At 36.0% G+C, this 57,671-nt stretch carries 63 protein-coding genes and 1 pseudogene (2 of these 64 cut by a window edge); 48 read left to right on the top strand and 16 right to left on the bottom strand.

The genetic code is table 11. The annotated features are described in order from the left end of the window. The 4 genes in view from HZY91_RS04635 to HZY91_RS04620 are tightly spaced (at most 32 nt apart) and all read right to left on the bottom strand, a layout consistent with a single transcriptional unit that may run on beyond the window. On the bottom strand, positions 1-114 hold the 5' end (the start) of the coding sequence (locus HZY91_RS04635; RefSeq protein WP_197115097.1) for a carbohydrate ABC transporter permease. 753 nt of this gene lie to the left of the window's left edge; the window shows 114 of its 867 coding nt (coding positions 1-114); its start codon is at positions 112-114; its stop codon lies off the left edge, out of view. Next, positions 114-1,253: an ABC transporter ATP-binding protein gene (locus HZY91_RS04630; RefSeq protein ID WP_197115096.1), complete on the bottom strand. Its 1,140-nt coding sequence runs from the start codon at positions 1,251-1,253 to the stop codon at positions 114-116. Before HZY91_RS04630 ends, HZY91_RS04635 begins: the two co-directional genes overlap by 1 nt. Before the next feature lie 18 nt (positions 1,254-1,271). After that, a complete protein-coding gene (locus tag HZY91_RS04625; RefSeq protein ID WP_197115095.1) occupies positions 1,272-2,546 on the bottom strand; it encodes an ABC transporter substrate-binding protein in 1,275 nt (424 codons plus the stop codon). 32 nt (positions 2,547-2,578) lie between these two features. Continuing rightward, on the bottom strand, positions 2,579-3,337 hold the full coding sequence (locus HZY91_RS04620) for a glycerophosphodiester phosphodiesterase family protein (protein ID WP_197115094.1): 759 nt from the start codon (positions 3,335-3,337) through the stop codon (positions 2,579-2,581). A gap of 265 nt (positions 3,338-3,602) precedes the next feature. On the opposite strand from HZY91_RS04620, the gene HZY91_RS04615 reads away from it, so the two are divergent. From HZY91_RS04615 to HZY91_RS04565, 11 genes are all read left to right on the top strand, one after another. Continuing rightward, positions 3,603-4,361 carry a DeoR/GlpR family DNA-binding transcription regulator gene (locus tag HZY91_RS04615; protein WP_197115093.1) on the top strand — a complete coding sequence of 253 codons (759 nt, stop codon included), beginning with the start codon at positions 3,603-3,605 and terminating at the stop codon, positions 4,359-4,361. A 275-nt stretch (positions 4,362-4,636) separates the two neighbouring features. Further along, a complete protein-coding gene (locus HZY91_RS04610) occupies positions 4,637-4,855 on the top strand; it encodes an AbrB/MazE/SpoVT family DNA-binding domain-containing protein (RefSeq protein WP_197115092.1) in 219 nt (72 codons plus the stop codon). Beyond that, entirely contained in the window at positions 4,848-5,990 is a 1,143-nt protein-coding gene (locus HZY91_RS04605) for an alpha/beta fold hydrolase (protein ID WP_328751939.1), read from the top strand. The genes HZY91_RS04610 and HZY91_RS04605 overlap by 8 nt, the downstream gene beginning before the upstream one ends. Before the next feature lie 48 nt (positions 5,991-6,038). Then, positions 6,039-6,500: an HIT family protein gene (locus HZY91_RS04600; protein WP_197115090.1), complete on the top strand. Its 462-nt coding sequence runs from the start codon at positions 6,039-6,041 to the stop codon at positions 6,498-6,500. A 429-nt stretch (positions 6,501-6,929) separates the two neighbouring features. Continuing rightward, the gene (locus tag HZY91_RS04595) at positions 6,930-7,451 is read left to right on the top strand and encodes a phosphoribosylanthranilate isomerase (protein WP_197115089.1); all 522 of its coding nucleotides are present in this window, start codon (positions 6,930-6,932) and stop codon (positions 7,449-7,451) included. 45 nt (positions 7,452-7,496) lie between these two features. Then, positions 7,497-7,937 (top strand): 8-oxo-dGTP diphosphatase, encoded by a 441-nt coding sequence (locus HZY91_RS04590; RefSeq protein WP_197115088.1) that lies wholly within the window; start codon positions 7,497-7,499, stop codon positions 7,935-7,937. 106 nt (positions 7,938-8,043) lie between these two features. Continuing rightward, on the top strand, positions 8,044-8,841 hold the full coding sequence (locus HZY91_RS04585) for an alpha/beta fold hydrolase (protein ID WP_328751934.1): 798 nt from the start codon (positions 8,044-8,046) through the stop codon (positions 8,839-8,841). A gap of 40 nt (positions 8,842-8,881) precedes the next feature. After that, a complete protein-coding gene (locus HZY91_RS04580) occupies positions 8,882-9,757 on the top strand; it encodes an NAD-dependent epimerase/dehydratase family protein (RefSeq protein ID WP_197115087.1) in 876 nt (291 codons plus the stop codon). A 257-nt stretch (positions 9,758-10,014) separates the two neighbouring features. Next, the gene (locus HZY91_RS04575; protein ID WP_197115086.1) at positions 10,015-10,773 is read left to right on the top strand and encodes a tRNA threonylcarbamoyladenosine dehydratase; all 759 of its coding nucleotides are present in this window, start codon (positions 10,015-10,017) and stop codon (positions 10,771-10,773) included. Between the two features lie 7 nt (positions 10,774-10,780). Then, complete coding sequence (locus HZY91_RS04570; RefSeq protein WP_197115085.1) at positions 10,781-11,620, top strand: TatD family hydrolase; 840 nt, start codon at positions 10,781-10,783, stop codon at positions 11,618-11,620. 90 nt (positions 11,621-11,710) lie between these two features. Then, positions 11,711-12,235 (top strand): DNA-deoxyinosine glycosylase, encoded by a 525-nt coding sequence (locus tag HZY91_RS04565; RefSeq protein WP_235991594.1) that lies wholly within the window; start codon positions 11,711-11,713, stop codon positions 12,233-12,235. 66 nt (positions 12,236-12,301) lie between these two features. Here HZY91_RS04565 and HZY91_RS04560 read toward each other — a convergent pair whose 3' ends face one another. After that, a complete protein-coding gene (locus tag HZY91_RS04560; protein ID WP_197115255.1) occupies positions 12,302-13,606 on the bottom strand; it encodes a dicarboxylate/amino acid:cation symporter in 1,305 nt (434 codons plus the stop codon). 224 nt (positions 13,607-13,830) lie between these two features. Beyond that, entirely contained in the window at positions 13,831-15,153 is a 1,323-nt protein-coding gene (gene brnQ / locus HZY91_RS04555) for a branched-chain amino acid transport system II carrier protein (RefSeq protein WP_197115084.1), read from the bottom strand. Between the two features lie 283 nt (positions 15,154-15,436). On the opposite strand from brnQ, the gene HZY91_RS04550 reads away from it, so the two are divergent. Further along, positions 15,437-16,375: a linear amide C-N hydrolase gene (locus HZY91_RS04550; protein ID WP_197115083.1), complete on the top strand. Its 939-nt coding sequence runs from the start codon at positions 15,437-15,439 to the stop codon at positions 16,373-16,375. A 13-nt stretch (positions 16,376-16,388) separates the two neighbouring features. Beyond that, positions 16,389-17,393, top strand: a complete 1,005-nt coding sequence (locus HZY91_RS04545) for a hypothetical protein (protein WP_197115082.1) — start codon at positions 16,389-16,391, stop codon at positions 17,391-17,393. A 147-nt stretch (positions 17,394-17,540) separates the two neighbouring features. Here the strand turns inward: HZY91_RS04545 and HZY91_RS04540 are convergent, their stop codons facing one another. Then, positions 17,541-18,242 carry a B3/B4 domain-containing protein gene (locus HZY91_RS04540; protein WP_197115081.1) on the bottom strand — a complete coding sequence of 234 codons (702 nt, stop codon included), beginning with the start codon at positions 18,240-18,242 and terminating at the stop codon, positions 17,541-17,543. 186 nt (positions 18,243-18,428) lie between these two features. On the opposite strand from HZY91_RS04540, the gene HZY91_RS04535 reads away from it, so the two are divergent. From HZY91_RS04535 to HZY91_RS10955, 3 genes are read left to right on the top strand one after another with little or no spacing between them, the layout of a single operon-like run. Further along, positions 18,429-18,716: a DUF1905 domain-containing protein gene (locus HZY91_RS04535; RefSeq protein WP_197115080.1), complete on the top strand. Its 288-nt coding sequence runs from the start codon at positions 18,429-18,431 to the stop codon at positions 18,714-18,716. Between the two features lie 45 nt (positions 18,717-18,761). Beyond that, a complete protein-coding gene (locus HZY91_RS04530) occupies positions 18,762-19,154 on the top strand; it encodes a GNAT family N-acetyltransferase (protein ID WP_235991610.1) in 393 nt (130 codons plus the stop codon). Then, positions 19,078-19,272, top strand: coding sequence for a GNAT family N-acetyltransferase (locus HZY91_RS10955; protein ID WP_328751922.1), 195 nt, complete (start codon positions 19,078-19,080; stop codon positions 19,270-19,272). Before HZY91_RS04530 ends, HZY91_RS10955 begins: the two co-directional genes overlap by 77 nt. A 39-nt stretch (positions 19,273-19,311) precedes the next feature. On the opposite strand, the gene HZY91_RS04525 is transcribed toward HZY91_RS10955, so the two are convergent. Then, on the bottom strand, positions 19,312-20,205 hold the full coding sequence (locus tag HZY91_RS04525; RefSeq protein WP_197115079.1) for a ZinT/AdcA family metal-binding protein: 894 nt from the start codon (positions 20,203-20,205) through the stop codon (positions 19,312-19,314). A gap of 312 nt (positions 20,206-20,517) precedes the next feature. Here HZY91_RS04525 and HZY91_RS04520 point away from each other — a divergent pair, with 312 nt between their 5' ends. From HZY91_RS04520 to HZY91_RS04500, 5 genes are all read left to right on the top strand, one after another. Beyond that, positions 20,518-20,991 carry a ribonuclease domain-containing protein gene (locus HZY91_RS04520; RefSeq protein WP_197115078.1) on the top strand — a complete coding sequence of 158 codons (474 nt, stop codon included), beginning with the start codon at positions 20,518-20,520 and terminating at the stop codon, positions 20,989-20,991. Between the two features lie 9 nt (positions 20,992-21,000). Continuing rightward, positions 21,001-21,261, top strand: a complete 261-nt coding sequence (locus tag HZY91_RS04515; protein ID WP_197115077.1) for a barstar family protein — start codon at positions 21,001-21,003, stop codon at positions 21,259-21,261. Between the two features lie 388 nt (positions 21,262-21,649). Then, positions 21,650-22,780 (top strand): radical SAM family heme chaperone HemW, encoded by a 1,131-nt coding sequence (gene hemW, locus HZY91_RS04510; protein ID WP_197115076.1) that lies wholly within the window; start codon positions 21,650-21,652, stop codon positions 22,778-22,780. A 65-nt stretch (positions 22,781-22,845) separates the two neighbouring features. Next, positions 22,846-23,601: a class I SAM-dependent methyltransferase gene (locus tag HZY91_RS04505; RefSeq protein ID WP_197115075.1), complete on the top strand. Its 756-nt coding sequence runs from the start codon at positions 22,846-22,848 to the stop codon at positions 23,599-23,601. Between the two features lie 129 nt (positions 23,602-23,730). Continuing rightward, positions 23,731-24,054 carry a hypothetical protein gene (locus HZY91_RS04500; RefSeq protein WP_197115074.1) on the top strand — a complete coding sequence of 108 codons (324 nt, stop codon included), beginning with the start codon at positions 23,731-23,733 and terminating at the stop codon, positions 24,052-24,054. 32 nt (positions 24,055-24,086) lie between these two features. On the opposite strand, the gene HZY91_RS04495 is transcribed toward HZY91_RS04500, so the two are convergent. Continuing rightward, positions 24,087-25,367: a ClC family H(+)/Cl(-) exchange transporter gene (locus HZY91_RS04495; RefSeq protein ID WP_197115073.1), complete on the bottom strand. Its 1,281-nt coding sequence runs from the start codon at positions 25,365-25,367 to the stop codon at positions 24,087-24,089. Positions 25,368-25,825: 458 nt separating this feature from the next. Here HZY91_RS04495 and argH point away from each other — a divergent pair, with 458 nt between their 5' ends. Next, complete coding sequence (gene argH / locus HZY91_RS04490) at positions 25,826-27,205, top strand: argininosuccinate lyase (protein ID WP_197115072.1); 1,380 nt, start codon at positions 25,826-25,828, stop codon at positions 27,203-27,205. A 15-nt stretch (positions 27,206-27,220) separates the two neighbouring features. Then, positions 27,221-28,444, top strand: a complete 1,224-nt coding sequence (locus HZY91_RS04485; protein WP_197115071.1) for an argininosuccinate synthase — start codon at positions 27,221-27,223, stop codon at positions 28,442-28,444. A 24-nt stretch (positions 28,445-28,468) separates the two neighbouring features. Here HZY91_RS04485 and HZY91_RS04480 read toward each other — a convergent pair whose 3' ends face one another. Next, a complete protein-coding gene (locus HZY91_RS04480; protein ID WP_197115070.1) occupies positions 28,469-28,960 on the bottom strand; it encodes a hypothetical protein in 492 nt (163 codons plus the stop codon). A 270-nt stretch (positions 28,961-29,230) separates the two neighbouring features. Between HZY91_RS04480 and HZY91_RS04475 the strand changes: the two genes are divergently transcribed. The 6 genes from HZY91_RS04475 to HZY91_RS04450 all read left to right on the top strand — a co-directional run bounded on the left by HZY91_RS04475 (position 29,231) and on the right by HZY91_RS04450 (position 34,436). After that, positions 29,231-29,800 carry an HD domain-containing protein gene (locus tag HZY91_RS04475; protein ID WP_197115069.1) on the top strand — a complete coding sequence of 190 codons (570 nt, stop codon included), beginning with the start codon at positions 29,231-29,233 and terminating at the stop codon, positions 29,798-29,800. 11 nt (positions 29,801-29,811) lie between these two features. Next, complete coding sequence (locus tag HZY91_RS04470) at positions 29,812-30,201, top strand: hypothetical protein (RefSeq protein WP_197115068.1); 390 nt, start codon at positions 29,812-29,814, stop codon at positions 30,199-30,201. 247 nt (positions 30,202-30,448) lie between these two features. Next, positions 30,449-31,366, top strand: a complete 918-nt coding sequence (locus tag HZY91_RS04465) for a magnesium transporter CorA family protein (protein ID WP_197115067.1) — start codon at positions 30,449-30,451, stop codon at positions 31,364-31,366. Between the two features lie 76 nt (positions 31,367-31,442). Further along, a complete protein-coding gene (locus HZY91_RS04460; protein WP_197115066.1) occupies positions 31,443-32,744 on the top strand; it encodes a hemolysin family protein in 1,302 nt (433 codons plus the stop codon). 130 nt (positions 32,745-32,874) lie between these two features. Further along, positions 32,875-33,558 (top strand): response regulator transcription factor, encoded by a 684-nt coding sequence (locus tag HZY91_RS04455; protein WP_197115065.1) that lies wholly within the window; start codon positions 32,875-32,877, stop codon positions 33,556-33,558. After that, positions 33,555-34,436, top strand: coding sequence for a sensor histidine kinase (locus HZY91_RS04450; RefSeq protein ID WP_197115064.1), 882 nt, complete (start codon positions 33,555-33,557; stop codon positions 34,434-34,436). The genes HZY91_RS04455 and HZY91_RS04450 overlap by 4 nt, the downstream gene beginning before the upstream one ends. A 48-nt stretch (positions 34,437-34,484) precedes the next feature. Here the strand turns inward: HZY91_RS04450 and HZY91_RS04445 are convergent, their stop codons facing one another. Together HZY91_RS04445 and HZY91_RS04440 are read right to left on the bottom strand one after the other, a co-directional pair. Further along, positions 34,485-35,261 carry a DUF2705 family protein gene (locus HZY91_RS04445; RefSeq protein WP_197115063.1) on the bottom strand — a complete coding sequence of 259 codons (777 nt, stop codon included), beginning with the start codon at positions 35,259-35,261 and terminating at the stop codon, positions 34,485-34,487. After that, positions 35,254-36,183: an ABC transporter ATP-binding protein gene (locus tag HZY91_RS04440; RefSeq protein WP_197115062.1), complete on the bottom strand. Its 930-nt coding sequence runs from the start codon at positions 36,181-36,183 to the stop codon at positions 35,254-35,256. The genes HZY91_RS04445 and HZY91_RS04440 overlap by 8 nt, the downstream gene beginning before the upstream one ends. 165 nt (positions 36,184-36,348) lie before the next feature. On the opposite strand from HZY91_RS04440, the gene HZY91_RS04435 reads away from it, so the two are divergent. Then, entirely contained in the window at positions 36,349-36,891 is a 543-nt protein-coding gene (locus tag HZY91_RS04435; RefSeq protein WP_197115061.1) for a GNAT family N-acetyltransferase, read from the top strand. Positions 36,892-37,121: 230 nt separating this feature from the next. Here HZY91_RS04435 and HZY91_RS04430 read toward each other — a convergent pair whose 3' ends face one another. Together HZY91_RS04430 and HZY91_RS04425 are read right to left on the bottom strand one after the other, a co-directional pair. Next, positions 37,122-37,433 (bottom strand): PadR family transcriptional regulator, encoded by a 312-nt coding sequence (locus HZY91_RS04430; protein WP_197115060.1) that lies wholly within the window; start codon positions 37,431-37,433, stop codon positions 37,122-37,124. Then, positions 37,417-37,974, bottom strand: a pseudogene (locus tag HZY91_RS04425) (DUF2812 domain-containing protein). Before HZY91_RS04425 ends, HZY91_RS04430 begins: the two are co-directional and overlap by 17 nt. Positions 37,975-38,171: 197 nt before the next feature. Between HZY91_RS04425 and HZY91_RS04415 the strand changes: the two are divergent. Together HZY91_RS04415 and HZY91_RS04410 are read left to right on the top strand one after the other, a co-directional pair. Beyond that, positions 38,172-38,714, top strand: coding sequence for a DUF1697 domain-containing protein (locus HZY91_RS04415; RefSeq protein ID WP_197115057.1), 543 nt, complete (start codon positions 38,172-38,174; stop codon positions 38,712-38,714). Positions 38,715-38,806: 92 nt separating this feature from the next. Further along, positions 38,807-40,285: an LPXTG cell wall anchor domain-containing protein gene (locus HZY91_RS04410; RefSeq protein WP_197115056.1), complete on the top strand. Its 1,479-nt coding sequence runs from the start codon at positions 38,807-38,809 to the stop codon at positions 40,283-40,285. A 77-nt stretch (positions 40,286-40,362) separates the two neighbouring features. Here HZY91_RS04410 and HZY91_RS04405 read toward each other — a convergent pair whose 3' ends face one another. Beyond that, positions 40,363-41,136 carry an IclR family transcriptional regulator gene (locus HZY91_RS04405; RefSeq protein ID WP_197115055.1) on the bottom strand — a complete coding sequence of 258 codons (774 nt, stop codon included), beginning with the start codon at positions 41,134-41,136 and terminating at the stop codon, positions 40,363-40,365. A 248-nt stretch (positions 41,137-41,384) separates the two neighbouring features. On the opposite strand from HZY91_RS04405, the gene HZY91_RS04400 reads away from it, so the two are divergent. From HZY91_RS04400 to gloB, 9 genes are all read left to right on the top strand, one after another. After that, positions 41,385-42,173, top strand: coding sequence for a 2-keto-4-pentenoate hydratase (locus tag HZY91_RS04400; RefSeq protein ID WP_197115054.1), 789 nt, complete (start codon positions 41,385-41,387; stop codon positions 42,171-42,173). Between the two features lie 14 nt (positions 42,174-42,187). Continuing rightward, positions 42,188-43,084 (top strand): acetaldehyde dehydrogenase (acetylating), encoded by an 897-nt coding sequence (locus tag HZY91_RS04395; RefSeq protein WP_197115053.1) that lies wholly within the window; start codon positions 42,188-42,190, stop codon positions 43,082-43,084. Beyond that, positions 43,085-44,098 (top strand): 4-hydroxy-2-oxovalerate aldolase, encoded by a 1,014-nt coding sequence (gene dmpG, locus HZY91_RS04390; RefSeq protein ID WP_197115052.1) that lies wholly within the window; start codon positions 43,085-43,087, stop codon positions 44,096-44,098. Between the two features lie 161 nt (positions 44,099-44,259). Next, the gene (locus HZY91_RS04385; protein WP_197115051.1) at positions 44,260-45,354 is read left to right on the top strand and encodes a VOC family protein; all 1,095 of its coding nucleotides are present in this window, start codon (positions 44,260-44,262) and stop codon (positions 45,352-45,354) included. Positions 45,355-45,431: 77 nt separating this feature from the next. Then, positions 45,432-46,274, top strand: coding sequence for an alpha/beta fold hydrolase (locus HZY91_RS04380; RefSeq protein ID WP_197115050.1), 843 nt, complete (start codon positions 45,432-45,434; stop codon positions 46,272-46,274). 89 nt (positions 46,275-46,363) lie between these two features. Next, positions 46,364-47,161, top strand: coding sequence for an HpcH/HpaI aldolase family protein (locus HZY91_RS04375; protein ID WP_197115049.1), 798 nt, complete (start codon positions 46,364-46,366; stop codon positions 47,159-47,161). Positions 47,162-47,300: 139 nt separating this feature from the next. Continuing rightward, positions 47,301-48,770, top strand: coding sequence for an aldehyde dehydrogenase (locus HZY91_RS04370; protein WP_197115048.1), 1,470 nt, complete (start codon positions 47,301-47,303; stop codon positions 48,768-48,770). Positions 48,771-48,979: 209 nt separating this feature from the next. Further along, entirely contained in the window at positions 48,980-49,495 is a 516-nt protein-coding gene (locus HZY91_RS04365) for a methylated-DNA--[protein]-cysteine S-methyltransferase (RefSeq protein WP_197115047.1), read from the top strand. 105 nt (positions 49,496-49,600) lie between these two features. Continuing rightward, a complete protein-coding gene (gloB, locus tag HZY91_RS04360; protein ID WP_197115046.1) occupies positions 49,601-50,308 on the top strand; it encodes a hydroxyacylglutathione hydrolase in 708 nt (235 codons plus the stop codon). Positions 50,309-50,438: 130 nt separating this feature from the next. Here the strand turns inward: gloB and HZY91_RS04355 are convergent, their stop codons facing one another. Next, a complete protein-coding gene (locus tag HZY91_RS04355) occupies positions 50,439-51,905 on the bottom strand; it encodes an NCS2 family permease (RefSeq protein ID WP_197115045.1) in 1,467 nt (488 codons plus the stop codon). A 195-nt stretch (positions 51,906-52,100) separates the two neighbouring features. Between HZY91_RS04355 and HZY91_RS04350 the strand changes: the two genes are divergently transcribed. The 7 genes from HZY91_RS04350 to HZY91_RS04320 form a co-directional block, all read left to right on the top strand. Then, positions 52,101-53,450: an MATE family efflux transporter gene (locus HZY91_RS04350; protein ID WP_235991605.1), complete on the top strand. Its 1,350-nt coding sequence runs from the start codon at positions 52,101-52,103 to the stop codon at positions 53,448-53,450. Between the two features lie 56 nt (positions 53,451-53,506). Then, a complete protein-coding gene (locus tag HZY91_RS04345) occupies positions 53,507-54,334 on the top strand; it encodes an exodeoxyribonuclease III (RefSeq protein ID WP_197115043.1) in 828 nt (275 codons plus the stop codon). Between the two features lie 16 nt (positions 54,335-54,350). Further along, positions 54,351-55,082, top strand: coding sequence for a YebC/PmpR family DNA-binding transcriptional regulator (locus HZY91_RS04340; RefSeq protein WP_197115042.1), 732 nt, complete (start codon positions 54,351-54,353; stop codon positions 55,080-55,082). Between the two features lie 97 nt (positions 55,083-55,179). Beyond that, positions 55,180-55,713 carry a DUF1836 domain-containing protein gene (locus HZY91_RS04335; RefSeq protein ID WP_197115041.1) on the top strand — a complete coding sequence of 178 codons (534 nt, stop codon included), beginning with the start codon at positions 55,180-55,182 and terminating at the stop codon, positions 55,711-55,713. Next, on the top strand, positions 55,706-56,557 hold the full coding sequence (locus HZY91_RS04330; protein ID WP_197115040.1) for a DegV family protein: 852 nt from the start codon (positions 55,706-55,708) through the stop codon (positions 56,555-56,557). The genes HZY91_RS04335 and HZY91_RS04330 overlap by 8 nt, the downstream gene beginning before the upstream one ends. A gap of 118 nt (positions 56,558-56,675) precedes the next feature. Further along, a complete protein-coding gene (locus HZY91_RS04325) occupies positions 56,676-57,488 on the top strand; it encodes an NAD(P)H-hydrate dehydratase (protein ID WP_197115039.1) in 813 nt (270 codons plus the stop codon). Between the two features lie 17 nt (positions 57,489-57,505). After that, positions 57,506-57,671 carry the 5' portion of a hypothetical protein gene (locus HZY91_RS04320; protein WP_197115038.1) on the top strand. 359 nt of this gene lie beyond the right edge of the window, so only the first 166 of its 525 coding nucleotides appear in the window; it begins with the start codon at positions 57,506-57,508; its stop codon lies off the right edge, out of view.

Here is a 57,671-nt window from a genome sequence, read left to right as displayed (position 1 = left end):
ACTTCCTTTATGAATACTTAAATAAAACATGTATATTAGTGGGAGTATACTAAATAAGAGGAAAATAATAATAGAAGGTAGTATTAATAAATATGGTTTTATTTTATTTTTCATTATTCTACCTCCGTATTTCTAATCCTATCCCCATTTTGATCAAAATAATATAGATCTTTTCGATTTAAATGGAGGAAAATATTTTGGTTTTTATCAAATATGTTTTCTGATTTAACTTTTTGTATACCAAAAATATTATTAATGGTATACAGAAACTCTGAGCCCAAATATTCTCGGGTTAAGATCTTACTTTCTATTAAAAAATTAGATATTAAAGATTTAGGATTTAAAATAGCCTGTGTGGAATTAATTTCTGTATCAAGAAAGTAGGTTTCTTTTGAATCGTTTGAGAAAAAATCTTCTGTTATTAAAGTGCCACGTTCAGGACGAAATCCCCAAGTTATTCGTTCATTAAGCTGTGCTATTAAATTCATTCCAGGGTTTCCAATAAAGTTTGCAACAAAAAGATTAAAAGGATCATTATACACTTCATAGGGCGAACCAATTTGCATTACTTTACCATCATTGAGAATAATAATTTGATCGGCCATTGACATTGCCTCAATTTGATCATGAGTAACATAAATAAATGTTGCCTGTAGTTGTTCATGCATAGATATTAGTCTTGATCGCATATCAGTTCGTAACTTTGCATCTAAGTTAGAAAGAGGCTCGTCAAAGATATAAAGATCTGGATTTTTAGCGATGGCTCTAGCAAGAGCAACCCTTTGTTGCTGTCCTCCAGAAAGCTGAGAAGGTTTACGATCTAAGAATTCCGTTAATTCAACTATTTCCGCTACTTTTTTTGTTCTCTCTTCCATTTCATTGTGAGTTAAATTACTTTCTTCTAAACCAAAAGTAATGTTTTCTTTAACAGTCATCATAGGATAGAGAGCATAGTTTTGGAATACCATTGAAATATTTCTATCTCCTGGGGGAAGACTATTTATTAAACGATCACCAATCCATACTTCACCAGAATCAACAGACTCTAAGCCAGCTATCATCCTCAAGGTTGTGGATTTACCACAACCTGAAGGACCTATGATTGCAGTGAAGCTACCATCAGGGATCTCCACTGACAAATTTCTAACTGCAAAATCTGATACACTAGAACGCTTTTTCTTAAAAAGATTAAAAGTATTGGCCTTACTTTTGTTGTATGTTTTTGAAATGGATTTTAAAGTTATCTTTGCCACTTTATGCCTCCCCAATTGTTAATTTAGAAGTAAATTAGCTCTTTCTACTGTTCGATCTAAAGCGTCTTGCGTGGAGATGTTTTCTAGATCATTGAACATACGTTCCATTTCTTCCAACCATATTGTGTGTGCTTCTTGAATAGTTGGGTGTTGAGGAGCAGGTCCAGCAAATTCTAATTGTTCATACGCAACTTTGTATAACGGTTGATCTTCTATTAACTGTTTATACTCGTTCAATTCAACTGTTGAATGGCGTATTGGAAGATAACCAGTTATTTCTAAATTAACAAAGTTTTGTTCTGCGGATGTTGCAAATTTAATGAATTTCCAAGCTGCTTCTTTATGTTCTTCGTCTAATCCTGACGCAAGTACAATTTGACAACCGCCTCCATCTACACTATGTTTTTCTTTTTCTGGTAACATAACTGCTGATAATTCAAATCCACCTTCTTGAGCAGCTTCTAAATAGTTAGTTAAATCAGCTGTAGATGAGAATGCGAATCCTGAAACACCTGCAGAAAAATCGCTGAATGTAGAACTTCCGGTTTCTCCTCCAGCTGGAATTTTCCAGACTTCTTCTTCAACTAATTCTCTCATAAAATCCATGGCTTCGACTCCGGCTTGACTGTTGACAGTATATTCTGTTCTATCTTCATTCATAACAGTTCCGTTACCTTGTTCTAAAAATGATTGAAAGATCCAATCATAAAGGTGCATAGTAATGCCGTTAATATCATCACCATTGTCAATGGCACGAATAGCTCCTGATAAACCTTCCCAAGACCCGAGATCTTCAAGAGTGAAATCAGTTTTGTCTAATAATGTTTTATTTACATATAAAATAGGTGTGGATTTGAAATATGGTAATCCCATGAGTTCGTCTTCTATATAAGAATTTCCAAGAACACCTTCAATAAAATCTTCAAAATTTACTTCTTCGCTATCTCGTTCGATTAAGGGTTGTATAGGTTCTAACATCCCATTTTCGTTAGCGACTTCCAAGTATGGAGTATCGATGACAAAAATTTCTGGTTGATCATTTGCTGCAAAAGCTTGTTGTGTTTTTGTGAATTGTTCATCATAATTTCCTTGAAATGTTGCAGTCACATGGATTTCATCTTGTGAGTTATTGAAATTTTCAACAATAGCTTGATTAGCTTCTTCAACTTTTCCGCCGTTGGCGAACCAAAATTCAATCTCAATTTTATCCTCTTGTGCAAAAACTTGGACAGGAGCTAATGATACTAGTGATAAGGAAGTAATACTTAATAATAATTTACTAAAAAATTTCATAAAATTTCTCCTTCACATATTTGTATTTATTTTTAATCTATGGTTCGATTAAATTCTCTTATAGAATAGGCTAATTCCGGTTGATTGGTTGTGATGATATAGAGATTTAAAGCTAATAAATCTTTTATTCTTTCAGGCGAATCAACTACTCCAGATACAATTTGAATATTGTTATCAAAGCAATTTTGTATGTTGTTTTCATCTATTGATTCATAGTTAGGATGATAGTAATCAATGCCATTTTTATGGCAATAATCTCCAGGGTTAATTATGTTTGAAAATTCTATTGCACCAACTTTAATATTTTTATCAAGTTGTTTAACTTTTTGAAGAGAATAGTGATTAAAGGAGCTAATAAGCACTCTTTTATGTAGTTGATATTGATTTATTAGTTTTACAACGGTTTCCTCTAAACCTTTGTATGCCAATACATTGTTTTTTAATTCAATGTTTAATATAAAATTATGATTTAAAGACCAAATGAGAAGCTCTTCTAAAGTCATTATTCTTATGTACTGATCATCTTTTTCTGCCCATTCGAGGTAATCAGAAAAAGATATACAAAAATTAAATTGTTTTAGTTCTTCGACTGTAAAGTCTTTAATATAACCTTCACCATCAGAAGTTCGATTTATTCTTTCGTCATGGCAAATAACAGGAATATTATCTTTAGTTAAGTGAACATCAATTTCAATACTGTCCGCGCCTACTTCAATTGCTTTTTGAAAAGCAATTAGGGTATTTTCAGGAAATTTTGCACTAAATCCTCTGTGGGCTGATATTATTGTCATATTATTACCTCTTTATTAATTGTCAATGTCGCAGGGAAACAGATTAAGGGGCTGAATTAACACTTCCTTTCAAAAGTTGACTTTTAAACTTATAATTTAAGTATAAGAGTTCATTGTAAATTTATATTCAATTTAAGGTAAAGCTTGGGTAAATTTTTAATTGAAAATTTGTATATAAATGTTCTTTTTTTGTAGAGAAAGAACATTTATCGAACATGTTTTTAACATTTAAGAGGAGGATATCTATGTGTAGGGTGTGTACATTATGAATAAACAAATTCGACAAACGGATATTTTGAACTATATATATGAGCATCAGATGGTATCAGTCAATGAGCTTGTTAATAAATTTAAAGTGACACCTATGACAATTAGAAGGGATTTAAATGAACTAAGCGCGAAAAGATTAGTTAGAAGAGTTCATGGCGGGGCAACAATTAGTAATGTTCTATATGCAGAAGAAAGTTATGAAGAGAGAAGCATATCATATATAGATGAGAAGAGAAGAATTGCTGAAGCGGCTTACCAAATAATTGAAGAGAATGACTGTCTTATACTTGATGGTGGAACTACAACAAGAGAGTTAGCCAAATTGATGAGGTGTTTAAAAAATGTGACCGTCATAATTAATGATTTTATTATTTATAACATTTTAAAGGATAATAAAAATATCAATCTTATTTTTGCAGGGGGTAATATTATCAATGATTTTAATACGATAACTTCAGGTATGATTAATTTTAAGTTTTATGAAAATTTCAACGTTGATCTGGCTTTTATTGGAGTAATGTCAGTAGATTTAACCTCTGGAATATTCCAATCCGATTTAGATGTAGCCACATCTAAATTAGGAATGATCCGTGCGGCAAATGAATCATATATTTTGGTTGATCATACGAAGTTTAATAAAAATGCAATGTTTAAAGTAGTTTCTATGGATGAAATAAATAATATTATTACCGATACAAATTTTAATATTAGCCAATATGAAATACCTGAACATATTAATGTATTAAGGGTTTAACTTATACTTAGCAAAGTGATGTGGTTAGTAATCTATGGCTTTAATTTTTTATTTAGAAGGTAGGAAATTTTAAATCATAGTGAGGGTCTTTTACTTATTTAAAAGTAAGAGGCTCTTTTATTTCGTTGTATGATGACATAGCTAAGAAGATGTAGTAAATACAAAACGATCAATGTAGCTAAACAGAAAAGTAGCTAAAAATAAAGTGATAGTATATAATGTATGCAAATTCATACTTTTCATACTTTGGTCAGTCGTAAAAGGAGGGAAAATAATTGAGAAGTAAGCAAAACAAAACATTACATGCTTGGAATGCAAAGGTGGGAACAAAAGGGCAGATAGTGATTCCAAAGGAAGCAAGGGAAATATTCTCTATTCAGCCTGGGGACAATGTATTGATACTTGGAGATGAGAAAAAAGGCCTGGCAATTCTTAATGGGGAAACGGCCTCCACCATTTTCACAAATATTATGGAGGACCTCGAGAGTGAATAAGTATAAAATTTTAAAAATTTTGGGCGTAGGTGGACTCGTTGTATGCTTTGCCGTTTGCTTATATGCTTGGAGAAATCTTAATTATGATTATACTGGTCAAAAGTTTATGGAAAAAGAAGGGGTTCGTTTAGGTTTTAAAGAAAAGACTTATTGGTTAGAAGGGGAGCGAGAAATTTACTATTTGGAGGGGCCAGATAACGGACCAGAGCTAGTATTATTACATGGACAAATGGTTGATTCAAAAGACTATCATAAAGTGTTACCTGAATTGTCTAAACATTTTCATGTTTTTGCTCCTGATTATTATGGTCACGGTAAATCAAGTAAAAAGGCTGGTTTGTATAATATCAAAACGATTGGAGATGATCTTGCCTCCTTTATCAAGGAAAGAGTCAAGGCAACAGCGATTCTTTCTGGGCATTCATCAGGAGCGCTTATTACGGCTTATGTTGCAGCCTTTCACCCAGACCAGGTCAAGGGTATAGTATTAGAAGACGGCCCTTTTTTCTCAACGGAGAAGGGAAGAGCAGAAGACACCTTTTCTTATATCGATTTTAAGAATATTAATGATTATTTAACCAATAAACCTAATATGACTTATTTCGAATATTCAGTCAAAAATAATCCGATGAAGATGTTTTTCAATAAAGAGGGGAAGGATCATTGGAGTCAGATTGTGGCGGAACCCGCTTTAAAGAAGTTTAAGAAGGATCCAAGTCAACTACCTGTTATCTGGTATTATCCACCGGAACTCGGCATCAACAGGTTATTACAAATCACAGCCAATCAGCAAGACGGTACAGGTGATTATGATTTACAGTTTGGAAAGTCATTCTATGATTTTAGTTTTTTCAGTGGGTTAGATCAGGAGGCTATACTACGTCAGATCAAATGTCCGACTTTTGTTCTTCATGTGGCACCGCCAAAGGAGACGGCTCCGTCTTACTATACGTCAGAAGGATGGCTGATTTCTGCTATGGATGAGCAAGATGCGCACAGAGTAAAGGAATTAATTGAGGGGAGCACCTTGATAGAAGGTTTCCAGTCCATGCATGATATTCATGATGATTTGCCAAAAGAATACGTCAAAACATTACTAGATTTTAAGCAGTCACTCAACATAAAATCAGAATAGAGTAGCTGGATCGTTTAGGTAGGTATCATTAACTGGAAGGAGAACAATATGTGTCTTATTTGTGAAAGAATAGAAATGATTAAGAAGGGAGTTAATCCCAATTTCGTTAAAGAATTAGAAACAGGTTATGTGGTGATAGGGGACCACCAACATTTTGAAGGTTATACTCTATTTTTAGGTAAGCAACATGTAACAGAATTATATGAATTAAAGAAAGAAGTCAAATTAAAATTTTTAGAAGAAATGTCACTGGTAGGCGAAGCGGTAGCAGTCGCTTTTAATGCGGAGAAAATGAATTATGAACTACTAGGGAATGGAGATAGTCATGTTCATTGGCATCTTTTCCCTAGGGTAGCAGGAGATATTGAAAATTACGGTAATAACGGGAAAGGGCCTGTGTGGTGGTATCCGATGGAGAAAATGTACGATGAATCATCTCGGCCTTCACCCGAAGAACGTGAAGAATTAAAGACAAGACTTCTAATAGAATTAGATCATTTATTAAAGTAATGCAGAGAGTAAAAAGGTATCTTTTAAGAAACTATTCATGTCAGAAGTAGCCGATTTTACTCATAGGACAGGCACTTCGCTTGAAAAAGTGGGGTGCCTTTTATGAAGGAACAGTTGTATAATACAAATAATAACAGTAATTGTTTAACAGATAGAATACGAGGATAGATTTGTCAAAAACAAGAAAGTTTACTAAATTTTAAAGTCTGATGGGGGATTTGGGTAGCGCCGATTTTTATTACAATTTCGATTTTATACATTGTTTTTGCTTTAATCATGGTTTACCGTAAAGCACCTCAAACATTTAAAATTAGAATACGAAAATAATGATAAAAAATGCGAAAATATTTTTTAACTCAAAAGGACTGTAGATTATCTAAGGAATTTGTTTTTTTATAGTCTGATTGACAAAATAACAGGAGAAAGAAAATGGATAAGTATTATAGAGAATTTTTAATTATTTGTGCAGAATTGAATAAAATTGGAATCATTCCAACTTTAATGGGTTCTGTCGGATTAGAATACATTACACGTCGATCTTGGCAACCGACGGATTTAGATATTCATGTTAAAGGAGATCCTCGAGGATGGGAGGCTCCTGATGATCAGCGGATTTATGATTGGGAGAAGATTTATTCTATGATGCAAAAGTTAGGATACGAATTAATTGATCGACACGAGCATGAATTTAAGAAGGAGGATCTGCATGTAGAGTTTGGTAGTATTTCCTCATTGTATGATTTTGCTGGTGTAGAGGAAGATGAGTTAACTCATATCAAAGAAGAGGTTGAATTTCTCGTGCCGAGCAAGGAACAATATTTAAATATCTATAAGGCTTCTGCGCAAGATTCCTATCGCAATGATCAGAATAATGGTAAGGATTTTCTTAAAATAAAGTATTTAGAAGAATTGGACTCTGAAGGAAGAGAAATTAATTACGATAAAGACTAGAAAAGTTTATTAATAGAATGAAGCATGGGCGGAGGTAGAGCATTAATGGAAAAAGTAGAGTTTACGAATATGTGCATGATACATAATGAGGATAAAGTGTTAGTGATCGATAGAAAAAAGGAAGATTGGCCAGGAATTACTTTTCCAGGAGGGCATGTTGAATTGGCTGAGTCCTTTACGGAAGCAGTCATCCGAGAAGTGGAAGAAGAAACGGGACTAACCATCTATTCGCCTCAATTATGTGGGGTTAAAGATTGGTATGAAAATCAGACAAGATTTGTGGTTTTGCTTTATCAAACGAATCATTTTGAAGGTGAATTAGTATCATCGGAAGAGGGAGAGGTATGGTGGGAGCCAATTGATAACCTTGTCAATCTGAAACTTTCTCTTGACATGGAGGATATGGTGCGTGTGTTTATGGAAGATAATTTAAGTGAATTTTATTATCGCCAAGATGGTGATAGTTGGGTGTATGATTTGAAATAGTATTCTGGAAACTTTGCTTTAAATTGAGTAATTAGATGCAGAATGAAGGTGAAGATGGTTTCGTTGTATATTTCGTAAGGCTATTTAAAATGGAGGGGTTAATTAGGTGATTTATAATCCGAGAGAAGGAAGTTTAGATCTTCAAGATACGACTTTGAACTATATTACTTTTGGAAGGGGAACAAAACCTTTAGTATTAATACAGGGTTTGAACACCCGAGGAATTCACGGATTCGCTTTCTTCATTGCACATGCCTATAGGCTCTTTGCTAAAGATTATAAAGTCTATCTATTTGATCGTCGAGCAAAGGTTGACAAAGGACTGACAGTTAGTGATTTAGCTTTAGATATTGAAGTTGCTATGGATATGTTAGAAATATCGAAAGCTGATGTGATTGGGGTCTCCCAGGGAGGCATGATAGCCCAATATATGGCGATCCATCGACCTGATTTAGTAAATAAATTAGTACTAGCTGTGACGCTTTCAAGAAATAATCCTGTTCTGGAAGAGGCCATACAAACATGGATTCAATATACTCAACAAGGCGATATAAAGAATTTGGTTCGAGATATGATGATGAGAGTTTATTCTGAACAATATGTTAATCGTTATAAAAGCTTGATACCTCTGTTGGCAAAGCTTCAACAGCCTAAAGATAAAGAACGTTTTATTATTTTGTCAGAGTCTTGTCTTACCTGTGACACATACGAGCAATTAGAGAAGATCAAATGCCCAGTCTTTGTGATCGGAGGCCAATTAGATAAAGTTGTGACGGGACAAGCTTCCTATGAGATTGCTGAAAAGCTTGATTGTAGAATATATATGTATCAAGACTTAGGACATGCTGCTTATCATGAAGCTAAAGATTTTAATCTACGAATTTTAAACTTTATGAGGGCGTAAAATATAGGGAACTCTCAAATAAAAATGTTGGAGGTTGAAGATGAAAATACTTGTGTTGGGGGGAACCAATTTTTTTGGTAAAAAAGCGGTTCAGCTACTTCTTGACCACGGACATCAAGTGACTATTGCAACTCGAGGAAATAAAAAGAATCCATTTGTAGGAAGAACTTCACATATTCTCTTGGATGTTGAGCAAGAAGATCATTCTGGTTGGAAGGAAGTTCAAGCTCAACGATGGGATGCAGTCTTTAATAATATTTGTTATACGAGAGAAGAGGCGGAACGTATGCTAGAAGTTTTGAGAGGATTGACTGATCGTGTTTATTTCACTTCCTCGATGGCCGTCTATGGAGATCAAATTGGCGGTTTTCATGAAGAGGATTTTGATCCTATGACTTATATAATTGATCCAACGATAGAAATAACCTATGGAGAAGGTAAAAGACAAGTTGAGTCTGTTCTTTTCAAGCAAAACGATTTCAAAGTGACGGCTTTTCGTTTTCCCATCGTTCTAGATGATGATGACTACACTCAACGTCTACATCACTATATTGACAAAGCATTAAAAAATGAAGTGATTGAAGTATATAATCTTGATGCCCATGTAAATTATATTAAAGGAACGATGGCAGCTGATTTTATTGTGTGGGCGATAGAGAATGCTATTGAAGGAATACTGAATATTAGCTCCAATCAGTCAGTTCCATTTAGTCAGATAATAAGCTGGTTAGAGGAAGCGGTTGGTCATCAATTGCAGGTGGTTGTTAAGGATGAAATTGACTATGCCCCTTTATCGACGCGACATGATCAATATGTGGTTCCAGATAAAGCGGAGAACTTAGGATTTCAGATTAATCCCTTGGCTGAATGGATGCCTGATTTAATGAAACGATTGACCAAAGAGCGAAGTAGATAACTAAGAACCCTTTATTATGAGTGAAGTCGCACTTATGATAAGGGTTTTTGCTTTGGGTCAGTTGGATATTAAAGATCTCAAGCAATATATGACTTGCAATGAAATTTATATATCACTTATTTTGTACGACAACTAGTTATTCAATTCTAGGTATCATAAAAAACAAAGTAGTGACAGAGAGATAAATAGCACCTATTTAGCTAAACAAATCTCATGTATAATGAATAGTTGAAAAAGATATAAAGATGGTGATGGGTATGCAAAATAATAATTCTGATCGATTTGCACGTCTTCGTTTACTAGTAAAGGACGAAGGTCTAGAGCGTTTATCCGAGTCGACGGTCATGGTGATAGGGCTTGGAGGAGTAGGCTCAAGTTGTGCTGAAGCCTTAGCAAGAGGTGGGGTTGGGAAACTAATTCTCATTGATCAAGATACGGTTGAAGCGAGTAACATTAATCGACAGGCTTTGGCATTTACTTCAACCATTGGTCAAGTCAAAGCTGAAGTGATGGCCAAGATGGTGCATGAGATAAATCCAGAGTGTCAAGTATATTCGGAACAGATCGCTTTGGATTCGGATAATATGGCTTCCACTCTCTCTGCTTATCCTCGACCCGATTATGTGATTGATTGTATTGATACGGTTCTAGCGAAACTAAGCTTGATGGAGTGGTGTGCGACTGAGGAATTACCGCTTTTATCAGCGATGGGAGCGGGAAACAAGCTGGATCCTTCACAATTGCAATTTGCCTATATTGAAAAGACGTTTAATTGCCTTTTAGCTAAAGCAGTTCGTAAAGAATGTCGTAAAAAAGGGATTCGAGGAGTGGAAGTCCTTTTCTCAAAAGAATTACCAATTAAGGTTGAACTGGAAGATGATTCGGTGAAAGGGAGAGCGTTGGGAACGATGAGTTATATGCCTCCGATTATGGGGCAGATGTTAGCAGGAAAGGTTTTACGGCGGTTATTAGGTTTTGAAACGAAGGCACGAAATGTAAAATTTATAGGACGGTGATTAAAAATTGTCTGTATTATTAGATAGTCATTATCACTTAGACTTTATCCTGAATCACGATTTGCGACGAGAATTCTTAACCGCCATTTCAGAAGAAAAGGTTCAAATTGTTGCTCAGACTGTATTACCTTCAGCTTTTTCTCATTTGCTTAAAAGTGTAGAGAACGATGGAGATTCAGACTTTTCCAGTTGTTTTCCTTCTTTAGGTTTTCATCCCTGGTATATTCAGTCGCAATTGCAAGCGGAAGAAGAGTTGGGTTTTTTTGAAGAAGGACTTGATAAGACACGTTTTGTTGGTGAAATTGGCCTAGATTTCTCACCCCGGCGACTAGAACAAGCAGATCGAGAACTACAGTTGTTCGTTTTTACTAGGATAATGGATTTAATCTGTAAGAAAGCAATGACCATTGCAGACAATCAGAGAATGATCCTTTCTATTCATGCGGTTCGATCCGTGAGAGAAGTGTTGGATATTTTAAATGCTATAAACATAGCAGATTGGCCGATTAATTCGATATTGCATCGCTTTTCTGGTACGAGTGATGACTTAACCCGACATATTCGGATGGGAGGCTACCTTTCTGTTCATCCGAGTATGTTGGAGACTAAGCGTGGGCGAGCCTATGTAAAGCAAATACCTGGTGATCGGATTTTATTAGAAAGCGATTATCCAATAGAACAGGTGAAAAAAGAGGATAATCCATCAAACAAACAGCTTAATAATGACTTAGTAGGTGAACTCATAGTTGCTCTACAGACGACTGTGGATAAACTTTCAGAAATTCGTCAAGAAGATATGCTAAAAGTAATACAGCAAAATCAAAGAGAAGTTTATAGCTTGGCATAGTCCCGATTGAGATGTTAATCTAGAAATAAATAGATGAGTTCATTTGGTATTGAAAATTTAGCATTCAGGTTTAAAGAAAGGAGGATTTAATTGAAGCAAAAGGTATTGACCCAGCATCAAAGGATTGTTCATCCGTTAAAGCCGCTTTTTCAAACAGATTCAAAAATTTTGATTTTAGGATCTTTCCCTTCTGTTAAAACCCGTGAATATGGTTTCTTTTATGGACATCCTCAAAATCGATTTTGGCCTGTGATGGAAGTATTATTTCAAGAATCATTATCAACAGATATTCAAGAAAGAAAAGAATTTCTTCTAAGGCATCAATTGGCAGTTTATGATTCTATTTATCAATGTGACATTATAGGATCAAGTGATGCTAGTATTCAAAATGTGAAGCCTTCTGACTTAAAGCCAATTTTTCAAACAGCGAATATTCAGCAGGTTTTCTGTAACGGTGGGACTTCTTATAAGTATTACCAGAAGTATCATGCTGATGAATTTGGACTGCCAGGAATTCAGTTACCGTCAACTAGTCCAGCTAACGCTCGATATCGCTTAGAGCACTTAGTAGAGAAATGGAAAGTGATATTAGAATATTTGGTGGATGAAGAGTGATAAGAACGCTAGAAATAAAAAAAGTCCTGAATTAAGCAATGACTCAATTCAGGACTTTTTTGGTGATTATGAGATAGCTTCAGTTGACTGGATGTTTTTGGCATTAAATTTGTTTAAGTCTAGTTCTTTCTGAAGAGCCGCCACTATTACTCCTGTTGAACCGGCAGAATGAACATTAGTTGAGGTACGCGCCATATCAGCGACACCAGCAATTGGGCTGAGTACAAGAATCATTTCAACTGGAAGTCCCATGGCGGCAAAAAGGGCAGTTGCTTGAATTGTACCTGTTCCCGGAACCCCTACAGTTCCTAATGAAGCAAGTAAAGCTGAGCCAATCATAACTAAATATTGAGTGATTGAAAAATCGATATTTAAAACATTGATAGTGAAAATAGCGAGAAGAACTGGCCAAATTGAAGCACAGCCTGGCATACCGAAAGTTGTTCCAATTGAAGCTGAGAAAGAAGCGATCTCAGCAGGTGTCCCCATATCTTCTTGAGCTTTAATATTTGCAGGCATCGTTCCGATTGAACTCTGAGTCGTAAAGGCAATGAGCCAAGCAGGGAAAAATTTACGCTGGAAAGTTAATGGATTGATTCTACCTAATAGTTGAACCATTAAAGAGCTAGTGATAAAGGTGTGGAATAAACAAGCAATATAGATTGCCAAGAGTAAATAAAGTAGAGACGTAACAAACGATAGATCTAATGTAGAAACTTGATTGGCTAAAAGAGCAAGGACTGCATAAGGGGTAAAAGTGACGACCATGCCAATCAGCTTATTCATGACTTTATTTCCTGCTTCAATAAAGTTTGAAAATGCTTGGATTTCTTCCTTATTATTGTATTTTAACATCGCAATTCCCACAAAGATTGAGAAAATAACGATCGGGATAATTTGGTTTTCTACGATGTGATTTGCAATATTACTTGGGAAAAAGCTGACAAGTACATCATAAAAAGGTGGAACTTCTGCAATTTCTGCTGCAGTATCGATTGTAAGGTCAGAATTAAGTCCTAACTTCATAACGTTACCTAAAACAATGGCAATAACAGATCCTAAGATATTATGTAAAGCAAGGACAGCTATGGTCCGTCCACCTAATTTTCCTAGTTTTTCGATTGATTGTAAGGAAGAGACGGTTGAAATAATAGAAAAGAATAAAAGCGGAACCACAAAGGCTTTTAATAAGTTGGCATAGACTCTACCGAATACAACCACATAATCGGTGTGTCCCATAAACAGATAACCAACGATGACACCTAGTAGGGTAGCCGTAAGGACACGATACATTAAAGAAACTTTATTTTTTTGCATTTTATAAAGTATCAAGTATAGACAAACAGTAACAATAACAGCGATAAAACTCATCAAATGACTCACTTCTCCTTTAAACAATAATAGATATTTTGTAACCCTCAAGGATTATATCACAGAAGAAGTTTTAAATTTTTAAATCAAGCATATATATAATTTTTAAAATTGAAAGCGGTATCAATTAGAATATCGAATAAATTTCAGAAATAAAATGTTAATTATAGTAAAAATATTGGTTGATCATTTTACTTATGCTTCGATTCAAATATCTTGAATCACTATGATGTTGATCTTTTCTTCATTCTAGAATGGAGGTGAGCTTGAATCAGAGTGAAAATAACAGACGTAATGATTGCTGGCAACAGCCATTCAAAACCAAATTGATGGAGGGGTAAATGATAGGTCCAATCGGCAATTGGTTGGAGGAAATGGTGTCCTAACATTTGCCCGAATAGATTAATAGATTGCAGAATTCCAATGGTTCCTGCTCCTGCCACAGCACCGATATAGGTAGCATCGTAGTAGATTTTTTGATCAAAAATCGAAAAGAGAATTAAGACCATCATGATAGGATAAATCGCTGATAGGACAGGGACAGCAATATGGATAATTGCATTTACACCGATTAAAGAGATGGTAAATTCAATAGTAACAGTTATTAAGATTAAGATCTTATACGAGATCCGTTGATTGAACAGTGAATAGAAAAAGTTACCACAAATAGAAGTTAAACCAATAGAGGTGGTTAAGCAGGCTAAAGCGACTGTTAGTCCTAAAGCAAATTTACCAATTGGACCTAATATTTTATGAACCATTTCGATTAAGATGAGCGTGTGATTATCTTCAGGTGTAAAGAAAGATGAGACCGTTGCACCAGCGTAGGTTAAGGCGATATAGACGATAGCTAGCAATCCGAAAGCAAGGAGACCAACTTGAATACCAGCTTTTATTTGAGTATTCTTATCGGTATACCCTCTTCTAGCTAAGTCAGATATCACAATACCTGCCATAAGAGCGGCTCCAAGTGCATCCATGGTTTGATAACCTTCTTTGAAACTGAAGGAGAAAAGATTTGGAACTTGAGGATCAATCATAGGACCAGGAGGATTTAAGAGGGCTGCGCCACAAACAAAAGCTAAGATCATTAATAAGACAGGTGTTAAGTATTTTCCAATCGCATCGATCACTTGATTGGGATTAATAGCAATATAAGCCGTCAGTCCAAAGAAAAAGAGAGAAGTAATCCATTGAGGACTTGCCGGAAAGAAGGATTGGACAAATATTTCGTGAGTGGTAGCTCCAGTTCTAGGGACCGAGAAGAAAGGACCAATTAACAGGATTGCGACCGCACTTAACAAGCTTGCAAAATAAGGATGAACTCTTTTTCCCAAATCATTTGCCTTACCTCCTAATGATAAGGTAACAATAACCCCTAGGATAGGGAAAAAAGGATCGGAAAGAGTGAAGGCAAGGGAAGCTAGCCACCATTGATTACCACTAATAACTCCGAGATAAGGAGGAAAAATGAGATTACCTGCTCCAAAAAAAATGGCAAAAAGGGCAAAACCACAGACTATAATATCTTGTTTTTTAATATCCATAAGAACCTCGCTTTCATTTAATAACATAGAGAATGACTATTATATTAGCATATGGTTAACTTTTTATTAATGAAAATTAAAAACTTTAACATAATTTTAATATTTAACCTTGTTAGAGGGTTTGCTTTTTATCATCAAATCGTTATCATGAATCATTCAAAGCAAGGTTTTGTTGCTTTGGGAAATAGTAATAATGAGTGAAGGTCTTATAAGGGGAGTCCTTTGCTCTTTTTCGGTATAATAGATGTAATTGAATTATGAAAGAGAGGGAGGAAGGGTTACGATGTGCACAGGAATTAAAATGGATTACCCAGAATCGTGCGTTTTGGGGCGCACTATGGATATTGAGGCTCCTGTTGACTACAACGTCATCTATCAACCTCGAAACTATCCTTGTGCAGATAACTTATTAGGTGGGAAGCATTTGTCCCGCTATCAAATAATGGGAGTAGGATTTCGTAATCAAGATCCTTTAAAAGATGGCATTAATGAGCATGGATTAATTGGAGTGACGAATGATTTTGGAGGTTTTAATTTATTTGCTTCTCAAGCGGATCCGGATAAAACCAATCTTTCGAGTTATCATTTTATGAATTATGTTTTGGCTAATTTTCGATCGGTGGAAGAATTACTTGAAGCACTTCCACAGTTGCATTTATCTAGTCATGATTCCCAAGGAAATAAAGTCATTGCCCCTGACTTTCATTTTATGTTTGCGGATAGTAGTCAACGGTGTGTGGTCATAGAACCCTATCAGCAAACTTTAAAAGTGTATGCAAATCCATACAATGTTATGACGAATTCTCCAAAATTTCCATCTCATGAAAAGTATCTTCTGGATCTGTTTGATCTTCAAAATTTAGATGATTTTAATGGAGCAAAGGCTTTACCTGGTGGTTATGATCCTAAATCGCGTTTTGTTAAGGCTTTCTATCAGAGTCAGAATTCCTTAGTTCCGGAAGATAGTCAAACTGCTTTAGGATATTTGTTTCGTGTTTTATCTGCTGTGGCACTGCCGCAAGGTTTTATTAAAAATCAAAAGTTCCATTCGATTACTTTTACGCAATATATTAGTGCCTATGACGGTCAGGATAAAAGTTTATATATACAAGCTGTGGATAATCCAATTGTCTATCGCTTGGCTTTCGAGGATATTGATGATTTAACGAAACGGCAATCATTCTACCTGGAAGAGAACTTTATGAGTCAAAATTTGAATTAACTTGGAGGCATGTATGAATTATTGGACGTTAGGATTGGGAATCATTTTATTATTAGCGGTTATCATTGATTTGTGCTGGACGACACTTTGGGTAGACCGTGGGGCAGGTCCCATCACCAATAAAATAACGGATATCATTTGGGGGCTCTTTCGTCAGCTAGATCGCAAAGGGAATGGAGTCTTGGGATTGGTAGGCCCCGTCATCCTCTTAATAACGCTAGTCATTTGGGTGGCGATTTTATGGTTCGGTTGGACCTTAATTTTTGCTTCATTTGAAGGAGGAGTAGAGAACACTGCTAGAGCAGATGCCATTACGATGGTTGATTATCTATATTATGCAGGTTATGTTATTTTCTCTCTTGGGAATGGAGAGATTACCCCTACAAATGGAACGGTGCAACTATTAACATCATTGGGGTCTGCTTCAGGTATGTTAAATCTATCCCTTGCCGTGTCATATGTTTTATCGATTGTAGATGGGGTGGTTAAGAGAAGAACTTTTGCGAGTAGTATTTCAGGTATGGGATCGTCCGCTGAAGAGATCGTCATTGCGGCATGGGATGGAAAAGAATTTCATGATTCAGATATTATTTTTCATTCATTAGCGGAATCATTAGGAGAAATTGCATTCGCTCAGAAAGCTTATCCTTTACTTAATTATTATCATTCTGTGGATAAGAAGAAGTCTATTGCATATACGCTTCCTATTCTGGATGATGCGGTTAGTTTATTAGATATCGGTGTGGCCAATAAGGAAACGATCAATCCCTTGTTAATGAGGAGTATTCGGTCTGCTATTGATGATTACATGGAGTCTATTTCAAAAAAAGCTGAAAAAGATTATCAAGATACCGCACAATTATCTGAACCTGATTTGAGCCTTTTGGCGAAGAAAGGAATTAAAGTCATTCCTCAAGATGATTTTAATCAGTCGATAGCGCCAATGGTAGATCGACGAAGAAAAATTGCGAACATGCTAAAAGTTAATTGGCCCAATGAAGAGAAGCTGGGAAATTGATGGTGTAAATCTAGACCGAAAAAAGAGTTGGCCAGTTGAAAAACTGGGCAACTCTTTTGTAGGGCGCTCTCTTGCAAGGTGGATGTTCAGAATGTTTATCGTTTTTTAAAAACAAATAATTTATGCTACAGCCTCTTAACTGTGTCTTTAATTCAATGGATATGAAGGGTTTTCTTTGGTTAAGAGGGTACAACTTGTTTCTGCTCCTGTATATTTTTCTAAGCGCTTAGCTAGTTCATCGATTGCAGCCTTTACTTTATCATGACCTGATGCATCATTTGCCTCTATAACGAAGACAGCATCTGTTGTCTGTTCAGTTAACATGGTGCGTACCGATTCACGCCAATTCCAACAGCGACAGATGGCTCCCGCTTCATCTTTATAGACCACTTCACCAGGATAAGGAGGTTCACTTTCGTCACTTCCATAAGTAATGAATTCTTCGCCACCTTCTGCAAGAGTTAATTGCATATCGCCTTGGAAAGTTGCGATATCTTCTCCGCCACAGGGAACACCATACTCTAAGGAGATTGCATTATAAATATCAACAAGCGGACTGATCGAACCAACGCCTTTACCTTGCTGCACTCGTTTAAGCAAGGCTTCGATAGAAGAGCGGGCTCCTTTTTTAGTTTTGAATTTACGAAATGCTTGGCGCCAGTTATCTACTACTTCGTTCTTACTGAATTCTTCATGGGTTATGAACACCTTAGCCTTGTCATGGGCCAGTTCAAGCAAGTCTTGAATTTCTTGAGAGTTATGCTGATTATCGACATTTTGAGCATGAATAATTCCGATCGCTGCCTCTGGGAAAAGGTTCCAAAAATCTTCTTTAGCAGTTATTTTCATTAGAAATCACATCCTTAGATTTATTAAAGCTAGTATAACATATAGGTGGAAAATCTAATAATAAGTATCTAATTTGTAACGTTGATTATTTTAAGTAAATTTTTTATTTATTATCTATTATTCCAAATTTTATTTTTGTTGTTAGAATGAAGATATCTTATAAAAATCTTCTAATGGGGAGTTAATATGAAAGCCAAATTATATGAATTTGAAGCGGTGATCCAAGCGGTTCCTGATAAAAATGGAGCCTATGTTGTTTTTCCTTATGATATACGACAGGAATTTAATAAGGGACGAGTTAAAGTACATGCAACTTTTGATGGAGAACCCTATGAGGGTAGTATTGTGAATATGGGATTAAAAAATTCGGATGGAACGATCTGTTATATTATCGGTATACGTAAGGATATTCGGACTAAAATTGGAAAAAAAGCGGGGGATACTATTAACGTTACTATTCAGGAACGTGTCTAAAGATTTGACGTGCAATCATTATTCATGAGAGTGAGGAGAGAATAGTTGGAATTAATTCGTCCAAATGAAAAGTGTTTATTTTCATATGCTGAGGCTTTAGCGGAAGATTTAACTCATCGATTAAATGAAAACACCATGTTTGATGATCCAGAAAGTGTGATTGAAAGAGTGAAATTTTTTGAGACGAGTCAAAATTTGCCCGCAGGATATGTTAATCAAACAACATTTTGGTTAGTGTCAGACTCGCTCTTTATTGGCCATATAAAAATAAGACATCGATTAACTTCCGCATTATTGAAATATGGTGGCCACATTAGTTATCAAATTCGATATTCAGAATGGGGGGAAGGGATACGGTACTATGATGTTAGCGTTAGCTTTAGACTATTGTCGAGCTGTGCTACATTTAAAAAGTGTGTTAATTACTTGCGACGATGATAATCTAGCTTCTGCTCATGTTATAGAGAATAATGGAGGGATCTTGCAAGATAAGTTAATGAATGAAGAACAAGGAAAAAATGTATTAATTCGAAGATATTGGATTGATTTAGATTAAAACAAGTCAGCATTTAAATGCTGACTTGTTTATTTATTATTAATGATTTAATTGATCGACTAGAATTTCATCTGCTGTCCATTCTGTTGGATAGAAAGTAGGCCAATTATCCATTTCTTTTAATAGTTCTTGATGAGATTCATTTGAGAAGAAAATATGAAAATGCGTTAAATCCTCGGTTGGGGAAATGTTATGGTCAGAGAATTGAATAGACTTAGGCGCTTCTTCATCTCCTTCTACTTTAGTAAATAGAAATCTTACTCCACGGTTGCCTTTTTCATATTCAAGAATTTCATAACCAGTATATTCATATTGACCTGTTGAGTTCTTGTCACCTTTTTTGAAAGTAATTTCATCTTTTGTGATTGTTAAGTGATCGACATCAGAGGCATAGCCTGTTAAATAATATTCTTTGTATTCATCAGCTGTTTTTTCGCCTGATTCTGCTTTTTTCTCCATGACCATATCGAGTGTTCCATCTTCTAAATAGGGAAGAACAGATTGCCAATCACCCGCCCACTCTTCGAGTGAACGATCTTCTACTTGATCATTTTCAAAGTAACCAGCATGAATGTTATGAGCTTTTTCATAGGCTTCAGTTACCTCAGGGTGTGCGGCTAAAAATTTATCAGTGGCAGCAATTTGTTCTTCTGTGAGTTCACTGATTGGAATCGTGTGGAAATGATCACCATGAGCCATGATATAATGATCGTCTTCTTTTTTGACAACATTTTCAACGGTGAACTCAAATTCGTGATCATGATGATGTTCTTCATTATTGTGCTCCTCATGTTCTTGGTGCTGATGCTCATGCTGATTGACATCTTCGGTTGAAGACTCGGCAACGATAGGAGTAAGAACAGACGACAACTGTAAGCTGAGTCCTCCAATAATGAAGGGGGCTAATAGGCTAGGAATTAATTTCTTTTTCATAAAACAATCTCCTTTAATAGTAATTATTACTCTTTGTATGTTATCATAATGTTTTGAGAATGCAAGTAGAAAATAAAAAAATTATTATGAGGAACAATGATTTATATTCTTTTTGTTCTTTTAGAGAGGTTTTGAAACATAATAAAATCAAATTTTGTGATGGATAAATTGAATTAAGTAACCTTCGGGGATACTGCACCATATTTCCAGTTTCAAATGCTTTTTTTAGCGATTGAAATAGATGTATATGATATGATAGGGAAAGTATTGGTATTGATGGAAAAGGGAGCTAATAATGAAAAGGAGGAAATGATGTTCAATAAAGTGAAGAAGTTGTTTACTATTGTATTAATAGGAAGTATTTTCTTCTTGGCAGGATGTTCTGAATTAGAAGTGATCTTAGAAGAAGAGTTAACTCCACCAAATAGTCAATTAGAGTCGTCAGTAGGGCATGTAGAGGAGATTATAGAAGGTGAATATTATTATGAAGTTGATAAAGTGGCTGAATATATTCATCTTTATGGAGAATTACCAGCAAACTATATTAGTAAATCTGAAGCAGAGAAAATGGGTTGGTCAACTGCAGATAAAACATACGTAGTTGGAGGCGATCAGTTTGGAAACCGGGAAGGTAAATTGCCAAAAGAAACAGATAGACGATATTATGAAGCAGATATTCAAGCAGGTTATACCGATCATCGAGGGCCAGAACGATTAGTTTATTCAGATGATGGATTAATTTATTATACTGATGATCACTATGATTCATTTGAGCAATTGTATTAGGAGGAAAACATGTATCAATTAAATGGAGAGAATTTTACAGATAAGGAAACGGCCTATCAAGTTATAATTAAGGGTCTTAACTTACCTGCATATACTGGACACAATCTTGATGCTTTATGGGATGTTATGCAAGACCAGGATTATTTAAGGATTGAAATTGATAATGCGAGAGCGATTATTGATCATTTAGGAGAATATGGGCGTAATTTATTAGATTTATTGGGAGATATTCATAATGAAACTGATCATCAAATTGTGATGTATTGGTAATCATATGAGGATATTAAAGAGTCTATGATATTAGTTATTTTTTGAAAAGACGATCAATCATCCGAACTTTTACCTCGTAAGAGACCGTCTTACAAAAGAGTTGGCCATTTGAAGAACTGGCCAACTCTTTTTTTGGTCTAGCTTTACTAGGCCTTGTCTAAGCAACCAGTCGCTTAGACAAGGCAAGTTACGTAGATCTTCTTTTGTCTTGTGAGTGCAAACATTCGATGATTGTTTTGAAAAACATTATGACTTTTTTCTCCGTATTCATTCGTAAATATTGAAATGATGAAAAAAATAATAAACTTATGCCACAGCCTCTTTAATTATTTGGTGAGAAAGCTATAATAGGAGCAGTGTATGGTGAGATTAGGAGAGGGGTGAAACCATGAAGCATACAATTGGACTCTATATTCATATTCCTTTTTGTCAGAAAAAATGTCACTATTGTGATTTTTTAACTTTTGTCGATCAAGATGATCAAATTGAGGAGTATATCCAGTACTTAGTCAGAGAAATTAGCCTTTATGGTTCTCAAAATTACGCATTAGATACTATTTATTTTGGAGGAGGAACACCTTCTTATATTTCAGCAGATCAAATGACGAGAATTATGCAAGCGGTCTATGAATATTTTGAGGTTTTACCAGGTTGTGAAATTTCGATTGAGATGAATCCAGAATCGGTCACAGAAGAGAAAGTGACTTGCTATCTTGAGAATGGCTTTAACCGTTTTTCGATGGGGGTTCAATCTTTTGATGATAGAACGCTTCGAATGATGGGGAGGCTTCATGATGAAAAAACGGTATTTAACAAAGTAGATCTATTGAGAAGATTGGGAATACAACGGTTAGGGATCGATTTAATGTTTGGAAATCCCAAGCAGGATATGCAGGTTCTTGAAAGAGATATAGACTGTGCTTTATCACTACCTATTAATCATATTTCTTATTATTCTCTGATGATAAAGGACAATACTCCTTTCCAACGTTGGGTTTTAACTGGCCAGATTAAAATTTTGGAAGATGAAGTGGAGCGAGAGATGTATCATTATATTCAGAGCCGATTAATTGAAAGTGGTTTTGACCAATATGAGATTTCTAATTTTGCTAAGGTTGGAGCAGAAAGTCGCCATAATAAAAAATATTGGAAATTAGAGAATTATATTGGAGTAGGTTTAGGCGCCTCTTCTAATATAGATTTGATACGTTTTGCCAATTATCGTCGCTTTAAAGACTACTTTGAGAAGATTGATCAAGGGGAGTTCCCGATACAAACATCAGAAAAGATGAATCGGGAAGAACGGGAAAAAGAATATATTATGCTTAATTTGCGTCTTTTAAAGGGGTTTAAAGTCGCGGATATTAATCAACGATTTGGCATTGATTTTACTTCGAAGTATGCTGAGGTATTACAGAAGCATCAAGCTTTAGGAGTGATTGATTACAATGAAGAGCAAGTTCGATTTACCAAGTATGGTTTAGATATTGGCAATCAATTTTATTTAGATATTCTGTAAGTGCAGGGGCAGAGAAAGTGGTGTAGAGGTCTTGTGCTTGTTAGTCAGTTATGGAGGTAATTAAGATGGATTATACTAAAATCAATGCAGAGACTATCGACCGATGGGTAGATGAAGGTTGGCAATGGGGGCAAGCGATAAGTCGTGAGGCATATCAACAAGTGAAGAATGGGGAATGGCAAATGCTTTTGACCCCTACTAAAGCGGTGCCTAAGAATTGGTTTGGTGATTTAAAAGGGAAAAAAGTTCTAGGTTTAGCTTCAGGAGGGGGGCAACAAATGCCCATTTTTGCCGCTTTAGGAGCCGATGTGACGGTGTTTGATTATTCTACTCGTCAGTTAGATCAAGAGCGCTTGGTTGCAGAACGTGAAGGCTATTCGATCCGTATTATTCAAGGAGATATGACAAAACCTTTACCATTTGAGAATGAAACGTTCGATTTGATTTTTCATCCTGTTTCAAATTGTTACGTGGAAGAAGTTCTTCCAATTTGGCAGGAATGTTATCGGATTTTAAAAGTGGAAGGAGTTCTTTTATCTGGTTTGGATAACGGAATTAATTATCTGGTAGATGAGCAAGAAGAAAGGATTGTTCATTCACTACCATTTAATCCAATACAGGATCCCGAGCAAATGAAGTTTTTACAAGAAAATGATGCAGGTATTCAATTTTCACATACTTTAACTGAACAGATTGGTGGACAGCTTCAGGCAGGATTTGTGCTAATCGATTTATATGAAGATACTAATGGAGAAGGACGTTTGCACGATTTAAATATTCCTTCTTTTTGGGCTACGAGAAGTCTTAAAGTGAAGCATTAAAATAATTAAGTTTTTGTTAGTAAGATGGTAGAGTTTGAATAAGATACTAACTCTCTATATTTTCAGTCTTAGGGCGGATTAGAAAGTTTGCTTCACTCGTTATAATATATTCAAAAGGAGATGACACAAATGCAAGCTTTTACAAAATATATACAAAATTTAGATCGAGAATTCTGGATTTACAATTATCTTGCTGCTTTTATTTTTTGGGTATTTTCTGATAATGCGGGTTCTATGTTATTATTATTTCCGCTGGCGGTCGCTATTATTAAATTTATTATCACTTTCTATGTGAATCAACCTTTAGATCAGCGCTATGTTGGTTTTTATCCGATGGATAAGGATCCTTTAAAAGTGGTGGTAGCAGTGCTGATAAACGCTATTATCTTTGCTGCAAGTATACCTGTTACTATCATTGGGTTAATCTATCTCTGGTGGAAAGAACGTCCATAATAGATAATCAATATTTGAAAAGGCAATCGATTTTATCGATTGCCTTTTTTGGTTAGGGTAATATCCAATAAACTTTCGTAAATGGGTTCGCAACCCAAAAACTCGGCTGTTATTACAGCGGTATAACTTGCGATCGCAATGGGTAATAGCCATGGTAATGGAGAACCTGTCATTTCAATAATGAGGATGATGCCTGTTAAAGGGGCTCTTACTATGGCGGCGAAATGACTACTCATAGCAAGAATAACGAAATACAAAATGGCATCATGATTGATAAGCCCAAATTCAAAAAGTATACTGCCATAAATATTCCCTAATAACGCTCCTAATGCCAATAAGGGAAAGAAAATTCCGCCCGGTAGTCCTGAACCAAAAGCTAGTAAAAGTAGAAACCATTTGATCAATAAAAAGAAACATAAGATCTGGATGGAAGGGTTCTCTATCAGAGGCAATAGTATCATATTTTCCCCTGATCCAAAAAATTGTGGCTCTTTTAATAAGATGATGGCGGTTATTAGAAAGGGGAGGGTATGCTTTACCCATTTTGGTAGTTGCCATTGACTATATACTTGGTTGGCTTTAAGAATAGAAGCATTGAAAATGATACCTGATCCTCCAAGTAGAATACCCAAAATGATTGACCAAATAGGAGAAGGCGTTTCGATTCCATGATAAACGGGAACGGTTAGTGATGGATGGCTACCCAAGATAAAATTAGAAGTAAGGGAAGCTAAGATAATAGTTAAGGCAGTATAGATAAAAGAAGTTCGACTTGATTTATGAAAGAGTTCTTCATAAACAAAAATAATGCCAGAGAGAGGAGCATTGAAAGCGGCAGCCATTCCTCCTCCAGCAGCTCCAGCTATTAAGAACTTACTTTGTTCTTTAGAACTTTTTGAAAGACTTGCCATTCCCTGTCCAATGGCTGCGCCGATTTGTACAGAGGGGCCTTCTCTCCCTAAAGTTAAACCTGATCCAATGGCTGCTAGTCCACCAATAAATTTGTAGATTAAAACGCTGTACCATTTTTGTTCTAGTTTGTTCTGAATTTGTCCAGAAACCTGAGGGATACCAGAACCACTGATAAAGGGTTCGCGATCGAGAGCAAAACTAGCAAGCATTGCTAAAAGAAGAAGTAGGCCTATAAAAAGGAATCCAAATAAAATTTGATGTTCACTTTTCATTAATAAGTGATGGCTGAGTCGAGCGATGTAAGGAATGCCTAAACGGAATGTAGATATAATAATTCCTGTAGCTATCCCAGTTAAAGCGGCTATTCCTAAATTTTTACTATCAATTATTGATTGTTTCATATTCATTCCTCCTATTCTATTGTAGGAGGTTTTAGGATCAGCTTCAAGGCAATATTTGGTTTTTAAATTAAAAAAAGATTAAAATAATTGCTTGACTTATCGAAAAACTGCTTATATAATGTGTCCTAAACATTAGATCGAGGAAGCAAAGAGTAATTGAGTGAACGACTTTACAGCAAGGGATAGATGATGAAAGGTCCTAAGTCATAATTCAATGAACCGCATTGCTGAGATGGTTGAGCGAAAGAAATTGGAGTTTAATCCGCAGATGCCTGCGATATCAAAGAGAGTTGTCGATAGAGTTATTTCTCTATCCGCAAATAGAAGTGGTACCGTGGAGCAAATCCGCCTTCTTTAGAGAAGGCGGATTTTTTGTATTTTCTAGATGCAATGTAAAAAGAAATACTGATTTAATACTCAAGCAAATGGATCTAAAAAATAGTTAAGGAGAGTGTAAAATGGCAATCTGGTCCAATAATTATCATCAGCCTATGACAAATAGTGCCTTTCAATTTAATCAATCAATAACGATTGATGACCGATTATTAACTGCGGATCTCAAAGGGTCAATCGCTCATGCAAAGATGTTAGGGGCACAGTCTATTCTCGACAAGAATGAAGCAGCAACGCTTGTTCAAGAATTAGAAAAAATGTTAAGCCAGTATCAAAAAGGAACTTTAGAAATTGATTATTCTGAAGAGGATATTCATTCTTTTATTGAAGCAGAATTGATACGACGATTGGGTAAGATTGGTAAGAAAGTCCATACAGGTCGCTCGCGAAATGATCAGGTTGCAATTGCTTTAAAAATATACACGCTAGAAGAAATTTTGGAGTTAAAAAAACTCATCTTAAAGGTCATTAAAGCATTATGTGAGAAAGCTCAGGAGCATCTACACACTGTTATGCCAGCCTATACCCACCTACAGAGAGCGCAAGCAGTGACTTATGGACATTATTTAATGGCTTATGTTGAAATGATGCGAAGAGATGTAGGGCGTTTACTGGATTTAGAAAAAAGAATTCAAGAAGGCATGCCTTTAGGTTCAGGAGCATTAGCCACTTCTACCTTTCCATTGGATCGAGAATATATGGCAGATGAATTGGGTTTCACGAGTCCTTCATTAAATTCAATTGATGGAGTGAGTGATCGAGACTATTCGATAGAAATGCTAGGGGTCTTATCAACCATAGTCATGCATTTGTCGCGCTATGCTGAAGAGACTATTCTTTGGACGAGCCAAGAGTTTCAATTTATCCAATTAGCAGATAGTTATTCTACGGGATCTTCCATCATGCCACAGAAGAAAAATGCGGATGTTCATGAATTGATACGAGGGAAGACAGGCCGTGTTTATGGAGATTTGATGAATGTGATGATTATCATGAAGGGTCTTCCTTTGGCTTATAACAAAGATATGCAGGAGGAGAAAGAAGCGCTTTTTGATGCGATTGATACCGTCAAGTTAATCTTAAGCCTAATACCTGGAGCCTTAGAAGCTTCAAAAATTAATCAAGATAGAATGTATCAAGCAGCTAATGAAGGATTTTTAAATGCAACAGACTGTGCTGATTATTTAACATCTAAGGGTCTTCCCTTTAGAGAAGCCTATCAAATTACAGGAAATATTTTAGCTTATTGTCATGAACAAGAAAAAACCTTAGAAACCCTTAATTTAGCAGAATACCAGAAATATAGTGACTTGTTTACATCTGATATTTATGAAGTAATCGATCTTACAAATTGTGTCTATCGTCGTCGGGTAATGGGAGGACCTGCTCCTGAGAGAGTTCAAGAGCATATTGATTGCGTTACAAAATGGTTAAATCAATTATAGAAAGAAGGATCTTTTATGAAAAATAATTATAAGAAAATTTTATTAGCATATTCGGGTGGTTTAGATACATCGGTTATTATTACGTGGCTAAAGGAAAATTATCCTGGTTGTGAAGTGATAGGGATGTGTGGAGATGTGGGACAACATGAGGATTTTGAAGCATTACAACACAAAGCGATCTCTTGCGGTGCCAGCAAATTATATATAGAAGATTTAAAGAAAGAATTTATTACGGACTATATTTTCCCAGCTTTGAAGGCAAACGCTGTATATGAGAGAAATTATTTACTAGGAACAGCTTATGCACGGCCTCTGATTGCTAAAAGAATGGTAGAAATTGCCCATAAAGAAAAGTGTGATGCCATTGCCCATGGTTGTACGGGGAAAGGAAATGATCAAGTGCGTTTTGAAACAGGTATACGGGCTTTCGACCCCAATATGCCAATCATTGCACCTTGGCGGGAATGGGAACTAGTGTCCAGAGAAGATGAAATTGAGTATGCAGAAAAACATCACATTCCCTTGTCAATTACACGCGAGACCAATTATTCTAAAGATGAAAATTTATGGCACTTATCCCATGAAGGACTTGATTTAGAAGACCCGAGCCAACAGCCAAAATATGAACAGATCTTAGAATTATCAAAATCACCCCAAGTAGCCCCTGATCAGTCTACTTATTTATCGATTGAATTTGAGAAAGGGATTCCGATTGGATTGAATGGTCAAAAAGTTGAGCCAATAGCTTTGATAGAGATGCTAAATGAGATTGCGGGAGAGAATGCCATTGGCATTAAAGATGTAGTTGAGAATCGTTTGATTGGAATGAAATCGCGTGGTGTTTATGAGACCCCTGCAGGCACTCTACTTTACCATGCCCATCAAAAATTAGAAGAGATTTGTTTGGACCGAGATTTATCGCATTATAAGGAAATCGTAGCACATCGGTATGGGGAGTTGGTTTATAATGGTTTATGGTACAGCCCATTACGGGAAGCTCTACAAACTTTTGTGGACTATAGTCAAATGACAGTAACAGGTAGCGTAAAGCTTGAACTGTACAAAGGAAATATTATTGATGCAGGAGTTGTAAGTCCATATTCTTTATATAGCGAAGCTTTTGCGACCTTTGATGAAGATGAAGTGTTTGATCACACAGATGCAGAAAGTTTCATCAAAATCTGGGGCTTATCGCAAACCGTACGTGTCATGTTAGAAAAAGAATATCTTAATCAATAAAAAAAAGACCATTTTGGTCTTTTTTTATTGATTAAGATTTAGAGGGCCTCTATCGATTTGAATGCCGGCATCTTCTAATAGTTCGATAATTTGAGGTTCATCGGATTCATGAAATAGCTGCTCAAAAAAAGAAAAGTGAGTTTTACCAAGCAGCTTTATTGCTTTCTTTTCGGGAACATTTGTTAAAACGATTCGCTGGAAGTTACTGAATTTTCGATTATTGACGATCGAGAGACCACCATTAAAAAATATGAAGGAGGATGAAGTTAATCCTCCTGTAAATAAACCGGAGAAATATAAAATAGCGATCGATAAAATAATAAGAAAATTCCAGTTGCTATGGGAAAACCGAAAAATTATTAAGGTGAAAATGATAAGTGTCAAAATAGGAGCCCAAATAAAGTGGGCTGTTCTTTTCTCGTAGACAATAATCTTTCGACGAAAAGAGAGGTTGTACAAAGTTCCGATGATAGAGAAGATCATAATGATGACAAGTATAATTTCTTGATAGGTCACTGTCACAACTCCTTCCTACTTAATGCTTTAATTATAGTAGAAGAAAGAACGGATGAAAAGGTTTTCTTGAAGAAGCTAAGCTAGTTCTGGATGAGGATTTAAAGTTAACGATGATTTAAATCTCAAACGCTATTTATTCAGCAATCTATTAATGACTAGTGTTGTTCAATTTTAAAAAAAGTATTGTAATGATATGAATGATGGCGTTTTCATAAGGGGTGAGATATAATAGAGTAAGAAATGATAGAGGTAAAGTGAGAGGTTGCGAAATTGAATAATAGAGATTTGATTAATTTTATGACAATGATTGAGAAACTTAAATGTCAAACGCGTCATAGTTGGACTTCCTCGGGGCGACAAGAAAGTGTGGCAGAACATAGTTGGAGAGTAGCTGTAATGGCTTTGATAGTGGCCGAGAATTTCCCCAGAATTGATTTAACAAAATTATTAAAAATGTGTTTGCTTCATGATTTAGGGGAAGCAGTGACCGGCGATATACCCGTTTTTGAAAAAACAGAACAAAATCAGGTGACCGAAAAAGAAGCTATTAAGTTCATCTTATCTTCTTTGCCAGATAAAATGGCGAGAGACTTTCAAGATTTATTTGATGAAATGGAAGAAATGACAACGGAAGAAGCCCAATTAATGAAAGCTTTAGACAAGTTAGAAGTGCTGCTCTCTCATAATGAAGCCCTGATCGAGACATGGATACCAAAAGAATATTCACTTAATTTGGTTCATGGTGACCAGTATGTTGAATATTCTGATTATTTAAGTGGTTTGAGGGAGGAGATTCGACAAGATACGATCCAAAAGTTAAAGTCAGCTAATAAAATTTAAGGAAGGTGCTTTTGATGAATTTTAACCGTTCAGATTGGGTTCGTTATGCCATTGTCATGATTCTGATCACCCTGTTTGCGATTCACACATGGGGTGATCAAAAGGAAAAAATGAACCATTATTTATTTGAACAAGAAACGTTTCTTTACTACGAAGCTAAAGGACATGGCTATGAGGGAGAAAAAAATAAAGATTCAGTTATAGCATTTTTAAATCAAAAACAGAAGGTAGATAATTTTTCATATGAAGAGCAGTCCAAAATTTCAGCTGCTCAGTCAGCCATGATGTTATCTCCTACTTTATTAGGGCTCAAAAAAGCTTTAATCTTGTTTTTGTTTTTAATAATTCCATATCATGTTTTTGAATATTTTTTAACCAAGCCTTCTTATCATCGCTATTGATTATCGTATAGTTACTTTATTAATCTCTTAAGAGCATACTTTCTCAAGATGCTTTTAGGGGATCTTTTCTATTCATAGAAAGAATGAGCAAACGAGTCAGCTTTACCTGAAAGTAAGGCAAGACTTATATGAGACTTATGATTGTTGAGTCATGGTATGTGCGCTATCATTCAGGTGTTATTCAAGACTTTTTGTGGATAAAATGTCATAATATTGTTGAAATAATGATAAACGGAAGAGTGAGAAGATGATAGACCAAATAAAAGTAGATAAAATAAAAAAATGGGTAGAAATTGTCTCTTATCATGACGAGGAAATAAAAGAATATAGCCGTCAGGTTGGAATCCCCAATGATTTCATGTCAGGTGTTAATGATCCTTTTGAGATTGCTCGAATTGAGGAACTAAGAGATTCGGAAGGGCAACTACTTACCCTTGTATTATTACAATATATTGTGCCAGTAACGGGACAACATGATTATCGGGAATACAAAACGAATGCCATTGCGATTATTCAAAAGGATGATATGGTTATCACTGCCTTAAGAGAAATTCCTGAGATGCTGACTGATTTATTTGCAGATTTCAAAGCATCAAAAGACTATTCTTACGAAGAAATGGTGATGCGTATTTTCTGGAAAGTTCAATGTGAGTGTGTCAATGTATTGCGGTGGATCCATGAAGAAGTAGAAGATATGCAAGGCGATATCGAACATTCTTCTCAAAACCAAGAATTATACCGGTTAATGTCACTTGATAAGAGTCTTGCACGTATTAAGACAGCGATTCAAAATAACCGAAATGTATTAGAACAACTCACTAAAAAAGAGCGCTTTCAAGATCTTCCTTCTTTGAATTCGCTGATGCATGATATATTAATTGAAAGTTACCAAGCAGAATCAATGGCGGATGAAGGCATGCAAATCATTGATCAATTAAGCGATATTTTCTCTAATGTTATTTCGAATAATTTAAATAATATTATGAAAGTTTTGACCTCTATCACCATTGTATTAACCATCCCTACCATTATCGGAGGAGTCTGGGGAATGAATGTTCCCGTTCCGTTTGAACATAATGAATGGGGGTTTGCAATCACTGTTATTCTTACAGTGGTTATCAGTGTTGTGGTCTTGATTTGGCTAAAGAAGAAGGGGTACTTATAACCAAGGGCTCTTTTGCTTTGTTGCCATATCCTAATTTGATATTATAAAACTATTAACCAATTATAAGGAGTTTTTCATGTTAACCCCAATATTATTATTAATTATTTTCACTTTATTGAATGGCTTTTTCTCTGGTTCTGAAATGGCTTTTATCAGTTCTGATGAAAGTAAACTACAAAAAGCAGCTCATAACGGGAATAGTGGGGCGAAGTTGGCCTTACAATTATTTCGCAATCAAGACAGAGTGTTAGCGGTGGTTCAGGTCGCTATTACTTTAATTGGAACTTTAAACTCTTCATTTGCCACGAGCGGACTCTCTCAATTTATTTCACCCTATTTAGGTGAGAAGGGTGCAGGGATTGCTATTTCCTTGATTGTTACCTTGTTAACTTTAGTCTTTGGAGAGTTATTACCTAAATCGATAGGACAAGCGATTCCGGAAAAATATTCGAAATTTTCTGCTGTTTTTTTAAATATTATTTATACTATTTTTAAGCCGGTTGTTTGGTTTTTGACAAAGGCATTAGCCTTTTTTCAGTCACTCTTACCGATTGATTTTTCTAATCAAGATGATAAATTAACGTTTACTAATATTAAGGAAATTGTGGTCAAGGGTGGGAAAGATGGTGCCTTAGAAAGAGAAGAAGTGAGTATGATGCAAGGGGTCTTAAAATTAAACCATAGTAATGTAAGAGAAATTATGGTTCCTCGTAATCGGGCAGAAATGATTGATATTACCAAAGAGGCTGAGCACAATCATGAAGTGATAGTGAACTCAATTTATTCGCGGATACCTGTTTATCAAGAAGACAAGGATAATATATTGGGGGTGTTACTCGTAAAAGATTATCTCAGGGTTGTTTCTATGCGAGATGATTATTTAGATGTAGATTTAACTGACTTAATGATTGATCCCTTAAATATTCCAGAAACATTATTGTTGGATGATCTTTTCCGGAAAATTCAGCAGACAAGTAGTCATTTGGCTATTGTAAAAGATGAATATGGTCAAACGGTAGGAATTGCCACCTTAGAAGATATTATTGAGGAGATTATGGGTGAGATTTATGATGAGTCTGATACTGTGCGTCATACTAACATGGTTCAGCAAGTGGACGATTGCACTTGGCTGGTCAAAGGACTAATGAATCTAAATGATTTCAATGAATATTTTAAGACCTTATTAAACAGTTATGAAGTGGATACAATCGGGGGTTACTTTACTTTAATGTCAGAAATCGTGCCGAGTCAATCAACGATTGGGACACAATTAGAGATTAAGCACTATAGACTTGAGTTGTTGGAAGTCAATGAAGTGACCGTAAAGCAGTTAAAAGTGACAAAATTGACAGAAGACATTGAGGAGCGGGACTCGTAAAAGGGGTCTCGTTTTTTTGTAGAAGCAAAATATGGGATCCTATTTGTATAAAAGCTTGTTATAATTAAATAAAGAGAGTAATCATTGAACTCGGAAAATCAGAAAAAATAATAGAGAGTTGGGGAATAGGATGCCTAAATTATTAGTTGTCGAAGATAATAATGATATAAATAATTTGCTGAAAAGTTTCCTCCAAGAAGAGTATGAAGTCACACAAGCTTATTCTGGAACCGAAGCACTTAGCCTATTTAAGAATCAAGATTTTGATATAGTCCTTCTAGATATTATGTTGCCTGGTAAAGGAGGAGACGAGGTCTTAGCTGAAATCCGTCAAGTAAGTACTGTTCCAGTGATTATGTTAACCGCAATCGGTCACAAAAAAACAGTAGCCACCTACTTAATGAATGGAGCGAATGATTACATTACGAAACCGTTTGATGAGGATGAGCTTAAAGCTCGGCTTCAAGTTCACTTGAGAAATAGTCCTAATGGACATCAGGGGGTCCAAAAGTTAAGGTGTCGACAATTGACTTTGGATGAAACGAGCTATGAGATTGTAAGTCCTCGGGCAAGACAATCACTACGCTTAAAAGAATTTGAGATATTAAAGATTTTGTTCCAAAATCCTAAACAGGTTTTTACAAAAGAAAAACTCTACGAACTAGTCTGGCAAGAGCCTTACTTACCTGGCGATAATACTTTAAATACTCATTTAAGTAATCTTCGTAAGAAGATTAAAGCGCTTGATCCTGATCATGAGTATATCGAAACTATTTGGGGACTTGGTATTCGATTGAATGGGGAAAAAGAATGAGACTGATTATTCTACTACTAGTTTTATGTGTTTTTATTTTAATGGGGTACATTTGGAGTTTACATTCAAGTCTTCAGAGAATTTATCGCGATATTCAACGTAAGAAAATTCAGGATAGTAATACTCAACTAATGAATCCCTCTCAACATCGCTCGTTAGACTGTTTAATAGATGAATATAATGATCTTTTCCAGCAAAGAAAAGGAATTAGGTTACAGTTTCAAAGGGAGAGAAAAATTCTAGAACAGACCTTGCACAATGTTAGTCACGATATTAGAACGCCCTTAACTGTTTCTTCAGGGATTGTTAAGCAATTATTAAAAAAAGAACCTGACCAAGAGTCATTATTAAAGGTTCAAGAAGCCTTGCAGAATATTTCTATTCGACTAGAAGAACTCTTAGAATTTCAAAATCTATTAGAACACAATGTGAAGGCGGAGTGGGAACAAGTGGATTTATCGCATTTGTTAACCGAGCAATTATTTACTTTTTATGATTTATTAACTCGTGAACATTTTGAAGTGGAGATAGATATTGAAGAAAGAATTGTGTTTACTTCTGACTCTGACCTAATAAATCGAATCTTACAGAATGTGATAGGCAATGTGTTGAAGCACGGTGAGAAAAGGCTTGAAGTAAAGCTAAAAAGAGAAGCAGAATGGATTGAGCTGAGAGTGATTAATCAGTCGAAACAAACTATTAAGCATATTGAAAAACTAACTCAGCGCTTTTATACGGAGGATATGTCAGTTAGTGAGAAATCGTCAGGTTTAGGGTTGTATATTACTCAGGAGCTTGTGGAAATGACAGGTGGGTATTTATTTTTAGAATATGTAAAAGACTGCTTTATTGTGGTGATTCAGTGGCCGAATTTATAGAAACAAAAGCGTGACTAATTCGCATTTTCCGGAATTAGCCACGTTTTGTTATAAAGGTTTACGCTTAAAAAGAATAAGTGATAAGATACTTGCTACCAAGAATGTTACAAAAGGGTAGAACATAGAGTTTTGCCAAAAAGATGTTTGTAAATTGATTGACCAAGCTTGGTCAATATTTGTTTGAAGGTTGAAGTAGGCTAGCCAGTCTTTTTGTAGGAACATGGCCATAATGGCTAATATAATCGGGGAAGCAACCGCAACAATAACGGCTCCAACATTTGAAAAGAGCCAGTAGAGAACCACCATGGACAGAGAGAAAACGGCTAGAATGTTGATGTATTGAAAGCTGAGCACCTGTCCAAAATGTGACCAAAAGTTGCTATCAAGCTCGCCCCATCCGTTTCTTATCCCTCCTATTAAGAAAGCAATGGTATAGTAGGTTACTATTTCTAGTAGTAAAACAAAAGCAAAAATCATTAGTTTAGAGAGGAAATACTCTGTACGACTAATACCAATCGTTAGGATATTCTTGTAGGTGTTTCGTACTAGATCAAAGCCAATAATCATGACGAAAAGCGGCAATCCAAGATAAATGAGAAGACTGGTTGTATGAGAGGATTGTTTCATTGCTACTTCGGCTGTCCAAATTATATTCTCGATTACATGATTGGCTTCTTCTGGAGAAGCGTCCGAAACAATCCCTATTGATCCAACTGCTTCATTTATAATGACCATGAGCTGATGAAGCATTAAGATAAAAAGTGTTATATAGAAACCTCTACTTTTAAAAAGACGAAAAAGGTCTGCTTTCAATGAGTTAATCATTTTGTCCCTCCTCAGGAGTATTGATTAGATCAGTAAAGTAATCTTCTAAATTTTGTTTAGAATAGTGGATTCCATTAATTTCTATGTGGTTTTTAACCAAATAATGAATGATTTGACTTACTTGGTGAGATTGACCAAAAATATGAAGTAAGTTCTGGTGAATGACTTTGATCTTTAGATTCATTTTATCTTGGATAATATGACTGGCTTTTTCAATGTTAGGAGTTTCAAGGACAATAAAATCTTGACTGAGATGTTCAAATTCTTGCTTAGAAATTTCTCGAATCAGCTGCCCTTGATCGAGAATGCCAAATCGATTAGCAACTTGATAGAGTTCACTCAGAATATGGCTGGAAATAATAATGGTCATTCCTTGCTCTTCTTGTAATCTTTTGATTAATCGACGGAATTCAACAATGGCTAATGGATCCAAGCCATTTATGGGTTCATCTAGAATCAAGAGGTCTGGTTTAGAGAGAATTGCAATGGCGATTCCTAATTTTTGTTTCATACCTAGAGAGAAGTCTTTAAATTTTTTGTTTTGGGTGTTGGAAAGGTTAACTAATTCTAAGGTTTCTTTGATACATTGTTTGGGATGGACTATTCCTCTGAGCTGGCAGTAATAGTTCAAGTTATCAGCAGCTGATAGATGATCATAGGCTGCTGGAGTTTCGATGACAGATCCTGTGAATTTTAAAGCTTGTGTTAATTCTTTTTGGTTTTGGGAGCCAAATAATTGTATATTTCCTGTACTTGGATGAATAAGTTGGGTAATCAGTTTGATCAGGGTTGTTTTTCCTGCTCCATTTTTACCGATTAAGCCATAAATATCTCCTTTTTTGAGGGTTAAAGAAACATCTTTTAGGGCATAATTGTGGTTGTATCTTTTTGTGAGATTGTTAATCTGTAAGACAGTTTCCATTTTTAAACTCCTTTTTAATATTTTATTGATAGTTTGATCTTATCAAGTGTTTTTCAATGAAATCTTAATTAATTATCAATAGTTTCTAAATTCGTGTTATGATTTTTCTGATATAAAAAGCCGTAAGAGCCGTAAATATGATAGAAAAGATGAAGAGGTGAGCGCATGTTGACATTTAAGTTACCTGAATTTCAAGATGAAAATTATTTACTCGAGTTCTTAGAAACATATCCTAATGATGGATCATGGATTGCGGGGACAAACTCTCTTAATCGTTATCAAAATAATCTTAAGCAATGGATTCAAGAGATGCAAGACTATGCTCAGGGGAATAACCTCCCTGCGGGTCGCGTCCCTCTTTTGCAGTATCTGGCGTTTGCAGATAGCAGAATAGTAGGACTTGTTAATTTGCGTTTATCATTGAATGACTATTTGCTTCATTCTGGGGGACATATTGGTTATGTCGTCCATCCCCACTATCGTCAACAAGGAATTGCATTTGAACTTTTACAATATGCATTAGGAGTGGCGCAGGATAAAGGAATAGACAAAGTATTGGTGACATGTGCCGATCATAATATAGCCTCGGCAAAAGTGATTGAAAAGGCTGGAGGACAGCTGGAAGATAAGCGATTGGTTAAAGGTGTCTGGGTAAGACGTTATTGGATCGATAATAAAAATGATATTAAAAAATACTTTCTTATTTGAGTGGGAAAATAAATGGAGCAAGTGTAGATAGGAATAAAGAGCGGGGGAATTGAAAATTTTATAAAGTTTCGACTGTCTGTTTAAAATGATTGTAAGGTCTAAAAATAAACGTTTTTTGTAAAACTTTTAAGCGTCAGTTTGTCTAATTCTATATCTTTGGAGAAGGTGGTTTTATATATACTAAATAACAGCATCCCTCAATTAAAATGATGACTTGAGGGATGCTGTTATTATTGTATGTTTTGATAGACACGCTTAATTCGCATGATTTCTTTTTCTAGATAATATCGGCCTAAGTCAGTGAGCGTATAGTATTTGCGGTTCTCTTCTAACTTGGTTTGTTGAATCAAACCATCTTTTTCAAATTTTCCTAAGCTGCCATACATGGTTCCGGCGCCTATGTGGACCTCCTCATTGGTCAATTCAAGAACTTCTTTTGTAATATTATAGCCATGGTTTTCTTTTTTTAAATTGAGCAAGATATAGAAAGCAGTTTCGGTCATAGGCGCATATTTCTTATCTAATTTATTTTTGTTGGTCATGATCAACATCTCCAGTGAACTTACGTTTGAGTCTGAAATAATCAAAGATTAAAAAAACTAAGATTATCAGATAAATCCAAAAAATTGAGTCAAAAATATTAAAAAGGGCTAGAGTGAAATGTGATTCAGGATCTAAACCTGAGAGGACGAGAAGATAAAATATAACATATAAACAAATAGGTATAAATCGTTTCCATAATATTTTATTAAGATGATCAAGCTGAGATTCTTTGTCGGTATAAAAGTCTTCTGATTGTTGATCATCTTTAGACCTGCGAAAGTAGGAATATTCAAGGAAGGTTCCAACATATTCCCAACCATAATCTTTCATGAGCTAGATATAATTAGCTTAATCATCGATTTTGCGGTTAAATTCTAATTTATAAGTCATTTCTTCAGGAGAACGTTTACTAAAAGTGTAAATAGTTGGGAAACTTATTTCTTCAAAAACATACCCTTTACGGTGCATATCTGCCAAGAATTTTTCTTCTAAATCATATTGAAAAACATTGTAAAAACGACAACGAATAATCGTTTTCATTGAAATCCCTCCTGTTTAGTATATCGCATCTCGATCTATTTGCTTATATTGTATCACGATATACATCGCATTACAATGTATGTTGTGTATTAAAAACTTAATAATTTCTCCTTGCTTTAAAAGATGTATCTGGTTTGGTTATCAATTTGTGATACTGTATATTGAAAATATACAATTAATTGAATAGGGGGCTCTTTATGTATTATGTTTTGTTGTTAAGAGGAGTCAATGTAGGGGGAAAACATAAAGTGGTCATGAGCGAACTCAAAAACTCTTTGAAAAGTTTAGGCTATCACCGTGTCTCTTCTTATATTAATAGTGGCAATTTATTTTTTTATTCAGAGAAGGATAAAAAGATCTTGAGGAATGAAGTTACGATCTTCTTACAATCTACCTATGAATTTTCCATTCCTTTTGCTTTGTATGAGCGGGAAGAATTACTGAATCAGAATTTAAACCTACCTGATTGGTGGCAAGCTGATTTTGCTCGTAAGGATGTATTGTTCTATACAAATGACGATCAAAAAATGGCCATGCAAGACTTTGTTGAAGAAATTAAATTGAATGAAGAAGCAGTATACATAGGAGAATACGCAACTTTTTGGGCTAAACAAAATGAAGCATCATTTTTTAAAACGGCTTACCATCAGAAATTATTAAAAGCACCTCTTTATCCTCACATTACAATTCGGAATGGCAAAACCTATACAAAAATTATTCAACTTTTAAACGAAGATTGATCACTGAAAAACGGATACAAATTCGTTTTTAGGGCATATTTTCTTCACACTTAAACGTTATAATTTATTTAAGTTAAGAGGAGGAATTAAAAATGAAACGTCAATTATTTAGTCTATTATCTGCAAGTGCGCTTGTCTTATCAGCATCATTAGTGGTGCCGTTATCAAATTCTATTGTACCAGTGCAACCTATCTACGCTCAAACTGAAACGAGTCCAGAAGAGAGTACCACTACAACTGTTGTAAATGGGGAAGAAACAACGGAAGAAGCTCTTGATTACGATGTTTTGCGCCAAGGATTAATTGAGGCTACTCCTATGACTCAGGAACAGTTAGACCAATTGACTGATGAGGATCTTAAGGCGGTAACGGAGGATATCCAAGCGACAGTTCCAACAGGAGGAGATATTGGAACCGTTTATGATTGGTTACTTAAAGCTAAACCGGAAGTTTTTAGTCCTGAAGTGACGCGTATTCAAGAGGCGCTAATCGATGGCCAAGGATTAGTAGCAGAAGAAGTTCAAGAAATTGAAAGTTCTACTCTTTTATGGAAAGAATATATGATCTTTGAAGAGAATCATCGAGAAGATATTAAAGCTTTAGCAGATGAGTTAGTCGCTCAGGGATTAGCTAGTCGAGAAGAAACTGAGATTGATGATATTCGTTCAGTACTGCTTAGTGATACACCTATTACCCAAGCCCAATTAGATCAAATTGATGATCAGATTCTAATTGATTTATCTGAAGAAGTGAATCAAAATGGAGGAGATCCTGCTACTGTTTTTGATCGATTATTAGAGACGTATCCAAAAGTATTTGAAGATGAAATTGAGCGAATTCAAACAGAATTAATTGACCATCACGACTTAGATGAGGAAAGCTTGAAAAACTTAGAGTCTTCTATTCTCTTATGGAGAGAATTCGAAGTGTATGAAGAGAACGATAAAGAAGATTTTGAGACTTTAGCGGATCTCTTGGTGAAAGAAGAAGGTGTTAAATTAGCTGAAGAAGACAAACCTACTGATGATTCAGCTGCGATTCGTAAGGAGTTAATCAATGGGACGCCTATCACGCAAGGACAATTAGATCAATTTTCTGATGAACAATTAGACAATGCGATAAAGGATATTATGGAGAACTCTGAAGGGGGCGATCCTAGTGCTCTATTTAATAAATTATTAGCTGATTATCCAGAAGTCTTTCAATCAGAAGTCGATCGCATTACAAATGAATTAGTCAATAAACATGGTTTAAATGCGGATGAATTAGCAGAATTAGGAAGTCAAATTCTATTATGGGAAGAATTCATGATTTTTTCTGACCATAATAATCAAGAAAACTTTTCAGCCTTGGCGGATCGTTTAGTGAGTGAATATCAATTAACGAGAAAACAACCAGATAAAGTGATTGTTGAAACAACAACTTCTCGTGTTGACGCTGAAACCAAGCACCCGACAGCTATCTTACCAGATACTGGTGAAGAAAATACTGGCTTTTTAGTGATCGTGAGTATGGTGGTAGGAGCTATTGGTTTTGTATTATTAAGAAAAAAACATCGAACAGTTAAGTAAAAAAGATTTAAAATGAAGTGCCCCTTGTATCTATACTTTGATACAAGGGGCACTTCATTTTTTATGTTTTTATTCTATTAACCATCCCAGCCTAATAATTCTGAAGCAATTTTACTTCCATTGACGATAATTTTTATCAAATTTGGGAGTTTATTTTGTTTTAATCGCGAGGTAGGAGCTGCCATTCCGATGGCACAAACGACTTCACCATCAATATTAAAAACAGGTGCAGCAATTGAAAAATTATGATAGGTATATTCTTCCATACTTACGGCGTAACCATTCCGTCTAATTTTGAGTAGTTCTTTTTCGAAGAGTATGGGATTGGTGATCGTATGTTCGGTATAGGCATCTAATCCTTCTTTTTTAATTTCATTTATTCGGTTTGAATCTCCATATGCTAAGAGTACTTTTCCAGAACTAGTAGCATGTAAAGGATTTGTCTCTCCAATATCTATTTTTGTATCTGCATAATAAGGGCCCACATATTTCATTAAATAGACGAGTTCTTTTTCGATTATGACGGCAAGATGAGCGCTTTCTTTCGTTTCAGATACAATTTCGTTGAGCACAGGTCCCATTTCGCGATAAATTTCATTTGAATTAGCAAATATCCCACCTAAGGTAAGGGTCATTTTACCTAAGCGATAGCCAGCACTTTCTGTATCCTTAGTTAAAAAGCCTTCTGCTGCTAAGGTTTTGACTAAACGACTGGCTGTTGACTTAGAAACATTCAATTCTTTTGCTATATCATTCACCCTTTTGACAGGTTGTGAATGAGAATAACTTTTCAATATTCTTAATGCATTTGAGACCGAATCTAAGATTCCGCTATCTTTTTTTTCAGTCATATTTACCTCCTGTTGTTTCACATAAAGGGACAATACAGTTTGGAAACGCTTAACCAAGAAAAATAAAAAGGCTTCAAAAAACATGATAATAAAAACGTTTACATTGGTTATTATACCTTATTGTGATAAAAAAATCTTTGATTAAAATAAAAGTTCTGTTAAGCGGGAATCAAACTATGAAAAGGGTTACAAAGTTTGTATATTTATGACATAAGAACGGCAAATCTTCTATGAGAGGGAGGAAGGTAATGGAGAAAAGTAGAATTGATTTTCTATCAGAGAGACTTCTTTCTGTATATGAAACGCTTGAAGCGATTGAACCCTTAACTCAGATGGAACCTGACTTGACAGTTGATGATGCATACGCTGTACAACTGGAATTTGTCACCAAAAAATTAGACCAAGGGCATAAGATTGTAGGAAAAAAAATAGGCTTAACATCGAAAGCGATGCAAGAATCACTTGGAGTGAATGAACCAGACTATGGGCATTTATTTGAAGAGATGGTAGTGGATCCTCAGAATCCTATCATCAAGAAGAAGCAAGTATTGCAAGCGCGGGTGGAAGGTGAACTAGCTTTTGTCCTAAAAGAAGATCTAACCGGTCCAGGAGTAACGGTTGACCAGGTATTAAGGGCGACTGACTATATTGTGGCAGCGATTGAAATCGTTGATAGTCGCATCGCTGATTGGAGAATAAAGCTTGAAGATACAGTAGCAGATAATGGTTCCTCAGCATTTTATATTTTGGGAAAGAATAAATTTAGTCCTAACGATCTAGATCGAATTGGAGTGAAAATGGACTTATATAAAAATTCGGAATTAATAAATAGCGGTACAGGAGCAGATGTTTTAGGCGATTCAGCCTATTGTGTGGCTTGGCTAGCTAATAAACTTCACGATTATGGAATTAAACTTCAAGCGGGTGAAGTTATTTTGGCAGGGGCATTATCAGCGGCTGTTCCGGCTAAATCTGGAGATAAATTCGTTTGTCAATTTACAGAAAATTTAGGTGAGGTCTCAATTATCTTTGAATAGGGAGTGGTGAAAAAATGGCTAGAAAAATTAGAGCTGGGATCATTGGACCTGGTAATATTGGATCAGATTTAATGATGAAGCTTATGCGATCCGATGTGATTGAATTAGTGGCAATGTTTGGAATCGATCAACATTCTCGTGGCATGAAATTAGCAAGGGAGAATGGATTAGTTACTTTTGATAATGGGATCGATGGAATTTATGACATGGAGGAGACAAAAAGACCCGAGATTATTTTTGATTCTACTTCTGCGGGGGCTCATCAACATAATAATGAAGTCGTTCAAGAATTGGGCATTAGAATGATTGATTTAACACCAGCTGCCTTAGGCCCTTTCACTTCTCCCACAGTCAATTTGAAAGATCACATAAAAGAAACGAATGTAAATATGATTACTTGTGGGGGGCAAGCTACAACCCCAATTGTTGCGGCTGTTAATGATGTAGCGGATGTTGAGTATGCTGAAATCGTTGCGACTATTTCTTCTCAGTCCGCAGGTCCTGGAACACGGGCCAATATTGATGAATTTACTGAAACGACAGCTTTAGCCTTGGAAAAAGTAGGAGGAGCTGATAAAGGTAAAGCGATTATTATTCTGAATCCCGCTGAACCTCCTATTTTAATGAGGGATACTATTTATTGTCAAATTAAGGGCGCGTTTGATCCTCAGAAAGTTGAAGACGCTATTTTGAAGCGTGAAAAAGAAATTCAAAAGATTGTTCCAGGTTATCGTTTAAGAACTAAGCCTGTAATTAACCAGAATATCGTCACTGTTTTTGTGGAAGTGGAAGGAGCAGGCGATTATTTACCAGTCTATTCTGGAAATTTGGATATCATGACTGCTTCAGCTTTGGGGGTAGCAGAAGAGATGGCCAAAGACATGATAGCTAGAGAGGGGAAGGTGGGATAATTGACAAGAGAAGTTACGGTAGTAGAAGTTGCTTTACGGGATGGTTCACATGCTGTCAAGCATCAATACACCAAAGAACAAGTTGCTGAAATTGTGAAAGGATTAGACGGGGCTAATATCCCTTATATTGAAGTTTCTCATGGTGATGGGGTCGGGGGATCGTCTATTCAGTATGGTTATAGTAAAGTTTATGATATTGATTTGATTCGAATAGCCAAGGAGAATGCTACCCACTCCAAAATTGCCTGTCTCTTACTTCCTGGGGTAGGAACAGTAGAAGATTTAAAGCAAGCACATGCTGCAGGAGCTGAAATGGTAAGAGTGGCGACTCATTGTACCGAAGCGGATGTGTCGAAACAACATATTAAATTTGCTAAAGAAGAGCTACACATGGAAGTAGTAGGTTTCTTGATGATGTCTCACATGGTCTCTCCTAAAAAATTATTAGAACAAGCTAGGTTAATGGAATCTTATGGAGCAGATGTAGTATATGTCACGGATTCAGCGGGAGCTTTATTACCAGATGGTGTGTATGAAAGAGTTCATAATTTAGTTATAAACATGGGAATACCGATTGGGTTTCATGCTCATAACAATTTAGGCTTGGCAATGGCTAATACCATTTCTGCTTATCAAGCAGGGGCTAGCTTTTTAGATGGATCTGCTAGAGCGCTTGGAGCGGGAGCAGGAAATACTCAGACTGAAGTAATGATTGCTGTCCTTGATAAAATGGGAGTAAAGACTGGAGTCGATCTGTATAAGATGATGGACGTTGCAGAAGATATTATGAGTCCGATGATGACGACACCACAGATTATTGATCGGAACTCGATTACTTTAGGTTATGCAGGTGTTTATTCTTCCTTTAATCTTCATGCTAAAAGAGCTGCAGAACAGTTTGGATTAGATGCAAGAGACTTATTAGTAGAATGTGGTAAGCGCAAAACAGTAGGTGGGCAGGAAGATATTATCTTCGATGTAGCTGCTGAAATGGCTCATAAAAACAACAGTTAAAGATTTTAATTGAAGATGTAATGATTGGAAATAGGAACATAAACTTATGCTTACAAGGATAGGAGGGAAAAAGTTAAAGAAATTGGGAGATTAGAGAATAGGTTGAGTGACAGAGCTATCAATGCTAAGTAAATTAAAAATATTATTAAAGGAGAATTATTATGACAGAAACTTATAAGGAATTAAACTTTGACGTTCATCAATTATCTCATGCTGAGTTATATACTCCGGTCCTAGAAGAATCCACTGAATTTTTCACTAAATTAATGGGAATGACGATTGTTAAAGAAACTGAGGGAAAAAAATACCTCCGTGCTTATGAAGACTCATATAATTATTCATTAATTCTAACCCAAAATGATGAGGCAGGATTAGCGAGAGTTTCATTCCGTACTTCATCACCACAGGCTTTAGAACGTTCTGTTGAACGAATTGAGGCTCAAGGTGTCAAAGGAGAATGGGTTGAGGCTGATCAGAATGTGGGGTATGGCAAATCTTATTGTTTTGAAGATTTAGATGGCCACCGTTTAGAATTATATTGGGAAGTAGAGCGCTTTGTAGCACCAGATCCTAAGTGTTCTGCCTTGAAGAATCGTCCTCAACGACGACCTTTATCGGGAGTTCCAGTACGTAGAATAGATCATATTAATTTGATGACGCACCCAGATAATGTACATAAAAATCATGAATTTTGGTTAGATGCTCTTGGCTTCCGTTTAAGAGAGGCGGTTGCTAAGCCTGATGGGGAATATTTTGCAACATGGCTTTCTGTTTCTCCATTGGTTCATGAAGTGGCTTTAATGGGAGATGAGCTAGGTGGTCATGGGCGCCTTCACCATTTAGCATACTGGTATGGTATGCCGCAACATCTTAATGATCTGGCAGATTTATGTATTGAGTATGGAATTCCAATTGAAGCAGGTCCTTTAAAGCATGGTGTGTCTCAAGCTTTATGTATGTATATAATTGAACCTGGTGGTAATCGTATTGAATTATTTGGAGATTCTGGCTACTTAATCTTCGAACCTGATTGGGAGCCACGTGTTTGGAAAGATGATGAAGTGGCTCAAGCTATCATTTGGTATGGTGGCGATTTACCAGAAACGTATTTCCGTTATGGAACACCACGTATTCATGATGAGCGTGAAGAACTTAACTTATATTATAATCCGATCAAAAATGCTTTAGAAAACGAAGATTTTGTTCATAAAATCAGTGATGAAAAGCGCCGTGAAATGTATCATGATGAACATTAATTGTTAATAACTTTATCAATTAGTGGATGCTATGGCATCCACTAATTATTTAATCTTAACTTTGAGGAGGAAATAAAATGGCAAGACCAGAAATTGGAAAAAGTGTTAAAACCGGTCAATTTACAACAAATTACTTAGAAGTGGGCGAAAATATTGGAGGAATCCCTCTACTGTTTGTTCATGGTTCCGGACCAGGCGTTTCAGCATATGCTAACTGGAGATTAATTTTGCCGCTTGTCGAAGAAATTAATCATGCTTATGCAATGGATATGGTTGGTTTTGGATTTTCGGATAAACCTACGGGTGATGAGGTGAATTATGGACGTGAGTTGTGGACTCAACAAATAATTGACTTTATGGATGCACTTAATCTTGAACAAGTAAATCTTGTTGGGAATTCTTTTGGAGGTTCATTAGGTTTATCAGTAGCTTTAAATTATCCTGATCGGATTAATAAGTTAATAATGATGGGGCCAATGGGAGTTGAAAGTCAAATTCCCTTTGGACTAAATGAAGTTTGGGGCTACAAAGGGACAGAAGAACATATGGCACAACTCATTGATTTGTTTACTTATAATAAGAAGTTTGCTTCAGAAGATTTAATTAAAACTCGCTATGAAGCATCACTTGAGCCAGGCTTTCATGAAGCTTTTTCAACGATGTTTCCAGAACCGCGTCAGCAGTCAGTTGATGATTTATCTTTTCCAGATGAAGAGATACGCAAGATCCCGCATAAAACACTAATTGTCCATGGTCGTGAGGATCAGGTTGTTCCTGTAACAAATTCTTATCGTTTAATTAATCTTATTGAAGATGCAGAATTGCATATTTTTGGTGGATGTGGCCACTGGACTCAAATTGAAAAATCGCAAGAATTTGCTCATTTAGTGAATAATTTTGTAGCAGAAAATCAAGCGTAAAAGTTTTATCTGATGGTTTTAATATTGGAGTGATCTAAAGGGCATCATCATCCTTTCAGCTTAGAGACCGACGATGGGTAGGTACGTGAATGAAAAATAGATTAAAAGAAAAATTATTAAATGGTGAGAAAGTTTTTGGAACTTTTCATGGGATTGGCAATGCTTCTCTGGTGGAAATTATTGGCTACACGGGTTTTAATTTTGTCTTACTGGATACAGAACATGGGCCTTATGATGTAGTGGCCGCTCAGGAATATATTCGTGCAGCAAAGGTTGCTAAAGTGACCCCTTTAGTTCGGGTCAAAGATAGTCAAAGGAATTCGCTTCTGAAGATGTTAGATGTAGGAGCTTGCGGTGTTATTATTCCTAATGTTAAGACAAAAGCGGAAGTAGAGGCGATTATTTTAGATAGTAAGTATGCTCCAATTGGCAAAAGAGGCTTTGGCCCTAATAGCGGTAACTCTTTTCTAACAGGGGAATTTTCCGGTAAAAATTTGAATCAAATTTTTGAAATTCATAATGATGAGACACTTGTGATTCCTCAATGTGAGACAAAAGAATGTCTCGATCAAATAGAAGAGATTGTAGCTCTTAAAGGTGTAGATGGTATTTTTGTAGGTCCCTATGATTTGTCAGTTGCGTTAGGATGTCTGGGTGAAACAAACTCTCCGCTTCTTATTAAAGCGATGGAAAGAGTGATAGATGCTTGTAAGAGGCAGGAAAAGTTTTCATTTATTTATTGTCAAACGCTTGAGGAAGTAAAGCAAAGAATAGACATGGGCTATAATGCCATTACTTATAGTATGGATTCGCTAATTTTTGTAGAAGCCTGTGAAAAAATGCTTAAGACCATGAGAGGGTTCACAAGAAACAGGGAAAGGGAATAAAGACAAATTGACAAGAATTCCGTATAACGGGAGGATAAGTCGCAAGAAAATAAGGCCTGGGTATAATTTAGATAGTTGCATTAGAAGATGACTTGATAAGAATAAGATTTTATTCGAATGTTGAAGGGAGAGCGATTTAATGACGAACATTAGGCAGGTTTATAATTGGATTAATGGGGAATACGTTCCTGCAAGTAATGGAGAAACATTTGATGTTACGACTCCCATTAGTCAAGAATTAATTGCTGAAGTAAGTGAGTCTACTCAAGAAGATGCTGATAGGGCTGTTGCGGCGGCGAGAGAAGCCTTTGATAATGGTCCCTGGGGTAAATTGACCGTTAAAGAACGATCCGACAAACTTCGAAGAATGGCAGAAATTATAATAGAACGTGCCGAAGAAATCGGAACCTTAGATGCAATGGATGTAGGAAAACCAATTCGCAATACAGTGCAGGGTGGTGAGGTAGATCGTTCTGCCAATAATATTTCATTCTTTGCAGATTATGCAGAAATGATGCATGGAGAAGCTTTTCCTATGGGGAAAGACTATATTAACTATACGACCTATGATCCGGTGGGGGTATCCGTCTTAATTACTCCCTGGAATATCCCTTTTATGTTGACAACTTGGAAATTGGGACCTGCTTTAGCTGCCGGAAATACAGTAGTGATTAAACCACCTGAAGTAACCCCGTTATCAGTGGCCTTATTAGGAGAAATTGCTAAAGAAGCTGGAATTCCCGACGGAGTTGTAAATATTGTACACGGTAAAGGTGGAGTAGTAGGAAATGCTTTAACTTCACATGAAGCCGTTGATTTAGTTTCATTTACAGGTTCAACCAAAACAGGAACTATTATTCAACAATCTGCCGCTAACACACAGAAAAAAGTGTCAGTAGAATTAGGTGGGAAAGCAGCAGATATTATTTTTTCAGATGCTGATCTTAAGAAAGCTGTACCGGGAGCTATTCGAGCGGCCTATACTAATACAGGACAGGTGTGTTTGGCAGGTTCTCGTTTATTAGTTCAAGAGGATATTTTGGATGCGTTCTTAGAAGCATTTGTGGCGGAAGCAAAAGCCTTTAAAGTAGGAGACCCTAATGATGTTGATACTGATATGGGACCTATTGTTTCAGAAGATCAATTTCAAAAGGTATCTTCCTACATTGATTGGGCAAAAGATAATGGATTAGAAATTCTTGCAGGGGGGAAACGTCCCGATAATCTCCCTGAAGAAATTAGTGAGGGATATTACTTAGAGCCGACGATTATTTTAGCGCCTGACCCAAATTCAAAAATTAACCAAGAGGAGATATTCGGACCTGTTGTTTCAGTGATTCCCTTTCAAACAGAAGAAGAAGCGATTAAAATTGTTAACAATTCTATCTATGGTTTGGATGGTGTCATTTGGACAGAAAATCTGGCTAAAGCACATCGAGTTGCTCATGAAATTAAGGCTGGAACGATTTGGATTAATGATTGGTTTGTTCGAGATCTGAGGGTTCCATTTGGTGGAGCCAAACAATCAGGAAATGGCCGTGAAGGGGGACGCTTCTCAATGGAGTTCTTTACAGAGGCTAAGAATATTTGTATTCGTATTAAAGATTAATTTTCTGAGATTACTTCATCTATAATGCCTAAAAACCTAAGTAGAGATTTCTACTTAGGTTTTTTGCTTTCAAAAAATTTGTAAGCATATTTATCTCAATAGAATAGAAAGGCGTATATTATCAAAAAAGAGAACTTCGTGATAAAATAGGAATAGAATATGAAAAGCACTTTATACCAGTTAATTGATCAAAAAAATGGAGTAAAAAGATGTATTTTAATTGTCAATATTTATCGCCACTAGGTTCGATCGATTTGTTGTTTGCAGAAGATGCATTAGTAGGATTGTGGTTAGGAGAGAAACGTTTCATGCAAGAAGCGATTCAAGGTCTTGTCATGAGTGAAGCGAATAGTCAGTGTCTAATTTTAAAGGAAACAAAGAATTGGCTAGATGCTTATTTTGCAGGACATAATCCTTCGTTGAATCATCTAACCTTAAAACCTTTACATGCTACAGCGTTTCGCTATATGGTGTGGCAACATCTACTTGAAATTCCTTATGGGGAAGTCGAAACTTATGGTCACATCGCCAAACAAATTGCAAAGGATAGAGGACAAGCAAATATGTCAGCTCAAGCTGTAGGAGGTGCGGTTGGACACAATCCTATTTCGCTTATTATTCCCTGTCATCGTGTGCTTGCTCAGAATGGAGCTTTAACAGGATATGGAGGTGGAATTAAGAATAAAGCTTGGCTTTTAAATCATGAAAAGTTGACGTTACATTAATTCTTAATAGTCTTAAACAATAATTTGTATGGGATAAGAAATAATTGAAGGAGTCATTACTTACATTAGAAGTGACATTATAATAATAGGAAAGGAGACAGTCTAATGGAGATTCAATATGTAAAAGCTTTTACGGATAATTATATTTGGATCATCGAAGATGAGAATGATGTGATTGTGGTAGATCCGGGCGAGAGTCAGCCTGTTTTTGACTATCTTGAACATACAAATAAGAATATGGTAGGGATTTTATTAACCCATAAACATGCGGACCACGTGGAGGGGGTAAAAGAGCTGAAAGAAAGTTACCCACAAGCATTGGTCATAGGTCCAAGTGAAGTAGAGAAATATTGTGATCGCATCGTAGAACATGGTGATTGCTTTGAACTCATGAACCATTCTTTTCAAGTGTTAAGCACACCAGGGCATACAGCTAATCATGTGTCCTATTTAAAAGGAGAGGCCCTATTTTGCGGGGATGCTTTATTTTCTGGGGGATGTGGTCGTGTATTTACGGATGATTATTATGCACAATTTGAAACACTCAAAATATTTGCACAATTACCGGATGAAATGAAAGTTTATGCAGGTCATGAATATACAGAAGTCAATTTAGAGTTTGCTTTAACGATTGAACCGAAGAATCGATCTATAAAAAAATATTTAGACGAGGTACGACAGAAGAGAGCCGATCATGAAGCTACTTTACCTACCACAATTAGGCAGGAACGTAAAATCAATCTATTTTTAAGAGCTAAGGATTTAGATGAATTTCGCTATTTAAGACAAGAACGCGATCAATTTAAGGGTTAATGATTGATTTCGCAGGTCTATATTACGAAAGAGGATAGGACATTATTTTTTATATTTTATAATAAGGAATGGTTTTTTATTAAGAAAAGGACAGACTTTTTGTCTGTCCTTTTGTCAGGTTTTGATTAATCTATAGAATTGCCATGACAATATAATTAATGATAAAAAGTAACATAGAGACCCAAAGAATTGGGTGAATATCCTTGGCTTTGCCTGTGGCCAGTTTAATGATCCCATACATAATGAAACCAGCTGCTATGCCATTTGAAATGGAATAAGCAAGTCCCATTACAACTGATGCGAAGAAGGCAGGGACAGCTTCTTCGAAGTGAGCCCAATTAATATCTGAAAGTGAACTAACCATTAATATTCCTACAATAATCAGAGCAGGGGCTGTCGCTTGAGCGGGTACAAGCCCAATGACTGGAGACATAAAAGCGGATAGAACAAAGCAAATCGCTGTGACAACGGAAGTAAATCCGGTTCTACCTCCTGCTCCAATTCCGGCTGAAGATTCTACATATGTTGTGGTATTAGAAGTTCCCAAAATAGCACCAAAAATAGTTCCGACAGAATCTCCGAATAAAGCTTTATCCATTTTTGAGTTGAAGCCAGAACTAGATTCCAATGCTTTCTCGTCTTCAGCAGAAAAGATACCTGAGCGGCGTCCGGTACCAATGAAGGTTCCTACGGTATCAAAGACATCTGAGAGTGAAAAAGCAAAAATCGTCATTAGAACAATTGGTAAGCGGCTAGTGTCTCCAAATAGCGAAGGGATGCCAGCCTTTGTGAAAATAACTCCAAAAGTTTGACCTAACTCTACAAAAGCTGCATTGATAGAATTATCAGCGAAATTAAGTGAAGTTAAATCTATAAGCCCTGTTACAAAAGCAGCAAAAGTTGTGACGATGATACCAATTAAAATAGCACCTTTTATTTTTTTGACCATTAGAATAATCGTAAGAATTAAACCAAAAATAGCAACTAAACTTCCGATTTCAGTAAAATTAACTAATTCTGGTAAAATTCCTCCATTGGTGACAACTGTTTGAATGTCTCCTGTGATGGGGTCGGCATTAGGGTCGCCGCCATTAATTGATAAGATATTTCCAGCGCTAGAAGTAAATTGAAGCAAGCCAGCATTTTTAAGTCCAATATATCCGATAAAAATTCCAATACCTGCTGAAATGGCATGTTGTAAAAAATCAGGAATCGCTGTTATCAATAATTTTCGGATTTTAGTGACAGTGATTAGGACGTTAAGTAAACCACAAATAAATACCATTGATAATGCTTCTTGCCATGTAAAGCCGAGAGCAAAGACAACCGTATAAGCAAAAAAGGCATTGAGTCCCATTCCAGGTGCTAAAGCATAAGGAACATTAGCAAAAAGTCCGATAAATAGGGTGGAAATGGCAGAGGCAAAAATAGTAGCGAGAAAAACTCCCTGCGAAGGCATACCCGTTAGAGAAAGAATAGCGGGGTTGACAAAAATGATATAGGACATGGCTAGAAATGTGGTGATACCAGCCTGGATTTCTGTTGAGAAATTAGTATTGTTTTCATTAAATTTAAAATAATTGCGAATTGTATCCATTTTGTTCCTCCTTTGTATTATGGGGTAAATTGTAACATGTTCTAAAGAATAATCTAGAGGATAGTGAATGAATTTTCATTAAACTAATTTAATGTTCGTGTTTTTTTGTTATGAATCTGTTTTCATACAATTGAAGCGACAGGAGTCTTCTTTTATACTATAGAAGTTATATAAAGGGGTGATGGATTGAATGATATGACGAAAGGAGCACCATTAGAAAAAATAATGAGATTCTCCTTACCGCTTATTGTCGGAAATTTATTTCAATTATTATACAATATGGTAGATACATTTATAGTAGGACGTACAATGGGATTAGATGCTTTGGCTGGTTTAGGAATAGCAGGTAGCTTATCTTTCTTTGTGGTAGGCTTCGCAATGGGCTTTACAGGGGGCACAGCTATTCCTCTAGCTCAAGCTTTTGGAGCTAAAGATTATCGTAAAGTGAAACGAAGTGTCGTTTTAAATATTTTATTATCAGTCGTCGTTTCAGTTGCGTTAACGATGATCTCCGCTGTGAGTTTATGGAAGCTTCTTGAAATTATGAACACACCACCTGAGGTTATTCAGTATGCCTATGATTACATGCTGGTAATTTTTGCTGGTATGATTGTGACGGTTATTTTTAATATGGTAAGTAATCTTTTAAGATCAATAGGAGATAGCCGTACACCGGTTGTTGCTTTAGTGGTCACAACGATTACTAATATTATTTTAGACTATGTCTTTATTGTGTATTTTCATATGGGAGTTGCAGGAGCAGCTTATGCGACTATTCTGTCTCAAGCTTTGGCAGTAGGACTATGTTTTTGGGTGATTTATCAAGATGTATATGTGTTACAAGTTGAAAAGAAGGATATTGTTTTTGTTAGAAAAGAGATTATTCAGCATTGTCGTTTAGGGTTTCCAATGGCATTTCAAACTTCAATTATTGCTGTAGGAGCTGTATCGGTCACAACTGCCTTGAATACTTTGGGAGCTGATGCTGTGGCTGGATATTCTGCTGCATATAAAATTGATCAGTTAGTGATTCAAGTTTTAATGTCGTTTGGGATCGCAATGGCGACTTATGTCGGTCAAAACTATGGGGCTAGCGAATATGGGAGGATTATCCAGGGAGTTAGGCAAACAGCCTTTTTATCGGTAACAATGGCGATCATATTTGCGATGATTTTAATGTTTATGGGGGGAACTCTGACAGCATTGTTTGGTGATTCAAATGCAGGGACAACCTTGGCAACATATGGTAGGCAGTTCTTTTTATTGACGGGACCTTTTTATTGGTTACTCTCTCTTTTATTTGTGTTTAGATCGACGTTGCAGGGATTGAATGAAAGTTTGGTACCGACTTTTGCAGGATTGATGGAGTTGGTCATGAGAGTGGTAGCGGCATTTGTGTTAACCCCTATCATAGGCTTTTCAGGAACGGTAATCTCTAATCCGATGGCATGGTTGGGAGCGGTTTTAATATTAGTGCCAGCGTATATTCGCAAGAGAAAAGAATTGATACAATTGGAAAAAGAAAAGACGATAATTGTCAATTAGGTCAAAAATCTCCAGTATGATAGAATAGAAATAATTATATAATAAAGGAGTTCTCTATGAAATTTATTTCTTGGAATATTGATTCTTTAAATGCAGCTTTAACGAGTGAGTCAGCAAGAGCTATTATGTCGAAGGCGGTATTAAATAATTTATTGACGTATCAACCCGATGTAATAGCGATTCAAGAAACAAAGTTAAGTGCTAAAGGCCCTACAGCAAAGCATTTAGCTATACTTGCTGAGAAATTTCCTCAGTATGATCTAGTCTGGCGTTCTTCAGAGGAGCCTGCTAGAAAAGGCTATGCTGGAACGATGTTTCTTTATAAAAAAGATCTTGACGTTATTGTTACTTATCCTGAACTTGGCTGTCCAGAACCAATGGATTCTGAAGGGAGAATGCTTACCTTAGAATTTGATAAGTTCTTTCTTACGAATGTTTATACCCCTAATGCAGGGAATGAACTAAGACGTCTACCCGATCGACAAATCTGGGACCGGATGTACGCCTCCTATTTAATGGAGTTAGATCGAGTTAAGCCTGTGATTGCGACAGGAGATTTTAATGTTGCCCATACAGAGATCGATTTAGCTCATCCGGAGAATAATCGACGAAATGCTGGGTTCACGGATGAAGAGCGACAAGGCTTTACAAATTTACTAGAATGCGGTTTTACAGATACTTTTAGGCATCTACATGGTCCTGTCGAAGGGGTCTATACTTGGTGGGCCCAAAGAGTTAAAACTAGTAAAATAAATAATTCAGGCTGGAGAATAGATTATTTCTTAGTGAGTGATCGAATTGCAGAAAAAGTGGTCACTTCTGAAATGATTGATTCTGGTGATCGCCAAGACCACACTCCTATTTTACTGGAAATCGAAATATAGGAAAGGAAGGATCGGAATGGCTGGTCATTCTAAATGGAATAATATTAAGAATCGAAAAGGTGCTCAGGATGCAAAGCGTGGGAAAATTTTTCAAAAATTATCACGAGAAATCTATATGGCAGCTAAACAAGGGGGCGCTGACCCTGAAATTAATCCAACTCTAAGGTTAGCGATGGATAAAGCTAAATCAAATAATATGCCAAAAGATAATGTGGAGCGAGCTATAAAGAAAGCTACTACAGCAGGTGAAGGCGAGAACTATGATGAAGTAGTCTATGAAGGTTTTGGCCCAAATGGGGTAGCGGTTATGACCGTCGCTTTGACTGATAATCGGAACCGCACGATGACAAATGTTAGAATTGCTTATAATAAAAACGGTGGTAATTTGGGAGAAGCAGGGACTGTCTCCTACCTGTTTGATCGTAAAGGCTATATTGTTATTGAGCGTTCCACTACCCAATTTGATGAAGAAACAGTCTTAATGTCTGTCTTAGAAGCAGGGGGAGAAGACCTTGAAACTTCTGATGAAGTATTTGAAATCTATACTGATCCCAATGATTTTGCTAAAGTCCGAGACACTTTAGAAGCAGAAGGATATGTATTGAATACTGCTGAATTGACACTTGTACCTAAAACCACGGTAACTTTAGAGCAAGCGGACTTTGATACTTTGATGCAAATTATTGATGCCTTAGAAGAAGACGATGATGTTTCAGAAGTTTATCACAATGGACAATTAATAGAATAAAAGTAAAGGCTCCTTATGATGATAAGGGGTCTTTTTCTTGACACAAATTTTGGACATGGTATTATATAGTGGTCAAAACTAGATAGGGGGCGAAAGAATGAAAACAACCCTCCAACAAATTATTGAGTTTCAATGTCCGAAGTGGGATGACCTACCGGAGACGCCCCTTTTTAATAGTCAAGTGGTAGAATATATTAATCATATTTTGTATCCGATTATGAATGGTGAAAAAGCGATGACTTCTACCATGATTCAGAATTACTCTAAATGGGGGATCATTCCTAAAATAGCAGGGAGAAAATATGGGAAGCAACAAGTAGCTATCCTTATTATTATTGCGATCTATAAGCAAGTACTCCCTATTGATCAAGTAAAAAAAGGAATTGAATTGCAACTTAAGAGAATGACAATAGAAGAGGGATATGATATCTTTGCGATTTCAATGGAGCAAGCGATCCAACAAATTATTATTTCCACTAAAAAGAAAACGCTTTATCCGATAAAAGGTGTTATGATTAAAGAAACAACAGAAGGCATTCAAGCAGTTTCGAATGCGTTCATAATGAAACTATTAGCAACCATGATTATTGAGGCTGGTGGCTATGATCAGATTGGAGAAAAAGATGAATAAATTAGCGATTGTTGCAGATACGACTCAAGATTTAACCTTTGAATTAGGAGAAGAATATGGAATTGAAGTACTATCTTACTCAATTCAGATGGGAGAAAAACATTATAAAGATCAAATAGATATAACGACACGACAATTCTATGAGACGATGGAAGATTATGAAGTATTATCCTCTGGGGTTCCTCCACTGCAAGATGTTATGGATCGACTCGACCAACTAAGATCCAATGGTTATACACAAGCTTTATTGATTACTTCTGCAGCCAAGTTAACAGGTATGAGACAACTGTATGAAGTTCTATTGGATCAATATGAGGGGTTAGATTTATTCGTTTTTGAAACGTCCCACATTGGAAGTACGGCGGGGCTACATTCAATCTACGCAGCGGAATTAAGAGATGCGGGCAAAATAGTCGAAGAGATATTGAGAGAGTTAGAGAGAGTTAATCAGCGTGCATCAATCTTCGCTCTGTTCAGATCGTTAAAATATGTCATCAAAGGTGGTCGTCTAAATAAATATGCAGGCATGATCGGGACGATGTTGAATATTAATCCGCTTTTAACGATTCAAAATAGTGAAATAACGATTATTAATAAAGCGAGAGGTAAAAAAAAATCATACCAATCTTTAGTGACAGCCGTTCAAAAAGAATTGAGCGATACTAGCCGGTATAAATTAGTTATTTTTGCTGGAAATAATGATGAAGAAACTGCTGAACTTGAACAAGATCTGGTGGCAGAAATTAAAGCTGCTGAAACATTTTATGTGACAGAATTGACTCCTGTATTAGGTGTTCATGGGGGGCCTAAATCGGTCGGTGTATCGATACTAAAAATTGATTAAATGATTGAGACCTAGATGATCCTAGGTCTTTTTTTGTTAGGACGGTTAGATAAGTGATAGAATATTGTATATTGAGAGCTTTAATCTTTATTTAGTTAATTGAAAGGATCGGTCAGTTATGAAATTAACTCATGATTTTATCAAAACATTATTACCCAAGCGGCAAAATGACTCTTATAAAGGGGATTTTGGCCATAGTGTCATAATAGGAGGGAATCAAGAAATGGCAGGAGCTGCGATCCTTGCAAGTAAAGCCTGTGTTTATATTGGATCAGGCTTAACGACTGTACTAACACATCCTCAAAACCAAATGACGCTCCATATTTCTAATCCTGAGGCCATGGTCGGTGATTGGCATCTGCCTAATTTCTTAAAAAATAGTATTAAAAAAGCGAGTGGAATTTTGATTGGTCCTGGCATGGGGCGATCAGAGAAAAATTTGGAAATATTGGAGAAAGTGTTACAATTAGCTGATGAAGAGCAGGTGATTGTAGTTGATGCAGATGCTATTGCTCTCTGGTCTAATTTAGAAAATAAAAATTCCAAAGCGAAGTTGATTTTTACTCCCCATAAAGGAGAGGCAGATATTTTGTTGAGGGCAAGTGGAATGAGTAAGATGAGAGATTTTGCTAAAAAATATCAGACGATTGTTATTCAGAAGTGTCATCAAAGTCTTATCTGGAACAATCAAGGAGAATCTTACTTAAATATCAAAGGGAATCCGGGGATGTCGATAGGTGGAATGGGCGATTGTTTAGCAGGAATGGTAGTGGGTCTAGTTGGTCAAGTCGATCATCCTTTACAAGCTGCTATCTTGGCAAGTTATTTACATTCTTTTATTGCCAATGAAATTTATCAGGATCAATTCCTAGTATTACCCAGTCGGTTAATAGAAAGCATTCCAGAAACCATGAAGAGTATTTTTGAATAAAGTGAGGGATATGTCTAATGCAGGAGGAATTGAAGGCACAGTATTTAAGGCTTGAAAATAACTCTGATGAGAAGAAATGGGTAGCTGAAATTGTTGGAGAAGATCCTACGTTTAGGTTGAGTCGGGTCTTTTTACCTGAAATTGAAAAGGGAGTGTATGCTATTTTTGATGGAATCTATCAAA

Origin of the sequence: Facklamia lactis, from assembly GCF_015863205.1 — a bacterium.
Taxonomy (GTDB): domain Bacteria; phylum Bacillota; class Bacilli; order Lactobacillales; family Aerococcaceae; genus Facklamia; species Facklamia lactis.
The sequence above is the reverse complement of the archived record's forward strand: the minus strand, read 5'-3'. Positions and strand labels throughout refer to the sequence as shown.

What these genes read in the sequence shown, in the direction of transcription:
- HZY91_RS04625 (WP_197115095.1), bottom strand. Translation starts at nt 2,546, where the DNA reads ATGAAATTTTTTAGTAAATTATTATTAAGTATTACTTCCTTATCACTA.
- HZY91_RS04620 (WP_197115094.1), bottom strand. Translation starts at nt 3,337, where the DNA reads ATGACAATAATATCAGCCCACAGAGGATTTAGTGCAAAATTTCCTGAA.
- HZY91_RS04615 (WP_197115093.1), top strand. Translation starts at nt 3,603, where the DNA reads ATGAATAAACAAATTCGACAAACGGATATTTTGAACTATATATATGAG.
- HZY91_RS04600 (WP_197115090.1), top strand. Translation starts at nt 6,039, where the DNA reads ATGTGTCTTATTTGTGAAAGAATAGAAATGATTAAGAAGGGAGTTAAT.
- HZY91_RS04595 (WP_197115089.1), top strand. Translation starts at nt 6,930, where the DNA reads ATGGATAAGTATTATAGAGAATTTTTAATTATTTGTGCAGAATTGAAT.
- HZY91_RS04590 (WP_197115088.1), top strand. Translation starts at nt 7,497, where the DNA reads ATGGAAAAAGTAGAGTTTACGAATATGTGCATGATACATAATGAGGAT.
- HZY91_RS04580 (WP_197115087.1), top strand. Translation starts at nt 8,882, where the DNA reads ATGAAAATACTTGTGTTGGGGGGAACCAATTTTTTTGGTAAAAAAGCG.
- HZY91_RS04575 (WP_197115086.1), top strand. Translation starts at nt 10,015, where the DNA reads ATGCAAAATAATAATTCTGATCGATTTGCACGTCTTCGTTTACTAGTA.
- HZY91_RS04560 (WP_197115255.1), bottom strand. Translation starts at nt 13,606, where the DNA reads ATGAGTTTTATCGCTGTTATTGTTACTGTTTGTCTATACTTGATACTT.
- brnQ (WP_197115084.1), bottom strand. Translation starts at nt 15,153, where the DNA reads ATGGATATTAAAAAACAAGATATTATAGTCTGTGGTTTTGCCCTTTTT.
- HZY91_RS04550 (WP_197115083.1), top strand. Translation starts at nt 15,437, where the DNA reads ATGTGCACAGGAATTAAAATGGATTACCCAGAATCGTGCGTTTTGGGG.
- HZY91_RS04545 (WP_197115082.1), top strand. Translation starts at nt 16,389, where the DNA reads ATGAATTATTGGACGTTAGGATTGGGAATCATTTTATTATTAGCGGTT.
- HZY91_RS04540 (WP_197115081.1), bottom strand. Translation starts at nt 18,242, where the DNA reads ATGAAAATAACTGCTAAAGAAGATTTTTGGAACCTTTTCCCAGAGGCA.
- HZY91_RS04535 (WP_197115080.1), top strand. Translation starts at nt 18,429, where the DNA reads ATGAAAGCCAAATTATATGAATTTGAAGCGGTGATCCAAGCGGTTCCT.
- HZY91_RS10955 (WP_328751922.1), top strand. Translation starts at nt 19,078, where the DNA reads ATGATGTTAGCGTTAGCTTTAGACTATTGTCGAGCTGTGCTACATTTA.
- HZY91_RS04525 (WP_197115079.1), bottom strand. Translation starts at nt 20,205, where the DNA reads ATGAAAAAGAAATTAATTCCTAGCCTATTAGCCCCCTTCATTATTGGA.
- HZY91_RS04520 (WP_197115078.1), top strand. Translation starts at nt 20,518, where the DNA reads ATGTTCAATAAAGTGAAGAAGTTGTTTACTATTGTATTAATAGGAAGT.
- HZY91_RS04515 (WP_197115077.1), top strand. Translation starts at nt 21,001, where the DNA reads ATGTATCAATTAAATGGAGAGAATTTTACAGATAAGGAAACGGCCTAT.
- hemW (WP_197115076.1), top strand. Translation starts at nt 21,650, where the DNA reads ATGAAGCATACAATTGGACTCTATATTCATATTCCTTTTTGTCAGAAA.
- HZY91_RS04505 (WP_197115075.1), top strand. Translation starts at nt 22,846, where the DNA reads ATGGATTATACTAAAATCAATGCAGAGACTATCGACCGATGGGTAGAT.
- HZY91_RS04500 (WP_197115074.1), top strand. Translation starts at nt 23,731, where the DNA reads ATGCAAGCTTTTACAAAATATATACAAAATTTAGATCGAGAATTCTGG.
- HZY91_RS04495 (WP_197115073.1), bottom strand. Translation starts at nt 25,367, where the DNA reads ATGAAACAATCAATAATTGATAGTAAAAATTTAGGAATAGCCGCTTTA.
- argH (WP_197115072.1), top strand. Translation starts at nt 25,826, where the DNA reads ATGGCAATCTGGTCCAATAATTATCATCAGCCTATGACAAATAGTGCC.
- HZY91_RS04485 (WP_197115071.1), top strand. Translation starts at nt 27,221, where the DNA reads ATGAAAAATAATTATAAGAAAATTTTATTAGCATATTCGGGTGGTTTA.
- HZY91_RS04465 (WP_197115067.1), top strand. Translation starts at nt 30,449, where the DNA reads ATGATAGACCAAATAAAAGTAGATAAAATAAAAAAATGGGTAGAAATT.
- HZY91_RS04460 (WP_197115066.1), top strand. Translation starts at nt 31,443, where the DNA reads ATGTTAACCCCAATATTATTATTAATTATTTTCACTTTATTGAATGGC.
- HZY91_RS04455 (WP_197115065.1), top strand. Translation starts at nt 32,875, where the DNA reads ATGCCTAAATTATTAGTTGTCGAAGATAATAATGATATAAATAATTTG.
- HZY91_RS04450 (WP_197115064.1), top strand. Translation starts at nt 33,555, where the DNA reads ATGAGACTGATTATTCTACTACTAGTTTTATGTGTTTTTATTTTAATG.
- HZY91_RS04445 (WP_197115063.1), bottom strand. Translation starts at nt 35,261, where the DNA reads ATGATTAACTCATTGAAAGCAGACCTTTTTCGTCTTTTTAAAAGTAGA.
- HZY91_RS04440 (WP_197115062.1), bottom strand. Translation starts at nt 36,183, where the DNA reads ATGGAAACTGTCTTACAGATTAACAATCTCACAAAAAGATACAACCAC.
- HZY91_RS04435 (WP_197115061.1), top strand. Translation starts at nt 36,349, where the DNA reads ATGTTGACATTTAAGTTACCTGAATTTCAAGATGAAAATTATTTACTC.
- HZY91_RS04430 (WP_197115060.1), bottom strand. Translation starts at nt 37,433, where the DNA reads ATGACCAACAAAAATAAATTAGATAAGAAATATGCGCCTATGACCGAA.
- HZY91_RS04415 (WP_197115057.1), top strand. Translation starts at nt 38,172, where the DNA reads ATGTATTATGTTTTGTTGTTAAGAGGAGTCAATGTAGGGGGAAAACAT.
- HZY91_RS04410 (WP_197115056.1), top strand. Translation starts at nt 38,807, where the DNA reads ATGAAACGTCAATTATTTAGTCTATTATCTGCAAGTGCGCTTGTCTTA.
- HZY91_RS04405 (WP_197115055.1), bottom strand. Translation starts at nt 41,136, where the DNA reads ATGACTGAAAAAAAAGATAGCGGAATCTTAGATTCGGTCTCAAATGCA.
- HZY91_RS04400 (WP_197115054.1), top strand. Translation starts at nt 41,385, where the DNA reads ATGGAGAAAAGTAGAATTGATTTTCTATCAGAGAGACTTCTTTCTGTA.
- HZY91_RS04395 (WP_197115053.1), top strand. Translation starts at nt 42,188, where the DNA reads ATGGCTAGAAAAATTAGAGCTGGGATCATTGGACCTGGTAATATTGGA.
- HZY91_RS04385 (WP_197115051.1), top strand. Translation starts at nt 44,260, where the DNA reads ATGACAGAAACTTATAAGGAATTAAACTTTGACGTTCATCAATTATCT.
- HZY91_RS04380 (WP_197115050.1), top strand. Translation starts at nt 45,432, where the DNA reads ATGGCAAGACCAGAAATTGGAAAAAGTGTTAAAACCGGTCAATTTACA.
- HZY91_RS04375 (WP_197115049.1), top strand. Translation starts at nt 46,364, where the DNA reads ATGAAAAATAGATTAAAAGAAAAATTATTAAATGGTGAGAAAGTTTTT.
- HZY91_RS04370 (WP_197115048.1), top strand. Translation starts at nt 47,301, where the DNA reads ATGACGAACATTAGGCAGGTTTATAATTGGATTAATGGGGAATACGTT.
- HZY91_RS04365 (WP_197115047.1), top strand. Translation starts at nt 48,980, where the DNA reads ATGTATTTTAATTGTCAATATTTATCGCCACTAGGTTCGATCGATTTG.
- gloB (WP_197115046.1), top strand. Translation starts at nt 49,601, where the DNA reads ATGGAGATTCAATATGTAAAAGCTTTTACGGATAATTATATTTGGATC.
- HZY91_RS04355 (WP_197115045.1), bottom strand. Translation starts at nt 51,905, where the DNA reads ATGGATACAATTCGCAATTATTTTAAATTTAATGAAAACAATACTAAT.
- HZY91_RS04350 (WP_235991605.1), top strand. Translation starts at nt 52,101, where the DNA reads ATGACGAAAGGAGCACCATTAGAAAAAATAATGAGATTCTCCTTACCG.
- HZY91_RS04345 (WP_197115043.1), top strand. Translation starts at nt 53,507, where the DNA reads ATGAAATTTATTTCTTGGAATATTGATTCTTTAAATGCAGCTTTAACG.
- HZY91_RS04340 (WP_197115042.1), top strand. Translation starts at nt 54,351, where the DNA reads ATGGCTGGTCATTCTAAATGGAATAATATTAAGAATCGAAAAGGTGCT.
- HZY91_RS04335 (WP_197115041.1), top strand. Translation starts at nt 55,180, where the DNA reads ATGAAAACAACCCTCCAACAAATTATTGAGTTTCAATGTCCGAAGTGG.
- HZY91_RS04330 (WP_197115040.1), top strand. Translation starts at nt 55,706, where the DNA reads ATGAATAAATTAGCGATTGTTGCAGATACGACTCAAGATTTAACCTTT.
- HZY91_RS04325 (WP_197115039.1), top strand. Translation starts at nt 56,676, where the DNA reads ATGAAATTAACTCATGATTTTATCAAAACATTATTACCCAAGCGGCAA.